Origin of the sequence: Hahella sp. KA22, from assembly GCF_004135205.1 — a bacterium.
Classification (GTDB): domain Bacteria; phylum Pseudomonadota; class Gammaproteobacteria; order Pseudomonadales; family Oleiphilaceae; genus Hahella.
Genome location: NZ_CP035490.1, coordinates 2,374,478 through 2,432,148, shown reverse-complemented (window position 1 = coordinate 2,432,148; position 57,671 = coordinate 2,374,478). Strand labels below are relative to the sequence as shown.

The window sequence follows — 57,671 nt, the reverse complement described above, 5'->3', positions numbered from 1 at the left end:
CAATGCCCTCGCGATCCGCGACATCCAGGCGTACATCAGTAAAGCCTTTGTATGGCGTCAAGCGTGCGAGACGGGCTTCTTTCAGGGAAACTTCATAATAATCATTGAGGTTATCGACACCGATGACCTCATCCCCACGATCCAGCAGCCTCAATGCGACATGAGAGCCGATAAAGCCGGCCGTACCTGTTACCAATACTTTCATTTTACATCCCCCTATACGAATTCAGTCTCGAAGCGCGCCCGGCGAAAAACAGTGCGCCAGGCGCTCAAAAACAACTCAAACGCCCTGTAAACAATCAGGGCGCAGTCACATCAGAAATGAACGCTTACTCCGAGATATGGTCCGCCGATATCCACATCAGCGTCCACATCGCTGACATCGTCCAGCTCCAGTTGCATTTCACGCCAACCAAGCTCAACGCCCACCACCTCAATTTCATAGTTGATGCGGGCGGCGACGTCGAGCATACGGTTGTCGCTGTATTTCAGGCCTGCAAGAGATGCGCCGACACTTAAGCCGGTAAGAGGAAGGTCCACACCCACTGCGCCATACAGCATCGGCACGACTTCGTCGATGGCTGTGGTGCTTTCGTTTGTAGATGCGCCTTTTTGTTTAATAGTGATCTCACCGTCAAAAATACGGGCCTGCAGACCAAGGTCAAGTGATACGACATTATCTAAAAGACGCCAATAGGCTATAAGGTCGGTATGAGTCAGATCCACGTCGGTGTCGACATCGCCAGTAAAGGTCACGCCATCGAATGTTTTGGTCAACGTGCCTTGGCCGTTCTGGCTCAGCTCAGTGTATTGCAGACGCAAATTGGGCAGCCCGGGAACAAAGTGCTCAAACGCCACATAGCCCTGAATGAATGTGTCGTCGCCCAATCCCAGATCATTTTCCAGATCCACGGATTCTGAACCCGACTGCACGTCGCCGGTAAAATCCGCGTTCCAGCCGCTTACGCCGGCGAACAGCCCAATCGTATCAGCATAAGCGCCGTTACAGGCAATCGCCGCCAATAACGTCATCGTTGCTCTTTTCATTAATTATTCCTCTATTTCATTGGCGAATAGCCCGCCCTGCTTTACCAGATGGGCTTAAAGTAATGAGAGGAGCCTGCGTAAGGCCGGGCGTCGTGCGAAGGCTCCCGGGCACAGCTTAATTATTGATTATGAACGCTTGCTGAACCAACTTTATTTACAAAAAGGGCCGGCGATAGCCGACCCGATTAGGAGAGTGATTAGAACTGGACGCCCAACCTGCGGCCGACTTCTTCGTAATATTCGATGACGTCGCCCAGATCCTGACGGAAACGGTCCTTGTCCATTTTTTCTCCAGTAGCCTTGTCCCAGATACGGCAGCCGTCAGGGCTGAATTCATCGCCCAGCGTGACCTTGCCGTCAACCAGACCGAACTCCAGCTTGTAATCCACCAGAGTCATGCCGGCGACGTCGAACAAAGACTTCAGAATCTCGTTCACTTTGAAAGTCAGCGCTTTCATTTCCTCCAACTGCTCATCCGTCGCCCAACCGAAAGCCCGCGCATGATGCTCATTAATCATTGGATCATGCAGCTCATCATTCTTCAGGAACAGTTCGTAAGTTGGAGGAGTCAGCTCCACGCCTTCCCGAATTCCAAGCCGGCGACACAGGCTGCCGGCGGCCACGTTACGCACAACGCATTCCACAGGAATCATCTGCAAACGCTTAACCAGGGACTCACGCTCAGAAAGCAGGCGAACAAAATGTACGGGCACGCCAGCTTCCGCCAGCTTGCTCATAATGAAAGCATTGAATTTATTGTTTACTTCACCCTTGCGGCTCAGCTTCGCTTTCTTTACACCGTCGAAAGCGGAAGTATCGTCACGGAACTCCATTACAAACAGGTCCGCGTCATCCGTTTTAAAGATCGACTTGGCTTTTCCAGAATACAGCTCTTCGAGCTTTTGCATTGAGGGCGTCTCCGCAGTTAGTTGAATTAAGACATGTTATCCAGAATCTTGTTCAGCAGGATCAACTGCTCTTGCCGGCCAACGCCCGACGACGTTGGTTCGGAGGATATGTGTACGCCATCGTCTGCCGGAGACAGCAAAACACGGAAGTTGAATCTGTCGGACAGTTTCTCTTCCTCTTCGCCGCCAAACCAGCCAGACCACCAGCTTGTGTTTTTCTCATGCTCTTTCTCGACGAAGCGCACGAAGTACACACCCTCGCTCCGGTTGATATCAATCACGGGAATGCGGCTGTCATTCAACGCCTGTCCCAGCGCAAACCAGGCGCGATCATAATTGAGATCCACCCGCAGATAGGGCTGATCAGCATTCTCCACCAACGATACACGAGACTCGCCGCCAATATTCTGAGCCACCAGTGAGTAACTACCCAGACTCTCGCCCTGATCGCTCATATACTGACGCATATCCGTCAACAGGCTTTCCTGCTGAGGCGTTGGACCCGCCAATGACATACCCTGGACCGTCACTCGAACTTCTGAGCTCAGTCTTTTCAAACCTTGCTGCACTCGCACTTGCAGTTGCAGTTGCTCATTCCTGACATAGGGCTGCAACTGCATTTTTCCGACAAACTCAGACGCTTTCAGCGAGTTCATCGGCAGGCTCACCTGCATACGCCCTTCCGCGGTATCCACTTCCGCCACACTGCCGCCGATAGACTCCCAATAGCGTTTCAGCGCAGGCCAGACTTTCCCTGGCGGCTCACTGGCCAGCAACCAGATATCGTCAGCCGTTTTCTTGATGGCGAAATGCTCTTGTAACAGATCAGAGCCAGGCGCTGGCGGAGGCGGAACCACGAAGTCTTTGCTGGCGACAAACGCCTTTTCCGCATGCGGCACAGGGAAACGGTCCTGCAGGCGACGGGTGGAATACCACTCCGGCACGACCAAAGGATCGCCGCGCTCAGCCTGCATATATTGATTGGAACGGTCAGTCATGAGACTGCATCCCGACAGCCCCGCCGCAATAAGAACACTACTCAATAAACGTTTCATCAAAACAGAGGCCGTCCGTTATTCGCTAATCAGATCCAACGCCAATAGAGCGTCGCGCACTTGAGGTCTGCGTTCAGGGCTCAACTCCGTCAGTGGGAGACGAATTCCGGAACTGATCAGCCCCATTTCAGTCATCGCCCACTTCACCGGGATAGGGTTGGATTCAACGAACATGGCGCTATGCAGGGGTTGCAGTTTCTCCTGTAAGGCGCGAGCAGCGTCCGCATCGCCTTTCAAAGCGAATTCACACAGACTGGACAATAATTTAGGCGCCACGTTGGCGGTGACGGAGATGTTGCCCTTGCCGCCGGCGAGCATCAACTCAACCGCCGTGCCGTCGTCACCAGAATAAACCGCAAACCCCTCAGGAGAAGCGTTAATAAGCTGACGCCCTCTATCCAAATTGCCGGTAGCGTCCTTAATCCCCACTATGTTTGGGATCTGCGCCAGCCGCAGTGCGGTTTCATTGGACATATCGCAAGCGGTGCGCCCAGGTACGTTGTAAAGAATCTGTGGAATATCGACGGCTTCCGCCAGCTTTTTGAAGTGCTGGAAAAGACCTTCCTGGGTGGGCTTGTTGTAGTAGGGAGTCACCAGAAGACAGGCGTCAGCGCCGGCTTTTTTCGCCTGCGCCGTAAGATGCAGAGCTTCGGTCGTGGAGTTGGCGCCTGTGCCTGCAATAACGGGGATGCGTCCATTGACGTAATCCACCACTCGCTTGATAACCGCTTCGTGCTCTTCAAAATCCAGGGTCGCGGACTCCCCTGTTGTGCCTACGGCGACAATGCCGTGAGTGCCGTTATCAATATGAAAATCGAGCAATCGGTCAAGGTTTGGCCAGTCAATGGCGCCATCCTCAAGCATGGGAGTCACCAATGCAACCAAGCTACCTTTTATCATCTTGTTCTCCACGTATTAACAACTAGTTCTTTACGCACTAAACCGGCGTCGCAGGACGCTTGTGGAATAAAACGCGCCGCCTATGGACAACGCTCGCCATCCATGCGGAATAGGAATGCCATGAATAATTCCGGAATATGCTGTAAAGCGATTTCACAACAGCGCTTGAACGGCGCCGAGAGCCCTTCCTCTACTAACCCGGGTATGGTACTTCCCACCCTTAATATTAACAAGACTGGCGCGGATAAAAGGACCCGCAACGCCCCGCCCGGGGACACTTGACAGTGGCGGGGGCCCGGAGGAGTATGTGCGTTGCAATCCATCTACACATATACATTAAGAATGGGAAATACATTGCCTAGAGAAAATTATCTGGTCATTTCCGCTATTGGCGGAGACCGCCCGGGAATCGTTAACGAACTGGCCAAAGCCTGCTCAGACTACCAGTGCAATATTGTCGACAGCCGCATGACGGTGCTGGGCGCTGAGTTCGCCCTGGTTATGATGGTGTCCGGCAGCTGGGACGCCATCGCCAAACTGGAAAATATAATCCCCCCTTTGGCCCGCAAGCTTGATCTGAATCTGATCATTAAGCAAACCCAGGCCCGACGCCCTGTGCGCGCGCTTACTTATAACGTCAATGTAGTGGCGCTGGATCAGCCTGGCATCGTTTACCGGATTGCGCAGTTCTTTTATTCCCGCAAAATCAATATCGATGAACTGCAGACCAACACCTACAGCGCCCCGCATTCCGGCACGCAAATGTTTAATATCAACATGACCGTAAACATTCCTGCGGACATGCATTTGGCGAGTTTGCGCGAAGAGTTCATGCTGTTCTGCGACGACCTTAATCTGGACGCCGTACTCGAACCAATGCGCTCAATTTAACTTAGCGCGACATCCATCCGTCATCAGAGCGCCAACGTAAAAACACACAGCTAGGCGCTCCGCGCACATATTAATCCTAATCAATTCGACCGAAACAGAAATAAGGAGCCACCATGGCGCAACCAGGACAAACCGTTACCGATTTCGAGGCCCAGGCCACCCCGGATCAAACCGTTCGACTGAGCGACCTGAAAGGCAAAAATGTCGTCATTTATTTCTACCCTAAGGATCATACCCCGGGGTGCACCACAGAAGGCCAGGACTTCAGAGATAACTACACTGAATTCGAAAAGCTGAACACTGTAGTATTCGGCGTCTCTAAAGACAGCCTGAAAACCCACCAGAACTTCAAAGCCAAACACGACTTTCCATTCGAACTCATCACGGACCCGGATGAGGTTGTATGCAAGGTTTTCGACGTCATCAAGCTAAAGAAGCTTTACGGCAAGGAATATATGGGAATTGAGCGCTCAACCTTTCTCATTGACGCCAAAGGCATGCTGCGTAATGAGTGGCGCAAAGTAAAGGTGAAAGGACACGTAGCGGAAGTACTGGAAGCCGCTAAAGCGTTGTAAACGCAGTTGAAGAAGTTTCTTGATTTTAAGGACGAGCCCGGACCGCCGGGCTCGTCCTTACATTATACTCCCGCCGCTTTGACGGTTGGCCAGGCTGAAAAGATCGCCTTCAATAAGGTCGCCAATGGAATCGCGAAAAACACGCCCCAGATACCCCATAACCCGCCAAATACCAATACGCTGACGATAATCACCACTGGATGCAGGTTCACCACTTCGGAGAACAGCAATGGCACCAGCACATTACCATCCAGCGCCTGAATAACGCCGTAAGCCACCATCAACCAGATGAAATCAGGCCCCCACCCCCACTGAAACAGCGCAATCAACGCCACAGGAATGGTCACAATCGCCGCGCCAATGTAGGGAATCACCACCGACAGCCCAACCAGAACCGCCAGCAACAGGGAATAGTTGAGCCCCATCAGTACGAATGCGACATAGGTGGCCACACCCACGATCAGAATCTCCAACACTTTGCCGCGGATGTAGTTGGCGAACTGCATGTTGGCCTCCGCCCAGATATTGGTCATCAAGCGACGCTCTGTAGGCAGTAGCGTCGACAGCGAGTTCAAAATGACGCCCCGGTCTTTCAGGAAGAAGAACACCATGATCGGCACCAGCACCGCATAGATCATGATCGCCAGCAAAGTGGGAATACTGGATAAGGAGAAAGAGAAAACCCACTGCGTGATCTTGCTCACTTCCGTCGTTAATTGACGAGACAGTCCCACCACACTCTCTTCTGTAAAAAATTGGGGGTATTGCTCAGGCAGGAGTTTTATCAAGGTTTGCAGATTGGTCATCATAGTGGGCAGCTCCTGAAATAAGGAGGTGACCTGACGCACCATCAACGGAAGGATCAGCAGCACGCTCGCCAGCGTCACGCCCACGAATATCGCAAACACGGAAAGCACTGCATAAATATGCCCCATTCCCAGACGCTGTAGCTTGATCACCAGCCCCTGCAGAATATAAGCAATGACAATACTGCCGATTACCGGCGCCAGCATGGCGCCGAAAAACGCCATCACCAGAACGCCCGCTACCAGCAGGATAAACAGAATGACGGCCTCCTCGTCAGAGAAGTACTTGTCAAACCAGCTCTTAAATACTTTTAACATCGAAATGCGCTCACATCTAATGTCACCGGAGAGAATCAGCCGCGTAAGATCAGGAAATGAAACTCGCCCTCTTCCACCCTGCTCTCCACCAGAGTGTGCGCGCTAAGTTGCAAATAGGAAGAAAAATCCCTTTGCGACCCCGGATCTGTCGTCAACACCAGCAATTGCTCGCCAGCGGCCATCGCATTCAGTTTCTGCTTGGTCTTCAACAACGGCATCGGGCATTTCAAGCCCCTCAAATCAAGCGTGCTGACCGCCGCCTCCTGATTAGACATCACCCCTCCAAATACCGGTTGATTCGCCCCGCATGATAGGGATATCAACTACATATTGCTATATTGTAATTGATAAGACGTCACTTCTTTCCGCCGATTGACGTACAATCTCAGGCGTTAAAGTATTAGAAGATTTCCTCAAAACAGCTTAAAGTCGTGTAAATCACGCATTCCGCCATTTGACGGATTCTGCTGCCGAAACCTGGTCCCATGCGCAAAAAATACCTTATCCCATTACTGTTCAGCCTAGCTCTTCCCCCCGTCACTTACGCCGACGAATCCACGCTACCGGAGCTGGGAGATAGCAGCGGCGCAATCATTACGCCCGCCCAAGAGCAAGCGTTGGGACAAGCCTGGTTGCGCTCTCTGCGCTCACAGCTTCCTACGTACGCAGACCCGTTGCTAACAGTTTACGTGCGAGACCTGATTTATAAGCTGGCGCCCAACAGCGAGCTGCAAGACCACAACCTGACCACCGTAGTGGTCGACTCCAACATCCTGAACGCATTCGCCGTTCCTGGCGGCGTTATAGGCGTCAACGCCGGCTTGTTTTTATATGCCCAGAGCGAACAGGAAATGGCCGGCGTACTCGCTCACGAAATCGCCCACTTAAGCCAACGCCATTTCGCACGTCGCCTGGAAGAAAGCAAGATGCACACCGCCCTCAATATGGCGGGCATTCTGGCGAGCGTGATTATCGCCGCCACCGCCGGTTCAGATGCTGGCGTCGCAGCCTTAGCCTCAACACAGGCCTATTCGATACAGGAACAATTGAGCTATAGCAGACAGAACGAGCAGGAGGCGGACCGACTCGGCCTGGAGACGCTGGCAGCCAGCGGCATGGAGCCTCGCGCCATGTCCACCATGTTTGAAAAGATGCTCCGCAACAATCGCTACGCCCAGCAATTTCCCGAATACCTGCGCACTCACCCTCTCACAGAGAGTCGCGTGTCGGACACCGCCGCCAGAGCCGCCAATTACCCCGCCGGTGTTTACAAAGAGGACCCTGACTACTACATCATGCAAAGCCGCGTGCTTCTGCATTACGCCAAGAACGCCGAGGACGCCTTTAATCTTTTCAAGGCGCAAGCCACCGGCGGCACAGAAAATTCACGCCTGGCGGCGCTGTATGGACAGGTCATCAGCGCTAACAAAGTGGAACGCCCGCAGGACGCCAAAGAAGCGATGGAACAACTGCTGAAAGTAGACAGCAACCGGATATCCATTGTCATCGCCTATGCGGACTGGCTGGCGGCGAGCAAAAGAAACGATGAAGCCATTCAGGTGCTTAAAAAGCACCTGCAACGCAATCCTGGCAACTATCCGCTCAGCATGGATCTGGCTCGCCTTCTGAATCAGCAGGGGGATCACAAAGAGGCGGAACGCTTGCTGCGCGGATTAACCTCAAGTTACAGCGCCGAGCCCAGCCTCTGGTATGAACTGGCGGAAACCCATGGACTGGCAGGCTCAATCGCCGAGCTGCATCAAGCGCGGGCGGAATACTTCTATCTGACCGGAAATATCACCAAAGCGACGCAACAGTTACGCCAGGCGCTTAGCAAAAGTGAAGGGAACTATCAAAGAATGGCGGTCATCCAAAAACGGATGAAGGACTTTGCCGAGGCAGGAAAGGAATTTAAGTTTTAATATTAAAGGCGCTCCACATCGAAGCGCCTTCATAGCCACATGATTACGCGTTGCCTTTTACGGCCATCTGGCGCTCTTTGGAGAAGTTAAGCATCCGCTGCAGCGGGATAAGCGCCTTCTCCCGCAAATCCGCTTCCACAATAATTTCCTGACGCTTACTGATCAGAACGTCACGCAAATTCTCCAGTCCGTTCATCGCCATCCAGGGACAGTGCGCACAGCTTCGACATGTGGCGCCATTGCCTGCCGTCGGCGCCTCGATAAGCGTTTTCTCCGGAGCCATTTGCTGCATCTTATAAAAAATGCCGGCATCGGTAGCGACGATGAATTGCTCGTTCGACATGTTCTTGACCGCATTGATCAACTGCGACGTAGAACCTACAACGTCCGCCATATCCACGACAGCCTCCGGCGATTCAGGATGCACCAATACCGCAGCATCAGGATAGAGCTGTTTGAGATCGGACAAACCTTTCGATTTGAACTCCTCATGCACGATACAGGAGCCATCCCACAGCAAGATATCCGCCCCAGTCTTGTTTTTCACATAGCCGCCCAGATGTTTGTCAGGGGCCCATATGATCTTCTCGCCCCGCTCATGCAAATATTCGACGATATCCAGGGCGATGCTGGATGTGACCACCCAGTCTGCGCGCGCCTTCACCGCAGCGGACGTATTCGCGTACACCACTACCGTACGGTCCTTGTGCTCATCACAGAACGCAGAGAACTCTTCTACGGGGCAACCAATATCCAGCGAGCATGTCGCCTCCAGAGTGGGCATCAGAACCGTTTTTTCAGGGTTAAGGATCTTCGCCGTTTCCCCCATGAAACGAACGCCACACACCATCAGAGTGGACGCTGGATGCTGATTGCCAAAACGGGCCATCTCAAGAGAATCCGCAACGCAACCCCCGGTCTCTTCCGCCAACGCCTGCAGCAAAGGATCAGTGTAATAATGAGCCACCAGCACAGCATCTTCCTGCACCAACAACTCTTTTATCTCCGCCTTCAGGCGCTCCGCTTCTTCCGGACTTAATTCACTGGCTTCGTGCTCTCGAGCGAGATGCTCCTGAACAAAAATTCGGTCGCTTATAGCACTCATCAATTTTGACCCGTATTTAATAGTTTTTTGTATCCACAGCATTTTACCGCCATAGCGACATTATACGACATGATGAACGCCGATTAAGCCTTTCATTGACATACAGATAAGAGCGTAAGGAACACTGGGGAGCAGGAGAAACAAAAACGGGGCCTTGAAGGCCCCGCTTTGTGAAGAATGGTGGGTCGTGATGGATTCGAACCATCGACCAATTGGTTAAAAGCCAACTGCTCTACCGACTGAGCTAACGACCCAAGAAACTTTCTTGGATGATTATCGCCTTTATGGCGACAATCTGGAATTTAATGGTGGGTCGTGATGGATTCGAACCATCGACCAATTGGTTAAAAGCCAACTGCTCTACCGACTGAGCTAACGACCCAAGCGAGGCGCATATACTACTGATTCTGAGGGAAATGACAAGAGGTTTTTTCAAATTTTTTTCAGAAAAAACGCATCTTTTTTTCAGGCGCCCTCACTGCACCTGTCTTAAATAATCTTTCGCCAGATTTGCTGAAGAAGTACCTGGAAAACGACTTACGGTTTGACTCAAATATTTCTTCGCTTCGGCATTATCACCCAAACGATGATAGGTGACGCCAAGCTTATACATAGCATCCGGCGCCTTCCTGTGCTCAGGATACTTTCCCACAACGACCACAAACGCCTGACGCGCCTGTTCAAGCTTGGGAATTACCAAATACACTTCTCCCAACCAATAATATGCATTGGCGGAGAGCTCCGATTCCGGATATTTTTTAATGAAAGCATGCAAGGCTTCCACCGCTTTGTCGTACTCTCGACGCTTGATCAAATCAAACGCCTGATCGTACTCCTGCTGCTCTGCAGCGGATGGAGGCGCTTTATTTGGAGTCAACTCCAGCGACTCATCAGAACTGCTCGCAGGACCTGGCGTCGGCGTAACCGACGCATCCACGCCTGTCGTTGGCGCAGGGCCGTCAACAGCGACAGGGGGACGGGTTTCCCGCGCCTGAGTCCCCTGACGCTGCAACTCCAATATTCGCCGATCCAGATCAATGTAGCGCTCACGCTCTTGCTTTTTCATCTGGTCAACCTGATGCCTGAGCTCTTCCACTTGCCCTCTGAGCTCCCTCACCTCCTGTTGCATCTGCTCAAACATGTAGAGCATTTCCGCCGCAGAACCGCCCGCAGAAGGGGCTGGTTGTTGCGCCGGGCGCACTTGCAGCACTGGCGTTGTCGTTGACGAAGCCGCCAACGCCAATGGAGACAAGACTCCACACGCCAATACGCCAAGGAGAGTTACCTTCCGAATAGTTTTCTTAGACATCAGTTCAGCTATCCGTCCTTAATAGTTCAAATAAGATTACTTGTACTCGATTACTACGCGACGGTTTTTGTTCCAGGCTGCTTCGTTGTGAGAAGGATCAACCGGGAACTCTTCGCCGTAGCTAACAGTTTCGATTTGGCTATCGCTGGCGCCATTGACCACCAGAAAACGCTCAATCGCCTGCGCGCGACGCTCGCCCAACGCAAGGTTGTATTCTTTAGTGCCACGCTCATCCGCATAGCCGTTCAGAACTACTTTTACAGCAGGGTTCGCCGCCAGCAACGCTGCGTGAGCGCGCAGAGACATGTGAGACTCAGGCTTCACGATAGTTTTGTCGAAATCGAAGTAGAATACGCGCACTTCACGCAGAGCGTCTTGCTCTGCAGTCATTGCGTTTTGCTCAGCCAGACGCTGCTGCTCAGCCAATTCTTCTTCAGACAAACCAGAACCGTTGCCCAGGCCAACGCCGCCTGCGTCAGCGCCGTCTTGATCAACTACGCCAACAGTTTCGTCTGGTTTGGTATCGGTTGAAGTACAACCTGCTGCAATAAAAGAGACCAACACCAGCGCGAAAATATTACGAATACTCAGTACATTCATAGCTTTTCCTTACATACTTAGCTTGTTTTATCTTGAAATATACGGGGACCAGGCCGGTTCCCGCACGTCGCCAAACTGGGCCGGCAGGGTATACTTCGATCCGGAATTCACTCCTACAACCGCCAATACGCCCTTACCGTTTTTCTGGGTTGCATAAATTATCATACTTCCATTGGGCGCGACACTTGGAGATTCATCCATTTCGGTTTGCGTCAAAATCTGATCCTGTCCTGACTCCAAATCCAGTGACGCCACATTGAATGAACCGTCACGTTGATGAACATAATAGACCTTCTTGCCGTCAACGCTAAAACGAGGACGTGAATTATAGCGACCTTCGAAGGTCAATCTGCGGGGAGAGCCGCCAGAAGCATCCATCAAGTAAATTTGCGGGCCGCCGCCGCGATCCGAAGTAAAGGCAATAGTTCTGCCGTCAGGAGACCAGGATGCTTCAGTATCGATCGCCCAGTGATTGGTCAATCGCTTCAGGGAATTATTACGCAGGTCCAGCACATAAAGTTCGGCATTGCCGTCTTTCGACAAAGTCACCGCCAGTTTGCTTCCGTCTGGAGACCAGGTTGGAGCGCTATTCAGACCTTTATAAGACGTTACCTGCGTCCGCACACCGCTGGCGACGTCCTGCACATAAATAGCTGGGCGCTGAGATTCAAAAGAGACATACGCCAACTTTTTACCATCGGGAGACCAGGCAGGAGAAATAATAGGCATTGCCGACTTGTAAACCAGCTTTGAGCGACGCCCATCTGCATCCGCCACTTCCAGCTTATAGATATTTTTGGAACCGCTTTTCTCTAAAGTGACGTAGGCGATACGCGTGGAAAAAACTCCGCGAATTCCTGTCACCGCTTCGTATACGGCATCCGCAATAGCGTGCCCCAAATCTCTCAGCTGCTCACTTTTTCCACTGATGATCTTTCCGATTACTCGTTGCTGCGATTGAACGTTGTAGAGTTCATAGCGCACCTTATAGACCTGCGATGGCGCATCGTATTGAACCCCACCAACCAACAGGTAACGCTGTCCCAGCAATCCCCAATCGCGAAAATAAATTTCCTCAGCCTTGCTGGGAATACTTAGCATTTTGGTTCGATCCAAAGGCTCGATATCGCCAGAGCGCTTTAAATCCTCAGTGACAATTTGCCCGATATCTTCCGCCAAAGGTTGCCCTGACTCGTTGGCGAATGGAACCACCGCCACAGGTATAGCGGCCCGACTCCCTTTATCAATTTCAATGACCAGATCAGCTCTCGCCAACCCGCTTATCAATAACACCAGTGTAAAAAAAATATGTTTTTTCATTGGAACATTTACAAATAGGCAGTGATTTTTATTTGGGACTAAAAATAATGGTTACGTTTCTGAATTCCCGATTAAACAAACTGGGATCAGAGGGTACGGAATATTTTCTTACCGCATTCGCGGCGCCAATCGCAGACTGATCGAAAGCGCTATTGCCGCTAGATTTAACAACCTTGACGGACAAAAGTTCTCCAGTTGGCAACAACTGAAGCTGTAGCTCCGCCTTCAAGCCTTTGATCTCCCCCGGAGGCTGCAGCCAAGCCTGAACCAAAGAGGAATAAATCAGCGCTTTGTACTTCTCAACTTCAGTCAGTTCACGCTGTTGCCGCTGAGCAGAACTCTCCGCTTCAAGCTGCTCTTGCAAGCGACGCTCATACTCGGCCGCTTCCTGAGCCATTTTCAGCTCTTCCGCTTTCTTCAGTTCTTCCTGGCGCTTCTTCTCACGCGCCTCTTTCATCTGACGCTCAAGCTCTTTTTGCTTTTGCTCGGCCAGGCGCTTCTCTTCCTCTTTTTTCTTTCGCTCAGCTTCTTTCTTTTTACGCTCTTCTTCCGCCTTGCGTTTTTCTTCAGCCTGTTTCTTTTCTTCGGCTTTACGCTTTTCGTCTTCCTGACGTTTTTCTTCCTCTTTCTTCTTGCGTTCCTCTTCCTGCTTTTTCTTCAACGCAATGGCTTCTTGTTCACGCTTTTTTTCCGCCGCAGCCTTACGCTCAGCTTCCTGCTTCGCCTGTTCTTGGCGCTTCAATTCTTCCTGGCGCTGCTTTTCCTGATCTTGCTGCTTCTTTTGCTCTTCTTCCCGCTTTGGTTCTTCTTTCTTGACCGCAGGTTTAGGCTGAGGCTTGGTCATTTGCTTCAACGTTTCGGCGTCAATCACCATCGCCTGCATGTGAGGGACAACAGGAGTCGGGGGCGTATGCGCGGACCAGCCCAGAAACGCCAGACCCGCAATACCCAAGTGCAAGATAACGGAAAACAGCGCCGGACCGATGTATCCGCTTTTTGGTTGATTACCGGGGCTATCCATCACAGCTTATCTTTCACCCATAACAGCTTAAGGCTTCTCTGTAATCAGCCCGACATTCGCCACGCCAGCGTCCTTCAACGCCGCCATCAGCCCCACTATCGTTCCGTACGGCACATTACGGTCGCCTCGCACCAGGACCATCACAGACTTGTTGGTCTCCCGCACGGTGCTCACCCGCTTCACTACATCTTCCAGAGGCATGGGCTTGGAACGGTCGTCGCCCACTTCCACGAAGTAAGCGCCGAACGCGTCAACCGACACCACTAGAGGCGGCGTATCGGGAGAAATCTGTAACGCTTCCGACTCTGTTTGCGGCAAATCCACGTCCACGCCCTGCATCAACATGGGCGCCGTAATCATAAAAATGACCAGCAACACCAACATGACGTCGATGTAGGGGACGACGTTGATTTCCGCCATCTGCTTTTTCTTTACGCGAGTAAAATCCAAGGATGGTTCTCCTTTTAAGAGGACTTTGCGTGAACTCTGCGATGCAGGATGCTGGAAAACTCTTCCGCAAAAGTCTGAAAGGAATTGGCGAGACTCTCGCTTCTGGCCGAATAACGGTTGTATGCGATTACCGCCGGAATTGCGGCGAAAAGCCCCATGGCCGTTGCAATCAAGGCTTCAGAAATACCCGGCGCCACGGTAGAGATAGTGGCCTGCTGAATTTGCGCGAGCCCACGGAAGGAGTTCATGATCCCCCATACCGTACCGAACAGTCCGATATAAGGGCTAGTGGAGCCGACTGTCGCCAGAAACGGCAAATGAGCCTCCAACCGATCCATCTCTCTGGACATGGCGACGCGCATTGAACGCTGCGTACCCTCCATCACCGCATCAGGGTCGACGCCGGTTTGCTGACGCAAACGGGAGAATTCTTTGAAACCGGAACGGAAGATTTGCTCCATGCCGCTATTAGGGTTCGGCGCGGCGCTGGACTCGCGGTAGAGCTGATTAAGATCCATACCGGACCAGAAGCGCTCCTCAAATTTGGTGGTCGCCCTGCGCGCCAAGCCGAATATTCTGGCGCGCTGGAAGATAATCATCCAGGAGACAATCGAGGCTGCGAGCAGGATCAGCATGACAATCTGCACCAAAAAGCTGGCGTTGCTAATCAGCGCCCAAATTGAAAGTTTATCCTCCACTTATAGGACTCCTATTGCTGTTTTTATCGTTGGCGGGCCGCCGCCTTTCATAGCGGAGCCGCAAAAACTAAACGTTTATACCTTTTTGCAGCGCCGAGGCCAAATTTCCCGGAATCGGCCTGGGCTTAAAGCTGACTTTGTCGATGCAGGCGACTTTGACTCTACCCGAGACCAGCAGTTCCGCCTTAGCGCCTCGAGTGATGTTCTGCTCAAACTCCATGTAGGTGCGCCCCAATTTAACAATGTGGGCGCTTACCGCCACTTCGTCATCAAGTCGCGCCGGGCTGTGATATTGCAAGGCTAAACTATGCACGACGAACTGGGCGTCAAGATCCACCGTCTCCAGTCTGGAGAACCCAAGAGACCGGATGAACTCGGTGCGAGCTCTTTCCATAAAACGCAGATAGTTGGCGTAGAAAACGATACCGCCAGCGTCAGTGTCTTCAATATATACTCGAACGGGCCACACAAACGAGCCGGAAGTCATTAAATTCCCTTAATAAAATTTCGCCAAAAGCCTTGTCATCTCTACTCCGGCATGGTTAATCCGAAGTGATCGTACGCCGCCTGAGTCGCCACCCTGCCGCGCGGCGTGCGCATTAGGAAACCCTGTTGAATCAGATATGGCTCCACCACATCCTCGATAGTGCCCTTTTCTTCACCGATAGCCGCAGCCAAACTCTCCACGCCCACCGGACCGCCATCAAACTTTTCCATGACGGCCAGCAACAGACGGCGATCCATATGATCGAAGCCGTGCAAATCCACGTTCAGCATGTTGAGAGCCTTGTCCGCCACATCATTGGTAATGGCGCCGTCCGCTTTTACTTCCGCATAATCGCGCACGCGACGCAGTAAGCGGTTGGCGATACGGGGCGTTCCTCTTGAGCGTCTGGCGATTTCATGGGCGCCGCCGTCATCAATAGAGACGCCGAGCAAGCTGGCCGAACGGGAAACGATATGGCGCAAATCCTCAACCGAGTAAAACTCCAAGCGCTGCACGATTCCAAAACGGTCTCGCAGCGGCGACGTCAGCAGTCCCGCCCGGGTGGTGGCGCCCACCAGGGTAAACGGAGGCAGATCCAGTTTGATGGAGCGCGCCGCCGGCCCTTCCCCGATCATGATATCCAGCTGGTAGTCTTCCATCGCCGGGTATAACACCTCCTCAACCGCCGCGCTGAGCCGATGAATTTCATCGATGAACAGCACGTCCTTCGGCTCCAGATTGGTCAATAGCGCAGCAAGATCGCCGGCTTTTTCCAGTACGGGGCCAGAGGTGGTTTTGATGGAGACGTCCATCTCGTTGGCGATGATATTCGCTAACGTGGTTTTACCCAGCCCGGGAGGACCGAATATCAGAGTGTGGTCTAAGGCTTCCTGGCGTCCACGCGCAGCATTGATGAAGATCTCCATTTGCTCACGCACCTGAGGCTGGCCGACATAGTCTTCCAACCTTTTGGGGCGTATGGCTCGATCTTGAGAATCTTCCTGCAGAGTGGCGCTTGGCGAGATAATGCGATCTGCTTCGATCATGGGGTGTTTTTGAGGTCTTTATTGGCGTCAAACGTTCGGGGCATCATAGCGTGGCTACTTGGTTTTTACCATCCCCTTCAGGGACAGGCGGATCAGCTCATCGCGCCCCATGCCGTCCTTATAGACCGCGTTAATCGCGCGACTGGCTTCCTGCGGCTTGTAGCCCAAAGCCAGTAAAGCGGCTTCCGCTTCTTCAAGATGGGAATGCCCGCCAGCAGACTGATTCAGCAGCTCCGGCGTCGCCGATTCACGATCTCCTGCGCCCCAATCTTTGATCCGGTCACGCATTTCAATCAGTAGCCTTTCAGCGGTTTTTTTACCCACGCCCGGCATCTTGGTCAGGCGAGTCAGATTATCGCCGCGAACGCACTCGACAAACTCATTCGGGGACATGTGAGACAGAATCGCAACCGCCATTTTCGGGCCCACGCCATTGACCTTCAGCAGCAAGCGAAACAGTTCGCGATCTTCGCGACGGATAAATCCGTACAACAGTTGCGCGTCTTCACGCACCACGAAGTGCGTGAATAAAGAGCAGGATTCGCCCAGCTTGGGTAAATAACCCAACGCTGACAAAGGCACCTCCACCTCGTAGCCAACGCCATTCACATCCAACAACACGAAAGGCGGATGGTTTTCCGCCAATTTACCAACCAGTCTTCCGATCAAGGGGAAACCTCTTCTTTTATATATCAGCCAATAATTTCAGGAGCGACGTCACTCAAAAGTCCTAACATGCAGCCATAAGCGGCCGATAATTAACCAGCCCTTACCTAAAAGCACTTATCGCATGCGACCACGACGACTGCCTGACACCGACCCGATGCGCATCAAACTTTGCTGGGTATGCAGATGACAGACCGCGATCGCCAGCGCATCCGCCGCGTCCGCCTGCGGCTTGGCCTCCAGACCCAGCATCGCCTGCATCATATGTTGCACCTGCCACTTTTCCGCATTCCCTTTACCTACGACAGACTGCTTTACCTTTTTGGCGGAGTATTCCGCCACCTGCAGTCCCTGTTCCGCCATAGCCAGAATCGCCACGCCTCGCGCCTGCCCCAGCTTCAGAGCGGAATCCGCGTTGCGGGCCATAAAAACCTGCTCAATCGCCGCCTCGTGAGGCGCATACATGCTGACGACCTGAGTTACTCCCAGATAAATACATCGCAGGCGCTCCGCCAATGTCTCCCCGGTAACGCGAATACAACCGCTGGCGACATAACGAGGTTTGCCGCCGCCCCACTCCACCACGCCGTAACCCGTGAACCGTGAACCGGGGTCTATACCTAACACTTTCAACATAAATTGGCCACTCAGCCCGTCAGAATCGTTTCATTTCTATATGAGCCGCCCGGATGACGCAAGCTTACAATATCTGCGCCAGCGCCAACAAAAAAGGCGGCTAAGGCCGCCTTTCAGGAGAAGCTCATGTAAAGCATGTCGCGCATTAGCCGCCCATGCTCTCCAGCACTTCATCAGGAATGTCCGCATTACTGTAGACATTCTGCACATCATCCAGATCTTCCAGCATTTCAATCAACTTCATGACCCTCTCGCCGTTTTCCACATCCAAAGGCGCCATAGTCGCCGGCACCATAGAGACGTCCGCCGACTCCGGCGTCAGACCCGCCGCCATCAGCGCGTCTTTGACAGACATGAAATCTTCTGCGGCGGTTTGCACTTCCACAGAACCGTCATCATTGGCGATAACATCCTGGGCGCCCGCTTCCAGGGCGGCTTCCATCACAGCATCTTCATCGACGCCCGGCGCAAATAAAATTACGCCGGTCTTGCTGAACAAGTATGCAACAGAACCATCTGTTCCCAGGTTGCCGCCATGCTTACTGAACGCATGACGCACTTCAGCGACCGTGCGATTACGGTTGTCGGTCATGACTTCAACATATACAGCAACGCCGCCAGGACCATAACCTTCGTAGGTCAGCTCATCAAAGTTGGAGTCATCGCCGCCGCCGGCCCCACGCTGAATTGCTTTCTCAATGGTGTCCTTTTTCATATTCACGGTCAGGGCTTTATCCATGACCGCGCGCAACCTTGGGTTGTCTTCAGGCAATGCTCCATTTTTCGCCGCCACGGTAATTTCCCGGATCAGCTTGGTGAATATCTTTCCGCGCTTGGCGTCTTGAGACGCCTTACGGTGCTTGATATTGGCCCACTTACTGTGCCCCGCCATGTTACTCTCCGCTAAATACTTTTACTTTCAACAAATAGATTTGCCATGCCGACGCCAAAGACAATGCTTTGGCGTCACTTAAACTTATTCAGGCTGCTCGGTTTTACGCAGACGGATATTAAGCTCACGCAGTTGTCTCGGGTCCACCTTGCCTGGCGCTTGCGTCATCATGCACATCGCGCTCTGGGTTTTCGGGAACGCAATCACCTCACGAATAGACTGAGCGCCTGTCATCAACATAACCAGACGATCCAGACCAAACGCCAGACCGCCATGAGGTGGACAGCCAAACTTCAGCGCATCCAACAGGAAGCCGAATTTCTCTTGCGCTTCTTCCTGACCGATACCCAGAATGCGCAGCACGGTCTCCTGCATGTCGGAATCGTGAATACGAACGGAGCCTCCGCCCAATTCGGTGCCGTTTAACACCATGTCATAAGCGCGGGACAACGCGTTTTCAGGATCGGATTCCAGCATTTCAACCGCACAGGAAGGCGCAGTGAACGGGTGGTGAATAGCGGTCCAGCCGCCTTCGCCATCTTCCTCGAACATCGGGAAGTCGACAACCCACAGCGGCGCCCATTGTTTCTCAAGCAGGTTGAGGTCATGACCCAGCTTCACGCGCAGAGCCCCCAGCGCTTCGTTAACGACGCGGGTCTTGTCAGTACCGAAGAAGATAATGTCGCCATCTTCCGCGCCCACGCGCTCCAACAACTGATCGATAACGTCAGCGATGTGCTTAACGATCGGAGACTGCAAGCCCTCCAGACCTTTGGCTTTTTCGTTAACCTTAATATAAGGCAGGCCTTTGGCGCCGTAGATGCCAACAAACTTGGTATAGTCATCGATCTGTTTACGGGACAGCAGTTCGCCACCCTTTGGAAGACGCAATGCCGCCACACGGCTCTTCGGATCATTAGCCGGACCACTGAAAACGTTGAAGCTCACGTTGGTCAGCAGGTCGCCCACATCCACCAATTCCAAAGGAATACGCAGGTCAGGCTTGTCGCTACCATAACGGTTCATCGCCTCGGAGAACGGCATACGCGGAAACTCGGGCAATTCCACCTCAAGCAGATCACGGAACATATCCCGCACCAAACGCTCGGTGATGGACATAATCTCGTCTTCGCTTAAGAAGGAGGTTTCAATATCCACCTGTGTGAATTCAGGCTGACGGTCTGCGCGCAAGTCTTCATCGCGGAAGCACTTGGCGATTTGGTAGTAACGATCAACACCGGACATCATCAGCAATTGCTTGAACAACTGTGGAGACTGTGGCAGAGCGAAAAAGCTGCCCTCATGCGTACGGCTGGGCACCAGATAATCCCGTGCGCCTTCCGGAGTCGCCCGGGTCAGAATCGGCGTTTCCACATCCATGAAGCCATTGCTGTCAAGGAAGTTACGGATATAGCTGGTGACCTTGGAGCGAAAGCGCAGCTTGTTGAGCATTTCCGGACGGCGCAAGTCCATGTAGCGATAACGCAGACGCACGTCCTCGCCCACCTGAACGAATTCGTCCAACTGGAAGGGAGGCGTTTTCGCCGTACTCAGAATCTCCAGCTGTTTGCCCAGCACTTCCACCTTGCCGGTGGACATATCGGCGTTGGCTTTACCATCCGGTCTCAAGCGCACGCGACCCGTGACTTTCACCACGAACTCATCGCGGATCTGCTCTGCCAGCTGGAAAACTTCATTTGTATCAGGGTCATACACTACTTGCGCAACACCATCCCGATCTCGCAGATCCAAAAAGATGACGCCTCCGTGATCGCGACGGCGATGAACCCAACCGCACAGCGTAACTTCTTGATCTACAAGAGATTCGTTGACCTCACCGCAATAATGACTGCGCATAATCCTGATCCTGTCTTAAATTCTGATTACTGTCTGTTAATTTTCAGCCGGAGACCGCGCTCCGGCTGCATGATATGTATAAAAGGGCCGCGCCGATCAGTCCGCGGAACTGCTGCTTTTAGAGCTGGAACCCGCGCTAGAGGACGAAGAGCCGCTATCGCCCGCCAAGTTTTTCTTCTTGCCGGTTTTAAAATCTGTCTCATACCAGCCGCCGCCCTTCAGACGAAAACCCGCCGCTGAAATCTTCTTCTTAAACTCGGGTTTCTCGCAGCTTGGGCAATCGGTTAACGGCGCTTCACTCAAGCTTTGTAGAATGTCTTTCTCAAACCCGCAGGATTTACAAACGTATTCGTAAATCGGCATTTTTCTCTGACCTCTTTTCCAGAAAAAACCAAAAAATCATATTAAGTTAGAAGGCTTCTAGACGCCCTTGGACGGGTCACTCCACAGAGGGAGCGACCGCAGACGGACAAAAAAAGCGCTGTATTATAAACATTATTTCCCGCAAAATCAGTCCTAACCTGTAAACCCTTGATACTAGCGACTTTCGCCCCAACTATCAGGTAGCGCCCAATTCGGCCGGTTGGTATATTAACCGGCGGGAACTCAAAATCACACGAGGGAACACACCTTGGCAAGTATATTGCTCGTGGACGACGATGAAGGTTTCGTACAAGCCACGCGGACACTCCTAGAAATGCTGGGGCATGACGCCCGCTCCGCCGCCAGCGTCGCTGAAGCCAACGCGATTCTGCAGGCTGATCAGTTCGATATTGTATTACTTGACCTGATGCTTCCTGATGGAAGCGGTCTACATGTGCTGGACGCTCTGAATGGCTCCCGCAAGCAACCCGGCCACATCGCCATCGTCACAGGCCACCCGACTGTAAAATCACTGGTGAAAACGGTCTGCGGCCCCAACATCAGCTATCTGATCAAACCCATTGATATTGAGCAGATAAAAGCGCTGATCGAAAAGACCAGCCCGGAACAGGCGGAAATCGACGCGCCCCGCCACTTCAATAGTTTGATCGGTGAATCGCCGGCCATGCGCGAGCTTTACCAGATGATTGAGCGCGTCGCCCAAACCAGAGCCAACGTATTGCTGCAGGGCGAAAGCGGCGTCGGCAAAGAACTGGTCGCCCGCGCAATCCATGCCGCCGGGGGCTCTCAAGGGCCATTCGTGGCGGCCAACTGCGGCGCGCTTTCCCGAGAGCTAATCGGCAGCGAACTGTTTGGACATGAAAAAGGCGCCTTTACCGGCGCAGTCAGCAGAAAAATCGGTCTATTCGAACAAGCCAAAGGCGGCGTGCTGTTTCTCGACGAAGTCACTGAGATGCCAATCGACATGCAGCCAACTTTGCTGAGAGTACTGGAAACCAACAAAGTCATCCGAGTCGGCGGCGCCGAAGAAATTCCTGTGGATTGCCGAGTGGTTTCAGCCACCAACCGCACCCAACAACAGCTGGCGGAAGACGAATGCCTGCGTGAGGACATCTACTTCCGTCTGGCCGTATTCCCCATTCAGATTCCGCCTTTGCGGCAGCGCCGGGAAGATATTCCACTATTGGCCAGACGCTTCCTGCAGGAGCTGAACGAAGAGAATGGCTCCGCTTTCGGGCTGGGGGAGAACAACCTTAAACGACTGCAGGATTACGACTGGCCAGGCAATGTGCGCGAGCTGCGTCACGCTATTCATCGCGCGTTCATTATGACTGATCCAGCTCAATCCGAACTGAGCCTGCCGGACAATCTCGCCTCGCCTTTCGCCCGCGAGCGACAAGGCTCCCCCGGACTGCAGGTGGGCAAGACCATAGAGGAGATGGAGCGCGAGCTTATCACCCTCACCCTCGCCCAATTGGATGGCGACAAGCGCCGCGCGGCGGACATGCTCGGCATCAGCTTGAAAACCCTCTATAACCGCCTGAACAGCTATGGAGAGAATGAAAACACGGAAACGCCCGTATAAGTCATTTCCCCAAAAAAAGAGACAGGATGCCCCTATGACCCAGGAAGCCGATATCGCCAAATTAGCGCACGACCTCCGCAATCCGTTGAACAGCATTTCAGTGAATGCGGAGCTGGCCAAGCTCCAACTTCAGACCAATCGCGACAAGGAAGAAATCCTGGTGTGCGTGGAGCGCATACTGGAAGAATGCAAACGCTGTAGCGCGCGCATCAACGACTTGGTCAACGCCAGCGCAACGGATGCGGATAATGCCTAACAGACTTCTGGATCACAGTCCAATATTGCTGAGCCGGCGCTGGCGTTTCGCCTTCGCCGCCGTGGCGTTGCTACTGGTCATCAATGGACTCACTTCCTACCGCGCCATGCGCGAGTTGGTGCGCATTGAGAGCAGCGTCTCCCATACTCTGCAAGTGATCGGCATTATCAGGAACACCTTCTCGGCCATCCAAGGCGCTGAAACCGGTCAACGGGGCTACCTGATCACCGGCGACGAGGCCTATCTGGAACCTTTCCATGACGCCATGAATTCGCTGGAGATTTACCTTAATCAGCTGCAGGCGACTGACTCGGAAATACCAGGGCAGCAGGAACGCTTCCTGCGCCTGCGTCAGGTCACCCAAAGCAAGATCAGCGAAATGCGCGAAGTGATCCAACTGCGCAAAAACAGCGACGTGGCGGCGGCCACGGAAATCGTGAATACCGACAAAGGCAAGCGCCTCATGGACATCATCAGCAAGCTGGTGGAGGAAATGGAGGCGGAAGAATATGCGCTGCTGGCGCAACGACGCCACGAGTCCTATTTGAACCAGCGGGAAACCATCTTCACCCTGGTGGCCGCCACACTGGCCAGCCTGGGGTTGATCGGCTTCGTTTATTACCTGCTGCAAAGAAATCTTCTCCAGCACACCCGCATTACAGAAATTCTGCGGACAGAGAATGACCTGCTGGAGGAAAAAGTCTCCGAACGCACCGCCGTTCTGACTCACTTTTCCAAAGAGCTTGAGCGCAGCAATCGGGAGTTGCAGGATTTCGCGTTCGTCGCATCCCATGATCTGCAAGAGCCGCTAAGAAAAATTCGTGCGTTTGGCGACCGCCTGCAACAAAAGTACGCCGACAAACTGGAAGACAGCGGCGCAGATTATATTCGGCGCATGCAATCCGCTGCAGAACGCATGTCGCGCCTGATTAACGACCTGCTTTCATTTTCCCGGGTTTCCACCAAAGCGCAGCCATTCACACAAGTGGATTTGAACGAGATTCTCGACGAAGTGCTGGATGACCTGGAAATCCCCATCAATGAAAGCGGCGCCGAAATTAAGGCTTCATCGTTACCGACCCTGGACGCGGACCCCACGCAAATGCGCCAGCTGATGCAAAACCTGATTGGCAACTCATTGAAGTTTATTCCTCCTGATCAGAAGCCTCTAATCACCATCAGTGTGAAGAGCTATCAACATTCGTTGCTGGAAGGAGGCGAGGAAACGGAGTGGTGCGAGCTTCGTTTCACCGATAACGGAATTGGCTTTGACGAAAAATTCAAAGACCGGATATTCACCCCTTTCCAGCGCCTGCACCAGCGCGGAGAATACGAGGGAACCGGCATAGGGCTAGCAGTATGCCGTCGCATCGTTGAACGCCATAGCGGCGCCATTAACGCCGAAAGTATCCCCGGTGAAGGCGCCACATTCATTGTGAACCTGCCGCTGCAGCATACGCCTATTTCTGAAATGGAGCCTGAACAATATGCCTGACACCAAGAGACCGCTGGTCATTTTAATGGCGGATGATGACGAAGATGATAGACAGCTCGCACTGGAAGCCATGCGCGAGAGCCGCGTGCTGAACGAGCTGCGATTTGTGAAAGATGGATTTGAATTAATGCAGTATCTGCGTCGAGAAGGCGAATTTGAAGATCCCGCCAACTCGCCGACTCCCGGCATTATACTGCTGGACCTGAACATGCCTCGCAAAGACGGCCGCGAAGCGCTGGCGGAGATTAAAGCGGACCCGGCGCTGCGACGCACGCCGGTCGTCATTCTCACCACATCAAAAGCGGAGCAGGATATGCTGCGCGGCTATGATCTGGGCGCCGCGTCGTACATCACCAAACCGGTGACCTTTGAAGGACTGGTCGCCCTTATGCGCGCGCTGGGACATTACTGGGTCGAATTCGTGGAATTGCCCAATCACGGTCATTAATCATCACGGAGGGCGCTGATGACGGAGAACCAGACCAACTTCCCCACACCCATCAAATTGTTACTGGTGGAGGACGACGAAGATGACTATATCATCGCCAAAGATCTCCTGGAGCAGATAGCGCCCTCGCAATTCGAGCTGGATTGGGCCAGCAACGCGGAAATAGCCCGCGCCGCCCTGGCCAGAGACGAACATCATGTCTGTCTTATGGACTATCGCTTAGGCCCGGATGACGGCCTGATGCTATTACGGGAGGCTCCCAAGCTGGGCTTTCACGGCCCGATAATCATGCTGACCGGCCAGGATGACAGCCGCCTTGACGCCGACGCGCTTCGTGGAGGCGCCGTCGATTATCTGGTGAAATCCGATCTCAACTCCGCCCATTTGGCCAGATCCATCCGTTATGCGCTGGCGCGCCGAGAGATGGAAACGGAGAGGCTGGAAAGACTGAAAGCGGAAGCGGAAAACCGTTCCAAAAGTGAGTTCCTGGCCCATCTCAGTCATGAGTTGCGCACGCCATTGACAGCCATTCTGGGTTATACCGAGCTGCTCATCGCGCAGGACAATGCGCCCGACAACCTGTCCTACCTGCAGATCGTCCAACGTAATGGGCAGCATTTATTAAGCCTGCTCAACGACATTCTGGACATCTCCAAGATCGAGGCAGGCAAGCTCGAAATGGAGTTTGTGCGCGTCAACCTGCAGGCATTTCTGGCCGACCTTTACTCTCTCATGGCGGTGTCCGCACAGGATAAAAACCTGCAACTGAGCTTTATCGCCGACTCGCCACTGCCGGAAAATATTGAAACTGACCCTATTCGTCTGCGACAGATATTGCTGAACCTGATCGGCAACGCCATCAAGTTCACCGAACAAGGGGAAGTCACCGTACGCGTACAGATGGTCAAGGAAGAGGAGCAGGAGAAAGTCCAGTTCAAAGTGCTGGATACCGGCCCCGGCATCAGCCTTCCGGACCAAAAGCGCCTCTTTCAGCCGTTCACCCAGGTTTACGCCAACAGCATGCGTCGTGGCGAAGGCGCGGGACTGGGACTGGCCATCAGCCGTCAGCTGGCGCACCGACTGGGCGGCGACATCCGCTTGAGCAGCAGACCTGGAGAAGGCAGTGATTTCACCGCTATCGTCAAACCCGGCCCGCTGGAAGGCGTTAAACGTATTCAACCTGACCTGGAAGCAGGTGATGCGATGGAGCCCCATGCCACGCGGACCCATCAAGTGCAGGGTCACCTGCTGGTCGCCGATGACTTGCCGGACATCCGTCGCCTGATCGGCCATCTGGTGGAAAGCGCCGGGGCGCAAGTCAGTTACGCGCAAAATGGCGCGGAGGCGGTTCGTATTGTATCTGAGGCTGCGCAATCGGATAACCCTATCGACCTGGTGATCATGGACATGCATATGCCGGTGCTGGATGGACACTCCGCCACCCGCGAACTGCGTCGCCGCGGCCACGAAACGCCTGTCCTGGCGCTAACCGCCGCCACCATGCGCGGTGAACGGGAACGCTGTCTGGCCAGCGGCTGTACCGATCATTTGAGCAAGCCGGTCAACGTCAATCAGCTATTCACATTGATTGAGCGCCATCTACCGAGCACACAAACCAGGTCGCCCTCCTTATTGCTGGTGGAAGATAATGCGGACGCGAGCGCCGCCACCGCGGCCCTGCTGGAGCACCTGGGCTGGCGCGTACACTGCGCCGCAAACGGCGCCGAAGCGCTGGAAATGGCGGAGAGAATAAGGCCTTCTGCGGTCGTACTGGATTTGAATCTTCCCGATACTGACGGCTACAGTCTGGCTCGAAAAATTCGCGACCAAGGCCTTGCAGACGCCCGCCTCATTGCATTAAGCGGTTATGCAGAGGATAAACGTCGCTCTTCAGAGGCAGGGTTTCAGCACCACTTAATGAAGCCGGTTTCTCTGGGCGAGCTGACAGCCGTGCTCCCCGCCAAAAGCTCACTCTGACGCCTATTGCGCTCTCTACTCCCAGGCCGACTTGTAAAAGCCACAACAAAGCGGCCCTCCTTTTTTCTTATTTACACGACTCACTTCCCGTTATTATCCTCAAAACGCTAGACACCATAAAAAAACCAGCCATTTCAAAGCATTACAAATAAACCCATATCTGGCACAGCTGTTGCTCTACTACTAGTGAACCGCGGACAACCCGCAAGAAGTAGATCCAAGGAATACTGAGGAGATCAATGATGACTAATTCAGAAACAAACAGCTTGAGAGATCTGGTAAAGGTGCTTAACGATGGCATCGACTTCTATACCGAAGCCAAAGACAAGGTGAAGAGCAATGCAGTGCGTTTGGTGTTCGAACGCATGTCAGCCATTCGCGAAGGCGCAGTAGGCCGGCTGCAGCCCTATATTGTCTTCGAAAAAGGCGAAAAAGAGACCGGACACACTCTCGGCGGCATTCTGCGTGAGCACTACGCCAAAATCCTGGCCGCCATCAAGGATAATTCAGAGCATGTGTATATCGAGCAGCTGGAGGAAGTCGAAGACAAGACTCTGGAAAAAGTCCGCGACGCCATCGAGGAAGTGAAGGCCCCCGGCGTTCAAGCCACTCTGCAGGATATCTATCCCACTTTGAAGCGCTGTCACGACGAGATGAGCCGCCTGCAGCGCGCGACTGCGTAAGCACTCGCCCCCCCCTACACGCCGCCGGGAGGCCTAAGGCGCCCGAGCGGCGAAGTCGGGCAATAACTATTTTTCTGGCTATACTTCAAAGTATGACTGTATCCATGCTGGTAATAAGATATGGCCCAACCATCCCCTCTCCCCTATTTCCATGCAACCACTCTCAGGCCAGACATACTGTCGGACTTGCGTGAAAGTTTCGAAAAAAATCTGGTAGAGCTGGAAGCCGCGCCCAACGACGCCACACTGATCGCCCGTCTCTGTGCAAACTATGAAGCCATCGCACAGGAAATAAAGTTCGCGGAGATCGAACTGGGGTCATTGATGCAGGGCATTTACACCATCATGGCCGGAATTGCTGACAAGCAATTGAACTTCCGTCCGGAAATCAGTGATTTGCTGCTACTGGCAATGGAGCGCATTCAGGTTTGCGCCGTCGCCATCGATAACGGCAGCTTCGAAAATATTCAAATGGTGGAGAACGCCAGGATCAGCGACCTGCTCTGCCAGCTTCCCAAGACAGTCGCGAACGGCCGCAACGAGGCCATGCAGGAGCTTTTGGCGCTGCTCGCCCCGGAGGTCAGCGCGCAAACGGCGGGACGCAACGCGAATGACGTTTATTCCGAGCTGCTGGCGCTATGGCGCAAGTACGATGTCCATACCAACGCCGACCTGCTGTTTTTTCTCAGCCTCGCGACGCCGGCTGAAGCACGGTCACGTTTTTGGCTGGGTAAAAACCGGCGTGTGCTCTTACTTGCCCTGGCGATGAATCGGCACGCGCGCGAGCCGGTCGATCCAGCCCAGCTTAGCGCCGCCGCGCTGGTGCATGATATCGGCATGTCCTTTCTTCCCCTCGATATCCTGCATAAGAGCAGCAGTCTTTCCAAGTCAGAAGATCACAGCATTCACAAGCACACCAGCGTAGGCAGCGCCTTGCTGATCAATATGCCGGAGTGGCAGGAATCCCGTCGCATTATTGATCAGCACCATGAGCATGTCAGCGGCAAGGGCTACCCTATTGGGCTGCGGGATCGCGAGATTTGCGAAGGAGCCAAGATCATCGCCATTGCGGACGCGTTTGAAGCGATTTCTCACCCACGCATCTACTCCAGCCGCTATAAACGTCCCTTTATCAGGGCTGTGCTGGAAATCAACAGCCGCTCTGGCAGCCAGTTCTCACAAAAGTGGGTCGATGTGTTCAACGCCGTCATCCGACCATTGAAATACGAGTTATACTAGCCCGCCTTGAACAAGCCGCACTCCTACCGGAGAGTGCGGCGCACCTCGATCGCCCAATCAGGATTTCGCTATTGACCACGAGAGCCCAACAGAAAGAGCGCACCCGTCAGGCGCTAATGAACGCCGCCCTGCAACAACTCGGTCCAGACCGCAACTTCGCCAGCCTCAGCCTGAGAGAAGTCGCGCGGGAAGCCGGCATCGCCCCCACCTCTTTTTATCGCCATTTCAATGACCTGGAAGAGCTCGGCCTGGCTCTCGTGGACGAAGCGGGCATCACCTTGCGCCGACTAATGCGGCAGGCGCGTAAAAGAGTCGCCAAGAAAGGGGGACTGGTTGAAACCTCCATCGATACTTTTTTCGAGTATCTGAACTCCAACGCCAACCTGTTTCGCTTACTGCTAAGGGAGAAAAGCGGCGTCTCATTGCGCTTTCGCACAGCCATCAAAGCGGAAACTGACCATTTCATTACTGAGCTGACGGCGGACCTGGGTCGATTCGGAGAAAATGGCGGCGCGCCATTACGGGACCCCAAAGCGGTCGCCGATGCGCTGGTGGTGCTGGTATTTAACTGCGGCTCAGAGGGCCTGGACGCCGACGCGGCGGAAAGAAAACAACTGAAACTAAAATTGTCCACTCAGCTACGCATGGTGTTGAGAGGCGGACTTGTGCAAGAAAAGAAGCCTGCGCCGCCGAGATAAGCGGCCCAGGCGAGTGATATCAGCGGCTCAACCAGTGATAGCGATCAGCGGACTAAGCGCCGCGTGAATCTTCTGTTTGAGCGCCTGCGCATCCTGCTCTGAATAGGGCTGCGCCGGACTCACGCCCCAAACCGGCTTCGGCCAGGCTGCGTCCGTAGGAAAGCGAACGATATGATGAAGATGCAGCTGCGGCACCATGTTGCCCAGAGCCGCCACATTCAACTTATGTCCATCAAACAGCGTCATCAGCGTCTTGCCGACTATCGCCGACTCGCGCATCAACTGCCCCTGGGCCTCGGGGTCCAGCTCATAAGCTTCGCGAGCGCCTTCCACCCTTGGAACCAGAATGCACCAGGGGTACTGGGCGTCATTCATCAGCAACAGGCGGCACAGAGGCAAATCGCCGATCACTATCGTGTCTTTCGCCAACTGCGCATGCAGCTCAAAACTCACAGCGTTTCTCCTTTATCTGCACTCAGGCTTCCGCACCCTTGCCGATACTTAGCCCACGACCAATGCCGTAATACTGTACGCCTTTACGCTGCACGCGATCAGGGTCATACAGGTTGCGGCCGTCGAAAATCACCGGCTCTTTCAGAGCGCTGACGATATAGCCGAAGTCCGGGGAACGGAACTCCTTCCACTCTGTACAGATAATCAGCGCGTCCGCGCCTTTCAGCGCCTGCTCTTTGGTGCCGCACAACATCAATTCGTCTTTGTCGGCGTATATGCGCTGGGTTTCCTCCATCGCTTTCGGGTCAAACGCCTGCACCTTGGCGCCGGCGGCCCACAACGACTCCATCAGAACACGACTTGACGCTTCCCGCATGTCATCCGTATTCGGCTTGAACGCCAGTCCCCACAGCGCAAAAGTGCGCCCCGCCAGCTTGCCATTGAAATGTTCACTGAGTTTACGGAACAGCACGTGCTTCTGGGAGTCGTTCACAGACTCCACCGAAGACAGCAACTTCGCATCGTAAGCCACATCTTTAGCCGTGCGTACAAGCGCCTTGACGTCTTTCGGGAAGCAAGAGCCGCCATAACCGCAACCAGGATAAATGAAGTGATACCCGATACGAGGATCAGAGCCAATGCCTTTACGCACCTGTTCAATATCCGCGCCGAGCAGTTCCGCCAGGTTGGCGATTTCATTCATAAAGCTGATCTTGGTGGCCAACATGGCGTTGGCGGCGTACTTGGTCAGCTCCGCCGAACGCACATCCATCACCACCATACGGTCGTGATTACGGTTGAACGGCTCGTAAGCCTCTCGCATCAGACTGACGGCGCGCTCACTTTGCGCACCCACGACAATGCGGTCCGGCTTCATAAAGTCGCCCACCGCATCGCCTTCCTTCAAAAACTCAGGGTTGGAGACGACGTCAAACTCCAGCGCAACGCCTCGTCTCGCCAGCTCGTCGCCGATAACCGCGCCAACCTTATCGCCAGTACCAACCGGCACCGTTGATTTATCCACGACCACTTTATAGTCCTGCATGTGACGCCCGATTGTACGCGCCACGGTCAAAACATATTGCAGATCCGCAGAACCATCTTCGTCCGGCGGCGTACCCACAGCGATAAACTGCAGGTCGCCAAACGCCACGGCTTCTTCAGCATTGGTCGTGAATGACAGGCGGCCCGCCTCCACATTCAGCTTCACAATGGGCTCAAGCCCTGGCTCATAGATTGGAATCAAACCGTTTTTCAGGTTCTGGATTTTCTTTTCGTCCACGTCGACGCAGAGCACTTGATGCCCGACGTCCGCCAGACAGGCGCCCGTCACCAAACCTACGTATCCGGTGCCGAAGATGGCTATTTTCATGAGTGCACGTTCCTATTGCTTAATCTCAGATCTCTTTCTGTTTGTTTTGCCAGACCGCTTCCCAATTCAAAGCGGACTTAACGATGACATTAAGATCATCATGATCGGGCTTCCAGCCCAGGACAGATTTGATTTTATCGTTCATCGCCACCAGCGCGTCAGGGTCGCCAGCGCGACGGTCAACTTCCTCAACAGGGAAGTCTTTGCCGGACTCCGCCTTCACGACATCGATCACTTCTTTCACGGTGAAGCCGCGTCCGTAGCCGCAGTTGAAAATATTGGAGCCGCCGCCCGCCTTCATATGATCCAGCGCCATAACGTGGGCTTTGGCCAAGTCATCAACGTGGATGTAATCGCGGATACAGGTGCCGTCGCGGGTATCATAGTCAGTGCCGAACACTTTCATACCTGCGCGCACGCCCTGCACGCACTCACAGGCCACTTTGATCAAGTGCGTCGCTTCCGGCGTCGCCTGGCCGATGCGGCTCTCCAGATCAGCGCCCGCCACATTGAAGTAGCGCAAAATGGTGTAATGGAGATCCGTCGCGAACGCCAGATCCTGAATCATGCGTTCACTCATCATCTTGGAAGCGCCGTATGGATTAATTGGCATTAAAGGCGTTTCTTCAGTGATCATCGTGTTCTCCGGCATGCCATAAACCGCCGCCGTGGAGGAGAATACCATGTAGGGAACCTTGTGCTTCTGGATAGCGCCCAACAGATTGAGCGTATTACGGGTATTGTTGCTGTAGTATTTAAGCGGATTCTCTACCGACTCAGGCACCACAATGTTGGCGGCGAAGTGCAGCACCGCCTCAAACTGACCTTTCTCAAACACGGCGTCCAGTGCTTCCGTGTCCGCCAGGTCCGCCCGCACCAGTTCACCGTAAGTGACCGCCCAGGGGTGGCCGGTGGACAGGTTGTCATACACTACGATGTCATGCCCGGCTTCGCCCAATTGACGCACTACGTGACTGCCGATATAGCCGGCGCCGCCTGTAACTAATACTTTCATTAATCCGTATCCTTAAATATTTTCATTGAGGTTAGCTGAATTCTTAAGATGATGGCTGTTGCTTCCGTCGCTCGTCTTTGGCTTCGGAACGCCGACGCTGAAAAAAACCGCTGAGAAGTTGCGAACAAGGTTGTTCCAGCACGCCGCCGGTCCATTCCAGTTTCCAATTAAAGTTATGTTCATCAAGCAGGCGGCTGCTACTGCATACAGCGCCAGCTTTGGGTTCATAGGCGCCGAACACCAGTCTGGACACGCGCGCATGCACCAGCGCGCCAAGACACATGACGCAAGGCTCCAGCGTCACATACAACGTGGAGCCCGGCAACCGGTAATTCCCCGCTACCGCGGAGGCTTTACGAATCGCACTGATTTCCGCGTGCGCGGTGGGGTCGTGACTGCGGATAGGCTGATTCCACCCTTCCCCCAGCACCTGACCGTCCCGCACCAGAATAGCGCCCACCGGCACCTCATCATAAGCCAGCGCTTGCGCAGCCAGGCCAAGCGCCCGCCGCATCCAGTATTCGTCTTCATCCGGTTTCCCGGGAAACGAATCAAAACCGTCCTGCATATTACTCTTTCAACTTTACAAATTTCGCCAGGGACCTTCCGACAAAAAGGAGCCCTCAGGCTCCTTCGATGATGGGGACAAATCCCTTAAGGCTATTCCGATTAACAGATTACTATCAGTGTGATTATTCCCACTCAATAGTAGCAGGCGGTTTGGACGAAACGTCGTAAACCACCCGTGACACGCCGGAAATCTCATTAATAATACGATTGGAGATCTTTTCCAATAGTTCATAAGGCAGATGCGCCCAGCGAGCCGTCATAAAATCGATGGTCTCCACCGCTCTCAGCGCAATGACGTATTCATAACGACGAGCGTCGCCGACTACGCCGACCGACTTAACCGGCAGGAATACTGCAAACGCCTGCGACACCTTGTGATACAGCTCCGCGTGATGCAGCTCTTCGATGAAGATCGCGTCCGCTTCGCGCAGAATATCCGCATATTCTTTCTTCACTTCGCCAAGGATACGCACGCCCAGACCCGGTCCCGGGAAGGGGTGGCGATATACCATATCGTAAGGAAGGCCCAGCTCCAGACCGATCTTACGGACTTCGTCCTTGAACAGCTCACGTAAAGGCTCAACCAGTTGCATCTCCATGTCTTCCGGCAATCCGCCAACATTGTGGTGGGATTTTATGACATGGGCTTTACCGGTTTTCGCGGCGGCGGACTCGATGACATCTGGATAAATAGTGCCCTGCGCCAGCCACTTCACGTCTTTAATCTTGGCGGCTTCTTCATCAAACACTTCAATGAAGGTATGGCCGATGATCTTGCGCTTGCGCTCTGGATCGTTTTCGCCAGCCAGCTTGCTCAGAAACTGCTCCTGCGCATTGGCGCGCACAACTTTGATGCCCATGTTCTTGGCGAACATGTCCATGACCTGATCGCCTTCGTGCAGACGCAAAAGGCCATTGTCCACGAACACGCAGGTCAGCTGGTCGCCAATGGCGCGGTGCAGCAGCGCAGCAACCACAGAGGAATCCACGCCGCCGGACAGGCCCAGCAACACTTTGTCCTGCCCAACTTGGTTACGAATCTGCGTGATGGCGTCTTCAATAATGCGTCCAGGCGTCCACAGTTGCTTACATCCGCAGATATTCACCAGGAAGCGCTCCAGCATGCGGCGCCCCTGTAGAGTGTGGGTCACTTCCGGGTGGAACTGCACGCCAAACCAGGGCTTGCTTTCATGCTGCATGGCGGCGATAGGCGCGCTGGGCGTGGAAGCGCTGATTACAAAGCTTTCCGGCAAAGTCACGACTTTATCGCCATGGCTCATCCAGACATCCAGCAGAGGCTTGCCGTCGTCAGCCACATGATCTTTGATATTTTCAAATAAACCGTCTTCGGAGCGCTCGATCTTCACCTGCGCATAGCCGAACTCCCGCACATTCGAGCCTGCAACCTTGCCACCCATCTGCTCCGCCATGGTCTGCATGCCATAGCAAATACCCAACAGAGGCAGATCCATACCAAACAGGCACTCAGGCGCACGCGGAGACCCCATTTCCGTCACAGACTCGGGGCCGCCGGCCAGAATCACGCCTTTAGGATTGAACTCGCGAATATCCGCTTCGCTCATATCGAAGGGGTAAATTTCGCAGTAAACGCCGATTTCGCGAACCCGGCGAGCAATCAACTGCGTGTATTGAGAACCGAAATCCAGGATCAGAATACGATGGGAATGAATATTTTCGGACATTCGAAGCCTTCCTCAGACAGAAACAAGGGCGGGGCCTTTCAGCCCCGCCATAGTTTAAAAAACATCTTTTCGGCGCCGGCCGCTATCGCCGCACGCCGTGGCGCCCACTCTCGGAACGCAGCCCGGTTTACGAGCCGCGCCCGACGAGAAGTGCATAAGCGCCATCATCAACCCGAGCGTCCCTATCCGCCAGAACGGTAGTTCGGCGCTTCCTTGGTGATCGTCACGTCGTGGACGTGGCTCTCATGGATGCCGGCGTTAGTAATGCGGGTGAACTGGGGCTTGGTGCGCATTTCTTCAATGGTTGCGCAGCCGGTGTAGCCCATGGAGGAACGCAGACCGCCCATCAGCTGATGCACCACATTAGTCAGTGGGCCTTTGCTGGCGACGCGCCCTTCAATACCTTCCGGCACCAGTTTCTCAACACCGGAACTGGCGTCCTGGAAGTAACGGTCACTGGAACCCTGGCTTTGCGCCATAGCGCCCAGAGACCCCATGCCGCGATAGGCTTTGTAGCTACGCCCCTGATACAGCTCCACTTCACCTGGCGATTCATCCGTACCCGCCAACAGACCGCCCACCATGACACTGGAGGCGCCAGCGGCGATCGCCTTGGCGATATCACCGGAGAAACGGATGCCGCCGTCAGCGACCAAAGGAACACCGCTGTCTTTCAGCGCCGCCGCCACATTCGCAATCGCTGACATTTGCGGTACGCCGATACCTGCGACGATACGCGTAGTACAGATAGAACCGGGGCCGATACCTACTTTGACGCCGTCTGCGCCGGCTTCCACCAGCGCCAGAGCCGCTTCGCCCGTGGCGATGTTGCCGCCGATAACCTGTACTTCAGGGAAATGAGTCTTCACCCAGCGCACGCGATTCAACACGCCGCGGGAGTGACCGTGGGCAGTATCGACCACGATGACGTCTACGCCAGCGGCGGCCAATGCAGCGATACGCTCATCAGTGCCTTCGCCAGTGCCGACCGCAGCGCCGACGCGCAAACGCCCCTGCTCATCCTTGGAGGCGCGCGGGTAGTCCTGCGCCTTCTGAATATCTTTCAGCGTGATCAAGCCCTTCAGCTCAAACTCGTTGTTCACCACCAACACTTTTTCGATACGGTGGCGGTGCAACAGGTTCTTCACCGTTTCCATGTCGTAACCTTCGGTGACGGTGACCAGCTTCTCTTTCGGCGTCATCAGTTCCTGAACTTTCTTGTTCAGATTGTTTTCAAAACGGATGTCGCGACCGGTGATAATGCCCACCAGATCCTTACCATCCACCACCGGCAGACCAGAGATGTTATTGGCCATGGTGATGGCGCGGACTTCACTGACCGTGTTGCTCGGCGAAACAGTGATGGGGTCTTTCACCACACCACTTTCAAATTTCTTCACCGTACGCACTTCCGCCGCTTGTTGCTCGATCGTCATATTCTTATGAATAATGCCGATACCGCCTTCCTGCGCCAATGCGATAGCCAAACGGGCTTCCGTTACGGTATCCATGGCGGCGGAGACAAGGGGGAGGTTAATCGTGATGTCGCGGGTAAGTCGGGTGGTCAGGCTGACGTCTTTGGGCAGGACTTCAGAATAACCGGGGATGAGGAGAACGTCGTCGAAGGTTAGCGCTTCTTGAGCTATGCGCAGCATATGAATCGCCTTTTTGCTTGCAAATAAGTTAATCGGACTATTATAAATTTTAAGGCATAATCAGTAAACTTACGGACTTCCCTAATACCCGCTTTTCTCTAAGAAATTCCGTATTTCGCCTGCAAATGGGCAAAACAAGCCACCGAGTTGGATAAAAATACAGCGTAATGAGCGAACTCAGCCCCCATTCCCCCCTTTCCGTCAGTGAATTAAACCGTCAAGTGCGCCGACTTTTGGAAGTCAGCTTCATGCAAGTCTGGGTGACGGGCGAAATCTCCAACTTCAGTTGCCCCAGTTCAGGACATTGGTATTTCTCTCTAAAGGACGACAAAGCACAGGTGCGCTGCGCCATGTTTCGCAATCGCAATATGTTTGTGAAACAGCGCCCCCGAGATGGCGAGGCGGTTACTTTGCGCGCCAAAGTCAGTCTTTATGAAGGACGCGGCGAGTTTCAGTTGATTGCGGAAGGTATGGAGCTGGCGGGAGAAGGCGAACTGCGGCGCGCATTCGAGGAATTAAAGCTGAAGCTGTCCCGCGAGGGCCTGTTTGATGACGCCCGCAAAAGACCATTGCCCGCCATGCCCAAACAGGTCGGCGTGATCACCTCGCCGACAGGCGCAGCAGTGCGCGATATTCTCACGGTATTGAAAAGACGCTTCCCCGCCATTCCCGTTTTATTGTTTCCGGTACCGGTTCAAGGCAAAGAAGCCGGACCGGCAATTGTCGCCGCGATAGCGAGCGCCAACCGACTGAATTGTTGCGACGTATTAATTGTCGGTCGCGGCGGCGGCTCACTGGAAGATCTGTGGGCCTTTAATGAAGAACCCGTGGCCCGCGCCATCGCAGCGAGCGCCATTCCTATCGTCAGCGCCGTCGGCCACGAGACCGACATTACCATCGCCGATCTGGTCGCCGACCTGCGCGCGCCCACGCCGTCCGCCGCTGCGGAAAAAGTCAGCCCGGATCAAGCCGAGTGGAAACACCGCTTTCTGCTTTACGAACAAAGGCTCAGCGCTGCTGCACAGCGGCTGCTAAGACAGGAAGGCATGCGTCTCAACCAGCTTCGCGAGCGCCTCAAGCATCCTGGCCGCCGCCTGCAGGAATCCGCGCAGCGCCTGGATGACCTGGAGATGCGCCTGCATCGGCAAGCGCAAAACCTGCTATCTGCTCGTCGCAGTCAGTTGACTCATCTACACGAGCGCCTGTTAGCGTCCAGCCCCAGGCAGTCCTTAAAAAACCGCCACGCTACAGTGGACGCTCTTGATCACCGCTTGCAAACCGCCGTCCTGTCCGTGCTAAGGCACAAGTCTCAGCACTTCGCCAAGTTGTGTGGACATATGGAAGCGGTCAGCCCTATCGCCACTCTCGCAAGAGGATACGCCATTGTTTCTGACGAAAACGGCCAGATTATTCGCAGCGAGAAAGAGGTGCGCACGGGACAAAAAGTCAAAGCCCGTCTCAGCGATGGTGAAATTCATTGCGAAGTGATCGCGCCCGCCTAGCTAAGCAGGCCCAGGTCCATCTCCGCGTTGCCGTGACAATCCGCCAAAGCGCTTCGAATACTATGAACGAATATATAAGAAGAGATGTATTAGAAGAGCTATATAAAGGAAAAGCCGCAGGGGACGCCCCGCGGCTCGATGAAGCGACTCAGCCGAGCAAAAAATGTGCTCGCGCCAATGCAATCGGGTCCTTGCGCTTTTTCTGCCATGCGCTGACGCTGACATTGGCGACGCGGTTGCCGCGACGGGTCAGCTTGCACTCCGCATAGGTCTCCTGATACAGACCCGCACGCAGGTAGTCCAAAGAAAAGTCGACAATCCGGGGGAAAGTGTCAATCTCCAGGAAAATGGCAAGATGGAACGCAGCGGCCAACTCCATGAATCCGCCGATCACGCCACCGTGAATCGCCGGCAAGATGGGGTTGCCCAAATTCTGCTCCCGCTTGGGCAGAATAAACACCACTTCATTGCCGAAACGCTCACAGCGCACGCCGAGGGTGCTGGCGTAGGGAATCAGTTCCAGAAGCTTGTTGTAGTCGCCGCTGCGGTGCGCCTGGGCGACGTGTTGCTGTAAAGACTCCATCATTACTTCCTGCCCTCGATCTTTTCCCAGAACCAGTCGGGGGACGCATCGCGCCCAATCCGCATGAACGTGGCGACGCAGTTGGCCACCGTGGTGTCCGGGCCCCGCTGAAAAGCTTCACAGCGAGTGAAGACGATCGTGCCGGTCACCCGATAGCAACGGGCGCGGGCGAAGACAGTTTTGCCGGGCTGCGCCGGACGCATGTAGTCCACCCGCAGATCCAGGGTAGGACACAACTCCAGCTCGGGCAGACAACACAATACGCTGCCGCCGGAAGCGGTATCCATCAACGTAGTGATGGCGCCGCCATGAATGACGCCCGTATCGGTGTCGCCAACGATGTGTTCGCTGTAAGGCAGTTCCAGCTCCAGGCCATCCGCATTGGCGCAAGTCACTTTGATGCCAAGTTCTCGACATTGATTAAGGCTATCCAGAAACCTCGATACCCGGCCAAAACGAATTTCGTCGTTCTCCCAGGGTTCGTACTGCTGCATGTTTCAGTTATCCGTCGCTATATAAATTGAATGAACGTCCTGCGCAGCGGCGACTGGATTTCATCAATCTCAATCGCCCCAGACGCAGAAGTGATTCAACCGCGGCGGCGTCACATGCGATACATTGTCGACGCTCCGCGATTACTCTTTCCCCGCCGCCGCATCCTCAAAGGTCTTACCGGCGCGCAGCGCTTTCAGAGCGCGGGACCGGAACTCCCGTTGAAACAGGATGGCCACCACTGCGCTGGTTATCGCCATAAACAATATTGGATGGATAAACCAGGTCAGTACGGCGAGTCCGTAATAGTATGACCGTAAACCCAGGTTAAAAGAATCCCCGGCCAGATTCGCCACCCGTGCGGCGGACTGGGCCAGCGCCTCACGCGCGCCGGAGCTGACCTTGTCCTCATAGGTCAAGGGCGCGCTGCTGATGAGCACACCGCAGAAGTTGTATTGCCGCATAGACCAGGTGAATTTGAAAAAGGAATACACGAACACCGCGCACAGCACCACCAGCTTGAGTTCCCACATGAACTTGCCGGTCTGGGCGATATAGGGTAGATCACTAAAGACGGACATGGCTTTGTCCGTATACCCTATAGCAGTGATCAAACCCGCGAGGATCAGCAAGCTGCTTGAGGCGAAGAAAGCGCCGTTGCGCTCCAGACTGCCCACTACAGAAGCGTCGGCGATACGGGCGTCGCGCATCAGCGTACGGCGCATCCAGTCGGCGCGGTACAAATCCAACGTATTGGAGAGACAGGGCCGGGTTTTCGCGCGGTGTTCCGAATAATAGGTGTAACCGACGCAATTCAATAAGAACCAGACGAGAGCAATATAATCCAGTAGATTCATAACACCATAATCGTTAGATACTTTGATATTATTTTTGACCATTTTTTGTAGAAATTCATTTAGACGCTTGGAGAAGATAATGCTACGCCTCTTTACATGTAGCCTGTGCCTAATCCTGATCTTGCTGCAAGGGTGCAGCGTGAACCCGGTCACCGGTAAACGCGAGATCATGATCATCAGCGAGCAGCAAGAGATGAGCCTGGGACAGGAACAGTACCACCCCGCGCAACAATCCCAGGGCGGACTGTATTATCTTGATCCGGAGCTGACCTTCTATGTACGCCAGGTGGGGGAAAAGCTCGCCAAAGTCAGCGACCGCCCTGACCTGCCCTATGAATTCGTAGTACTGAATAATTCCATCCCCAATGCCTGGGCGCTGCCCTCAGGCAAGATCGCCATCAACCGCGGCCTGTTAGCGAAGCTGGATGATGAGGCGCAGCTGGCCGCCGTGCTCGGCCACGAAATCGTTCACGCCGCAGCCCGCCACAGCGCCAAGCGCATGCAGTCGAATTTGCTTATCTCAGCTGGCGTGGCCGGCCTGGGACTGGCGCTGGACAATCAGGACTATCGAGACATATTAGTAGGCGGAGCCGCCATGGGCGCCACGATGGCGGTAGCGAAGTACGGTCGAGATCATGAGCTGGAGTCCGATCACTACGGCATGCAATACATGGCCGCCGCCGGTTACGACACCCAGGCTGCGGTGGAGCTGCAGCAACTGTTCGTGAAGCTTTCCGAGGGACATTCGCAGAATTGGCTGGAAGGCTTGTTCGCTTCACATCCGCCCTCTCCTGAACGCGTGGAAGAAAATCGACGCACCGCGCTGACGCTACCCAAGTCTAACTATCGCGGTAAAGACGCCTTCGTGAAGGCGACAGCGCGCCTGCTCAAAACCGCTCCCGCTTACGACGCCTACGACGAGGGCGTTCAGGCGTTAAAGGCGGGCGATGCCGACAAAGCGCTGCAACGGGCCAATCAGGCCATCAAGCTGGAGCCGGAAGAAGCGATGTTTTACTCCCTGCGCGGCGACATCTATAAAAAGCAGAACAAAGAATCCGCCGCCTTGAAGGAGTATGACAAAGCCGTATCGCTGAACCCTGATTACTTCGCTCACACTCTCAAGCGCGGCCTGGCTTATAAAGAGAAGGGAGACAGCGCCAAAGCCGCGCAGGATCTGCGCCGCGCCAACGATTTACTGCCGACTTCCGTGGCCAATCTGGCGCTGGGCGATATTGAAGCGCAGAGCAATAATTCCGCCGCCGCGATCAGCCACTACAGCGCAGCGGCGGAGGCGTCAGGAGCTTACGGCCAGGAAGCCCGCCAGAAGCTATCGCGCCTGGACTTGCCGAAGAATCCTGAGCGTTATCTGCAACTGCAGACACTGAAAGATAAGCAAGGTCGCGCCTTCATTACCTATATCAATCAAAGCGCTTTGGAAGTGAACAATATTGTGGTCGAAGTGGCCTTGATAAACGCGAGCGGCTGGGTCATGAAGCAGGACACCCTCACCTTGGGGCCCGCCAGTCCCGGTCAACAGGCCAAACCGGTGTTCAGCGCCATTGCGACGGAGGCGGCGCAGCGTAAGGACTTATCGCTGCTCACCCGTCTGCATAGCTACCGTTTACGCTAACCCTCAGCGGACGCCGCCAAAGCCAGGATATGTGCGAAGGCGGCGTCTGGATCTTCCTGCATAAAACAATGTCCGCCCGGAAGCGATTGTAATCGCACCCTTCGATTGACGGACGCCGCCCGCTGCGCGGACTTCACAACGAATGGATAAGAGCTTTCCCCATAAATAATCGCCATGGGTTGGCGCACGTGTTTGATGGCAGGCCACAGTCTATCTGGAAAGGTTGCGAACACCGCCGCCTCCAAACGTGGCGGACACTTCAGGGTCAATCCCTGCTCGGATTCCTGCAGCGCATGCTGGATATAGGCGTCCAATGCGTCGGCGCGCCAGCCTTTGAGCATCCCGCGTCCCTCAAAATACTCACGCGCCGCCGCTATGTCGTCCCAGCCATCGCGCCGGTTTTCGGCCCGCGCCGCCAAGGGATTGGGGGCGCGCAATCGCAACCAGCGATAGGCGGTCAGCGCTCGCAACATGGTTGGAGTGAAATAGACCGGGTCCAGCGCCACCACCTGATCGAACGCATCCTGGTGGGCCGCGGCGATCAGCGTCGTCAACACGCCGCCGAAACTGTGTCCCATGCCTAGCGCCGGAACCGCGCCATAATCCGCACGAAAATGCCGCCAGGCGGCGTAGGCGGTTTCCGCCGTTGCATTCCAGCCGCGAAACGACCCACCGGCGTCGCTGTCGCCATGTCCCTGCGCGTCGCTGAGAAACAAGTCGTAATGCTCGGCGAGCAGGCGCAACAAAGGCTCATAGGTTAATCCACAGAAACCGTTGCCATGCATAAAGTGCAGTATCGGTTTGCCCGAGGGGCGGCTGCGCCAGCCTCGAATCATCATTCCCGGCTCCGCGGCATACTCCCAGGGAGTTAACGTCACTAGTAGCGACTCCGGCGCGGCCTTATGCACATCGGGCATACCAGAGAGTGAGGCTTGGCTCATACTTCGTCCTTATCCTCTATTTCATTCATCAAAGCGCGTACTTGTTCATCCTGTTCACAGTAGATACTGGGATACAGGTTGTCCCGCCACCAGTGTATCCATTTAAGCGTCTGAAATCCGTCGAACCAACAGTGAAAGTGGCGACGGAAGACTTGCTCAGTGGAGGATTGCGCAGCAAAACGACGCACTGCTCCGGCGACAGCGAACGCCTCCAGAGCCTGATTGGCTAAATCCGCGCGCCCGGTGTACGCGCTTAACGCCTCGGCGAGCTTAGATATCGACGCTTCCGGCTGTTCCCGCAGACGCCACAGCATCGCCACGGATTGCAAAAGTATGTGTAAACACGGGTAGGTCGCCGGGTGATAGAAGGCCATCGCACCCTCACCTTCCAGCGCCGTTTGCAGCGCTGGCCCGGTTCCAAAAGGAACCCGGCTGCTCAGCCGCCCGCTTAAAACGATTGCTTCGCCTTGCGGCTGCAATACCGGACCCAGCTTGGCGAGCTTGTTAAGCAGGTAAAAGTCTTCCCCCGCCGCACGCAAAGGCATTCCTCGCACCATCGCGTAGGCGTCCGCGCGACAAGCCAGTGTGCTGCCGATAGTGTGATACGCATAGGGAGACCCCGCCGCCTGCAAACCCACCACGTAGCTGCGTAACTTGTTGTCATAAATTCGCATCAGACGTTGCTGTCTCGCGTCGCCTTCGCCACGGTGGCGAAACGGGTAAACCAGCGCGACGCCGCCGTCAGCTTGGGCCGCTTGATCGAAATAATCCGCAGGAAGCTCCGCGTCAGCGTCGGTGAAGTGAATCCACGTAGTTTGCAGGTAGCCGCTCGCGATCAAAGCCAAAGCCATATCGCCGCCGATTTTGCGGGCCAGCCCCACCCCCTGCTCTTTGGGAATCAGGGTTTCCTGAGCGCACCGATCCACCAGCAGGACAGCTGCGCCACCAATCTCCAACAGTTCCACATTGGCGTGGCGCCACAGGATACGGCCTTCGCTTTGCGCGCGCCGCAAACACGCCTGGGTCGCCGCCAATGCACCCGCATCCGCCGATACCGGCGCGTTGATCACCCAGATTTGCAAGCAATCGGCGTGAGTTAAAGATGCCGCGACGCGCTTAAGCCCTGCATAATCCTCAGCAAAGGCTGGAATGATAATAACGCCGCGCCAGCGTCCCTCTATGCCCGCAAGCGCCTGGCTTTCCGCTTCCGCGTATTCCCGCAGATACTTGACCACCGCCTTGCATGGCTTGCATGCCTGCGTAACCGCCTCCGCCATTTACGCCAGCCTACTCAACGAAGCCGGATTGCAACGTCGCATGAGGGGGAGCCAGCAGAGCGCCCCGTAAACGCCAGTATGCATAAGCCGCCGTCGCAGCGGCGCTGATTAGCGGCGCCAGCAACCACAACTCCCAGTGCAGGCTAAAAGGCAGCTCAAACAGTCGATATTGCAGAAATCCCGCCACGCTCTCGGCCACGATAACGCCCATGACGCCGGCAAAGGCGCCAATCAGGCTGAACTCTCCTACGGTCGCGCCAATTACAACGCGCCGGTGGGCGCCCAGCGCCCGAAACAGCGCAGTCTCCGCACGTCGCGAAGGCGCCTCGCGCGCCAGCAACGACGCCACCACCAACAGCGCCGCCGCGAAAATCAGCGCCAATAACGCTTCTATCGCCAAAGACACCTGCGCGATGACTTCCCGCACTTTCACCACAAATTGATCCAACTCCAGCACCGACACGGTGGGAAACTGGCGATTAATCTGGTTCACCATCTCAGTTTTGTTATCGCCCAGATAAGCGCTGGTCAGATAGGTCGCAGCGAAGCCATCCAGGGCGCCGGGCGCGAAAGCCATGTAAAAGTTAGGCTTAAGGCTGTCCCACTGTACGCTGCGAATGCTCTGTACTTTCGACTCCAATGTAGCGCCGCCGATCTGGAAAGTCAGAGCGTCCCCCAGCTTCACGTCAAGTCGCTGCGCCAACTGGCTTTCAATCGACACGCCGGGAACGCCGCCTTGCGCGCTCGACGCCCCATCCCACCAGGTACCGCTCAGGATTCGGTTATCTTCCGGCAGATCCGCCATCCAGGTTAGATTGAGTTCCCGGTTCAAAGCGCCGACCTCTCGCTCCTTGCTGACCACCGTCCGCACAGGTTCGCCGTTGATATGGGTCAGACGGCCGCGCACCATGGGATACAATGGCGCCGCAGCGATATTATTCTGCTCGAACAAGGTTCGCATCGGCTCCACTTCATAGGGAGCGATGTTGATAAAGAAGTGATTCGGCGCATTTTCCGGAATTTGCGCCCGCCAGTTATCCACCAGCTCCGTTCGCACCAGAAACAGGGTCAACAGCAAAGCCCAGGCGCTGCCCAGCGCCAGTACGTGCGGCACCGTCGACCAGGGGCGACGCTTCAACTGATCGGCGCCGGCCCGCAGCGCCCCCGGGGTGACCGTGCGACGCGGCGGACGCAGCTTCACCCACATTTTCATGAGCCAGGCCGCTACGGCGATCATCACCGCCAGTCCGACCAATACAGCAGCGACGATGGTTAATTCACCGCTGTAGACCATCAACAACGCCGCAAAGCCGATCAGGGCGGACAGCATGCGCGACTTGGAGAATCCAAGCATGCGCTGAAAGTCCGCATTGGCCGCCGCCTGCCGCAGAATAAACATGGGGGGTTGCTTGGCCAGGGCCCGAAACACCGGCCAGGCGAACGCCGCCAGTACAATCGCCAGTGTCAGCAGCGGCAACCAGATCCAATTAAGAGGCAAGGATGTATGCAGCGGCGGCAGCATATCGCCCATGGCCCACACCGCCCATTGCTCAAAGAGCAGCCCGCACCCCAGCCCCAATATCGACGCGGTTACGGCGGAAATTAACAACAGTGACGCAAAACGCATGCGTAGCTGACCACTGCGACACCCCAGGGTTTTCAGCAGAGCCACCGTGTCTTTCTGCTGCTGAGCGTAATACTGCGCCGTGACGGTGAGCGCCACCGCCGCCAGCAGCACGCCCAATACGCCGCCTAATAACAGATAACGCTCGGCCCGCTCTATCGCCCGCGAGACTGCCGGACGACCGTCTTTCGCTGAGACGATGCGCTCGGAGGCGGTCAGTGACGACGCAATGTCCGCATTGAACTGCTCCAGTCGCGGCTCGTCGCCGGCCAGCAGCAGGCGATATTTCAAGCGGCTTCCAGGCTGCGCCACCGCCGTGGCGGCGACATCCTCGTAGTTCATCAAAACGCGGGGGGCCACATTCATGAAAGAAAAAGAAGGGTCAGGCTCCTTCGTCAGTAACCCGGTCACTTTTAACTGCTTATGCCCAACGCCAACGGCGTCCCCCAACTGCACGCCCAGCAGGGAGAACAGTCTTGGCGCCAGCCAGACTTCGCCTTGCGCCGGCCCCTGCTTCACCGTCTGCGAGGGAGCGCCTGCCTGAGTCACCACGCCCACTTCGCCTTTCAGCGGATACCCTTCATCCACCGCTTTGACTGCGACCAATTGAAACTGATCGCCACGGTTCAACATGGTGGAGAATTCCAGCGTGAACGCGGTCTCCAAACCCAATTTCTGCGCTTCTTTCACCCAGGCGTCGGAAAGATTGCCGGAGCTTTCGATTACCTGATCGCCACCGAGGAACCGGGAGGCGCCGTCATCGAAAACCGCCTTCAATCGCCCGGTAAAGGCCGTGATCGACGCCACCGTCAGCACAGCGACAAACAGCGCAAGCCACAACAAACGGAATGAAGGCTGTCTCCACTCTCTCAGCCAGAGTTGCAGCGGTCGCGTAGAACCTGTCATTACGCGGCCTCCAGAACGCCTTGATCCAGCGCCAGAGAACGCCCGCAGCGGCCCGCCAGTTCGCGGTCATGGGTGACCAGTATCAACGTCGTTGAATGCTGCTTGTTCAGGTCGAACAGCAGATCCATGATGTGCTGCCCGGTTTCCAGATCCAGATTTCCAGTGGGTTCATCCGCAAATAGAATATCAGGCTCCGTGGCGAAGGCCCTGGCCACAGCAACCCGCTGTTGCTCGCCTCCGGACAACTGGCGCGGGTAATGCCCTTCCCGCTCCAACAGTCCAACCCGGTCCAACCACTGGCGCGCCCGCTCACGGCTGTCCGCGGCGCCAGCGAGATCCAGGGGCAACATCACATTTTCCAGAGCCGTCATGGTGGGAATAAGCTGAAAGGATTGAAAAACAAAACCGACATGTTGAGCGCGAATCGCCGCGCGGCCATCTTCGTCCAGTTGCGCCAGATCCTTGCCCAGCATACGCACCTGACCCGCTGACGGCAGGTCAAGGCCCGCCATGATGCTCAGCAGAGTGGTCTTGCCTGAGCCGGAGCGCCCGATAATCGCCAGCGACTCTCCCACCTTGATTTGTATATCGACGCCTTTCAATATGTCCAGACGACCGCTACCATTGGAGACACTTTTCGTCAGCGATTTAACCTCAAGTACATCTACCGAAGTCATGCTAGCAACCTCATTCCTCAATCTGTTTCAACGTCATGTCATCAAGTACGTCTGGACTTTATTTGCGCTCTGCTGCCTGATGGTAAGCCCTATCGCACAGGCTGTCACAGATAAATCGCAACCGGTAAAAATCGTCGTGTTAGGGGACAGTCTCAGCGCCGCTTATGGCATTCCGCTGGAATCCGGCTGGATCACGCTGATGGAAAACGAGCTGCGCGCCACCTACCCCAACCTCACCCTGATCAACGCCAGCATTTCCGGCGAAACCACCGGCGGCGGTCGCGCCCGCCTGTCGGCGTTATTGCAAGATCACAAGCCGGATATCGTGCTGCTGGAGCTGGGCGGCAACGACGGGCTGCGCGGTTTTCCCCTCAACATCATTAAAAACAATCTGGCGTCCATGCTGGAAAGCATCGCTGGCGCCGGCGCAAAGGCCATGCTGATCGGCATGCGCATTCCGCCCAACTATGGACCGGCCTATGCTGAAGGATTCCATCAGATCTACCAAGACCTGGCCAGTGAACAAAAAGTCACGTTAGTCCCCTTCCTTTTGGATAACGTCGCGCTTGATCCCAGTTTGATGCAGTCTGACGGCATTCACCCCAACGCCAAGGGCCAGCCGCTATTGGTGGAGAATGTGTTGCCGCATTTAAATTCTCTGCTAAGTCATTGATCCAAGCGACGCTTATTTGCACTCTTTATAGCTATTGCTAGTCTTAAAGTAAGTCATACTATTGAGGCCGGCTATATGGTGATCCCGCGGATTCGACCGGGATGGTTGTTGTATCTGCTGGCGGCGTGGGCGTTCAGCGGCCATGTCGGCGCAGCGATAATCAATAACAACAACGTCTTCCAGATCAGCGAACAGATGCAGATCAAGGCCCAGCGCCTGATCGCCGCTCAGAACAAATCTGTTGATGAATCTGACGCGCCGGTATTTCAGGACAAATTGCCCAATCAGGTTTACGCGAAGGCGCTGGACGCCTATGCGCAAATTCGTCAGTTGATGACATTGAACAACCTGCCCCCCATCGAAGATAAGCAACTCCCCTTCCAGATTTTCAGACCTAAAGACGTATACGATCTGTTGGAGCAAGCGGACCAGGGCCTCAACGCCATTCTGGAGGCCAAATCCATCAGTACGGAAGCGGAGTTCGAACGCCCCTTGGGCAAGTCCGGCGCCGATGTCTACCAGAGCTTATGGAAACTCACCAATGTACTGTCCGTGCTGGCGCCGCCGCCTGATATCGGCGATACGCAAAAACAATTCAAGTTGATCGAAGATGAGCTTCGGTTGCTGGCCCGGGCGCAGAATCTTAAATTCATCGAGCCGCAAAAGAATCAGTACAGCGATAAGAGCATCCGTGATGTGATGCTCGCGCTATACCAGGACTACCATCTGCTTGGCAGGCTGCAACGTAATCTGGAGGTGGAGCCCACCAGTCCGGAAGCCATCCCCAGCGGCGCCTTGACCGTGCTGGATGCTTACGACGGCGCACGCAGCGTGCTGGCGGAGATCCATCGCATGAAAGCCAGCCTCAATATCGAGCAGCGCAGCCTGGCGCCATCGGGAGAGGCCAACGCCTCCCTGAACAGTCTGTATGCGCAGGCGAAAAAAATCCATGATTTGCTGATAAGCCTGCTGAGCGGTATGACTCCAGCGGGTTAATAGCGATGTAACAACTGAGGTGCGGAATGCGTCTGCAGAATCTTCCATTGATGCTGAAGTTGAGCCTGGTTCCGGCGCTGATCCTGCTCCTGCTGCTGGCCTATGCGCTGATGGTGATCGCGTCGCTGCGGGAAATCACCACCCGCGCCAATCACTTCTCGACCGTCATCGAGCCGACTGCGCGTTTGACCAGCGACCTCAGCGCCAATCTGTCCACCCGCGCCAGTCTGCAACAGCAATATCTGCGCACGCCGACTGATAAAACACTGGAAGAGTACAATCAGGCCAGCGCTCAGGCGCAAGAGTATTTCTCCGACGCCAATTTCACCAAACTGAAAAGCGCCGACGCCCTGCAAACCGCCAGCCTGCGTATCGACGACCTGTTTCGCAACAACCTGCTGCCGAAAAACCGCGAGCTGCGCAGCGGCATCGCCACGGTGCAGGAAACCCTTGTGCCGAAAACCCTGGAGTTATCTAACAATATCAGGGTGACGCTTGACCCCTCCAGCGCCCAGGTGTTGATCCAGTGGACCATCCTGGTCAGCAATCACATACAAGCCGCCCTCATTAATCTGAACGCATTCCTGCGCACCGGCTCCCCCACCGAGACCGACGCCTTCCTGATGGAGATCTACGGGGCGCAAAACGCCGTGATTGATCTGAAGAAACATCTGCGCAAGCCCGAACATGAAAAATGGATCGGAGAGATCGACGGGCTGGTGAAACAATTTGAAAGCAAAGCCAAAACCATCTTCGATGTGGCGCGCAGCCAAAACAGTTTGCTGGACAGCGAGCTGCGTCCCCTGGTCAACGACACTCTGAATATTGTGGCGGAGGAGCAAGCCAGTATCTGGAGCGACTTGCGCAGCGTCAGCGGCTACATCGCGGAATCACTGGACTCCAATATTGTGAAAATGCTGTTGTTCCTGGTGGTGACGCTGGTCATTTCCACGGTGTTGACTGCTCTGGTGTCACGGCTGATCAGCAAACCCATTAAAGATGTGGTCGCTACTATGGAGGACATCGCCCAGGGCGGCGGCGATCTCACCCGGCGCCTGACTTATCTGGGACAGGATGAGCTTGGCCGGCTTGCACGGGCATTCAACCGTTTCGTCGAACTCATTCAGCAGATATGCATCAGTATCAACGACAAGTCCCAGGAACTGGGTCAATCCGCAGAGTCTTTACAGGATGTGGCTCATCAAGGCGAAAACTGCCTGGAGCAACAAAAAGCCGAATTCGTCACCGTCTCAGAATCCACCCAACTGATCTCCCACAGTTTCCGGGATATTGCGCAACAGGCGGGCAAACTGCTGGAAATCGCCCAATCCATCGCCTCACAGTCGGACAACGGGAAACGCCTGCTGCAAAACAATACCGACACGCTTTCCCGACTGGCCCAGCAAATGGAGACCTCATACGCCTCCATGCAGCGCCTGGCCAGCAGCAGCCAGAAAGTCTCAGAAGTGCTGCAGGTCATCAACAATATCGCTGAACAAACCAACCTGCTTGCGCTGAACGCGGCGATCGAAGCCGCCCGCGCCGGCGAGCATGGCCGCGGCTTCGCCGTCGTGGCGGATGAAGTCAGACAACTGGCGTTACGCACCCGGGATTCCACCGAAGAAATTCGTGAAATCATGGAAGGCCTGCAAAAAGACGCCGAAGAAACGGAAAAGATGATCAATCTGAGCAACAGCATGACGCAAAACAGCGTATCGCAGATGAGCACATTGGCTGTCACCGTGGATCAAACCAACAGCGGCATTGCGGAGGCCAGCGATCTGATCGACCAGGTGGCCAAAACCACAGAGGAGCAGGCCAAGCACGCGGAAGGCATTGCGCAAAGCATGCATACCCTGGAGGCGTTGCTGGATGAAAGCTGGCGGCAGGTGAACACCACCTCATCCAACAGCGAGAATATCAATCAACTGTCATCGCAGTTGCAGGAAAACGTCGGCCGCTTCAAAACCTGTTAGGCGCAGTGAACTGCGCCCGCTGCGAACGCCTCTATTTGATGACGAGAACATCGCATTCCAGGTTATCCAGTACGCGCTCAGCCGTGCTGCCGATAAAAATGCGATCTACGCCATTGCGGGACACCGCCCCCATCACCACCAGATCATGTCCATGCTCATTGACACAGGCGGGCAGCACTTTCTCCGGCGAACCTTCTTCGAAAAACACGTGCGTGCTTGACTCCACATAGCTCTCCAATAAACGGTCCAGCGCCTTTTGGTGCTTGGATTTCACTTTCTCGCGATACTCTTCGTAATCGGCGACGATAGCGTCGAACTCCACCAGCATGCCGGTAGGGATAGGCTCATAAGCGTGCACGACATTCAACTCCGCAGGCAAGCGGCAGGAAATTTCGTGGGCGATATCCAGGATGCGCGGGTTCAGATTATTGACGGAGCCTTCCGTCTCTATCGGGTCAACCGCCGCCAACACTTGAATATGGCCGTCCCAGCGATGCTCTTCCCGCACAAACCAGATCGGCGCATCCGCATCCCGTATCAAATGCCAGTCCGTATTGGTGAACAACGCCCGTTGCAGAATTGAGTGATGGTGAGTGGCCTTGATGATCAGTTGCGCTTGCGTCTCGCGGCAACGCTCCACCACTGCTTTATAGAGAGGCTTCTCCCAGCGCACATGTTGAGTGACGGCGATGCCGTGGGCGCGCATCTGCTCCGCAAAAACCTCCAGCCAGCGCTCACGACTGGCCAGACAGCTTTCTTTCGCCGAATTGAGCGCCTTGGCGTCGAAGGGGTAACTGGACTCCAACGCCCGCTGATATTCCGCCACCATCAGCTCCACTTCCGCGCCCAGCGCCTTGGCGAGGCGAATCGTTCGGGGAATGACTTCCTGCCTTTCCTTGGTCGGGTCCACAACCAGCAATATCTTTTTAATCTCCGCCAGCTTCTTGATTTCCATAGCCTCTCCCCACCGATTTAAAATTTTTTTCAACTTCCTTCGTTTTTAATAATAGAAAAGGTTGACGAGATAGTCCCATGTCATTATTATTGCGGCCTCGAAAATGACGTTCCCCGATAGCTCAGTTGGTAGAGCAAATGACTGTTAATCATTGGGTCGCTGGTTCGAGTCCAGCTCGGGGAGCCAATATTTTTCGGATCGTCAAGATCATTCGGGGTATAGCGCAGTCTGGTAGCGCGCCTGCTTTGGGAGCAGGATGTCGGGAGTTCGAATCTCTCTACCCCGACCACTTTTTCACTTCTCTTCTTGTTTTTCCTATTTCAAATTTAAAATCCATATTTAGTCTTTAGCCACTCGCTTTTCCATGTGTTTTCGACACAAAATCTGCGTCGGACTTTTGTCTTTCTTGATGCAAACCCTTAAGCACAATCCTCTTTGTACAAGAGAGTCCATCCATGGACTATCTCGCCTACCCTGGCCTTGACTACGTCATGCCTGTGGAAGCGTCGCCGTATTGAAGAATAATTTGCTGACTTCATATAGCGTCAGCGGATCGGCGCTACCACAGGTCTCCCTGATGGAATGCATCGCAAATTGCGGCACGCCGATATCCAGGGTTTTCACCCCCAACTCGGCCGCCGTGAGCGGTCCGATGGTGCTGCCGCACGCCATATCCGTCCGCACCACAAATACCTGATAAGGCAGTTTCAGCTCCTCACTAAGACGACGGTAGAATGAGCTGGTGATGCTGTTGGTAGCGTAACGCTGATTCGAATTCACCTTGATGACCGGCCCGCTATTCAGCAAAGGCCCATGGTTTTCATCATGGCGATCCGCATAATTGGGATGCACGCCGTGAGCGTTGTCAGCGGAAAACATCATGGATCGACTGATCATCTGACTCAAACGCGTTTCATCTTCCGTAATGCGCAGCAGCACTGAACGCAGGAAAGGCCCTTGCGCGCCTTCTGCGGACACGCTGCCCACTTCTTCATGATCATTGAAAACCAGGAAACAAGGCTGACTGGAGCCCGCATCCAACAAGGCCTGCAGACCGATATAGCAACTCAGCAGGTTATCCAGACGCGCGGAGCTGAGGAATTCGTTTTGCAGACCATGGATATTGGCGGGCTGGGTGTCATACAGACACAACTCATAATCCAGCACGCGCTCCGCATCCAGCGCGGGATGCTCTTGCTTGATTTGCTCCAGCAACAAGCCACGGAACTCTGGCGGACTGTCAGCGCGACATTGCATCAATACCGCCGGCAGATCTTTCTGGGGATTAATGGAGCGGCTGTTGTTGACCTCCCGATCCAGGTGAATCGCCAAACTGGGGATCATTGCAATCGGGCGCTCCCAATTGATCAGCGTGCTTTTCACTTCCCCGGCGCTGCTCAGATAGGTCACCCGACCCGCCAGTGATAGCTCACGGTCAAACCAGGGATTCAGCAAAACGCCGCCGTACACTTCAACGCCCAGCTGATAATAGCCTTTGCGCAGCAATTCCGGGCTGGGTTTGATTTTCAGACAAGGACTGTCGGTGTGCGCGCCGAACATTCTGGCGCCGCTGACCTCCAGCGGTCCTTGCGCGCCGCTGAATGCGATCAGCGAAGAGCCGTTACGCGTAATAAAGTAACGCTCATTGGCCTGTAGCGACCATTCATATTCTTCGTGCAAACGCTTGAAGCCAGCTTTCTCCAGCACTTCCACCATATTGGCGACCGCATGAAAAGGGGTCGGCGAGGCGTTCAGAAACGCCAATAATCCTTCATTAAACTCTTCTTTTTTCATACTTCACTCAAGTAACCGCGTTATCCGATTCTATACGGCTGTCGGCACAGAGCCGACAGCGACCGTAGACACTGCACATAGCCTATACGGGAGATTCCGGCTTGGCCAGTTGGTTTTGCGAAGAATTCTCATCTCCTTTCCCCGCATTCGCTCTCTTGTCCTTACGCCCAGGCTTGACCGGCGGCTCCGGCAAACGTTCAGAGAACTTTTCCCAGGCCCAGCGCAACCAGTTAATCATGGCGAAAGCCAGCCATAGCGACCAAACCAGCATCGCCACCCGATAGAACAACACGGGAACAGTCCAGACTGACGCCGTCGGCAGTTCGCCCGCCGCCGCATCCTGATACCAGCGCAACTGACCCGCAAAAGATCCATTGCCAGCGACATAATCCGCCGGCTGCCCTATCAAGCCTTTGGGAATACTGGCGATCACCCATCCCAGTACAGCCAGCGTCAGCAGCACCAACAGCGTGCTATACAATCTGCGCCCCCAGCGCGGCAAGGCATGGACCAGCTCATAACGGTAATTGAATGCGTAAAACCACACCGCCAGCACCAGCAAACCCTGCACCCATCCCAATGCCGCTCCCGCCGCCAGCACCGCCCAGCGCCCTACGCCCAGCGGATTGCCGCTATGCCAACCCAACACAGACGCCAACAGCAACATCACCGCCAGCACGCCCCAGAACAATATGGCCGGCCCCATTTGCGGACCACCCACCCATAACGGCCATAGCCGATCCGGCAACTGAATCTGGAGCTGCACGTTACTGACTGGAGCCGGCAACTGCAGAGCCGGCGTCTGATAACGCCATTGCGTTCCTTGCGCCTCTTCATGCCAGCGTATGCCCAAGGACTGCTCGCCATAACCAAGCACAACATCCACCCGACTGGTTTCTTCGCCGCGGGCGACATTTCTTCCATCCAGCTCCACCGCATCCAGGACTGCGCCATCCGGCAAATCAAAGCTGTAGCGCTGAGTGCGCGAGGTGCGCAGACGAATATCCGCCGTATATTGCAACTGCTTGCCGCCCACTTTCTGAGTCACATTCAGGCTGTCCACCGTCAGCATGCGGCCTTCAACCGCCTTATTCGGCGAAACGGACAGGAACAGCGAATCTCCCGGTTGAGGCCGCCACTTTGGTCGCCAATAACCGGACCGAATAATTTCATAAGGCGCCGGCCCCGTGTATTCAAGGCTCCACTGTGGCCCCACCAGAATCGACCAGTGCTCGCTCCAGGCGCTATTGGTCGGCGCCAGCAACTCGATACGCTGACGGAAGCTCAAGTTGGACACCCATTCCATACTGTCCTGACGATCATCCAAAGTCACTAACGCCCGCTGATTACTGACATCGATATCTCCCGAGGTCACCGACTCTCCCATCAGCAGTGGAATACTGGCTGAAATAGAGCCCCGCAGCGGCGCCACCCTTTCCACCCGGGTACGCACGCGCCACTTCAGCCCCAGGTCCAGTTCCCGATAAACCTTGACGAAGGCGGGCGCAGGCTCCTGAAACAGAGATTGCCGCGACTCCGAGCTGCGCTGACTGATGCTGGTGCGCTCAAACTTGATATTGGAACTCAGCAGCTCATTGCTACCCGCGCCGGACATCGACCAATCCGCCACTTTCGCCGAAAAACGATGAGGCCGCAGAGGAAACGCCAGTTGAAACTGATCCACTTCCCGCACGCCGCCTTCCAACACCACCTCCTGTACGCCGGCTTCCAGCGGAATACGCCAGACGCCATCTTCGCCAGCGCTCCAGCGGTCCCAACGCTTCCCATTGACAAACACATTCTCAGGCCGCCAGAAACCAGCGCGCGCCGGAATCGGCAAAGCAATCGGCTGCAGCGAACTGACTTCCAGCGACAAGGTCAGACTGTACCCATCCAGAATCAGGTTGGCGGAATTAACATCCACACAGCGCGGAGTGCAGGCCGGCGGCGCAGTCAAACGCTGCTCCAGAGCCTGCAACATTTCTGGACTGGGGTAGCCCGTGTCGGCGTGCGCCCGCTCCGTCGGAGCCATCAACGCCAGAGGGGCCAGCAGCGCCAATCCCGCCAGCTTCGTGGTGACGCCGGGTTGCGGCGAATCATCCCCACCCTTGTCGCTGCGCCCGCCACGCCGCCCTACCAGGCAAGCCAACAGCACCACCAGCAGCGCAAAGTGCACAATACGCGCAAATCCTGTTTGCATGGGGCTCAACACATACAGTTTGGCGCTTTCGTCCCCGCTAAGCGGCCCTTGCCAGGTAAGATTCACTATTCGCCAACTCCAGTCCGGCACTCCAGGCCCCGTGGGAGCGGGAGCCTCCGGCGCCACGTCCTCAGGCTGTTTTTCCCGCAAAGACATAGGCGCGCTCATCAGCGCAGGCGGCGCGGACTCCATCGCCTCATCCAGCATATAGCCAGCCTCCACATCCTCTTCCACCGCCATCTCGCGCCTCATCGCAGCATGATCTGCAAAGGAAACTACGCCGGAATCACGCTCCAATTGCGGGTATATCGCCATACGCACCTGGGCCACACCATAGTTCAACAGCATACCCGCCAGAATCAGCAACGCCCCCCAACGCCAGCCGGTCACCAGTTTCAGCATCCAGCCGGGACGAACCACGCGCAGCAACGCATTGGGGATAATCAACAGCAGCCATACCGCAACCGGCGCATAGATTTCGTGATAGGCGAATCCCAGCGCCACCACCGTCACGCCACCCCACACGACGCCCTCCAAACGCGCCACCGCCGCAGTAATCAACAGGAGTAAGAACAAATCCCACAGAGACCAGCGGTCAAACCAGGTACCCGCGCTGCGGTCCACGCCGGAAGCGGCCAAAGGCCACCATCCCGGTGGAAGGTTGACATCGCTGGAGACATTCTCAAGATCCAGACTGCCGCTGTCGTCACGCCAGCCGCTGGCGGGAATCACAAATGCAGCGGCCTCACGCTCAACCGGCGAGCTGCTTACCGCCGTCATGTCGAGGTCAGCGCGCCGCACTTCCACGCCGCGACTGGAGTCCTGACGCGACTGCGTGACTAACTGCGCCTGCCCTGACAAGTCCACCTTGCCTAACTCATAAGGCGCGCCTTGTTCCAGACGCCACCCCTGCGACATTTCACCCGTCAGGCGATCGCGCCAGATCCAGCGACTTTGATCAAACGCCAGCCAGCCCTGGGAACGCTGCCGAATACGATTTCCCGCCAGAGAAGTGAGCCCCCGCTCGATTTCTTTCAAGTCCAGAGGGGAGCCTTCCGCCACCCGAAACGCCGGCAATGTCCGCCATTCCTGAGGCAACAGAGTCTGCTGCGGATCAACGGCGCGCCCTTCTATTTCCACACGACGTAACTGTGGCTGCGTCTCCACCACCCATAATTCCGATTCCGGCCAGACGCCTCCCGGCTCAGGCTCCATGGAGAAAGCGTCCGTACGATTGATCTGCCGAAAGCGCGCCACCAGCGTCCAGGAGCCTGGGCGCACCTGAATCCGCAAACGACCATCCTTCTCAACTCGCGCGGGCAAGTTGCTGGTCAAAGAAACCTGCTCCCAGCCGGACAAGCGAAAACCACCCAGCACTTCTTCCCGCTCCCCACCGGAAACGTCTAACTGTAAGCGCGTCTCCAGCAGTTTTGGTTCATCATCGATCAACTTGCGGAATACGTTGATTTTCAAAGAGTCCGGCTGCAGATTCGCCTGCAGCTGATCACGCACCAGCCAGAGCGCGGAGCCGCTGTCCACATAAGCGCGGCCTTCCAGCGCAGCCACGGCGTTCAGTCTGGTCATGGCGAACGCCTTGGGCAATGGCACGCTTTGCGGTAATTGCTCCCAACTGATGCGCCCCTGGACCCGGTAACTTCCGGGCTGCAGCCAGATAGAAGGCACGCCTTCCACATTAATCACCGCCACCCGATTACCGGACAGCTTCACTTCATGAGGCCAGAATTGCGCGGAGCCCGGCAACGACAGCCAGCCCTCATACTGACTTTCCGCCTGAAAACGGAAGTCCAGCCGCTTCATGTCCAGCTCCAGCTCCAGCGCACTGAGCCAAAGGCACACTTTCGCACCGGTTCCGTCATGAGCGGGGGTACAGTCTTTATCAATATGGTCGTGCAACACCCAACCGGACCAATCGGCGAGCTGCTGCGGGATATCGGAAGGGGCGGCCTGGGCCGGAGAAATGCAAAAAAGAAAGAGAAAACATGCGACTAGACAGGATTTCATTAATATATCCATAGCTATAAAACGGACAAAATACGACTCAACTCGTCAGAATCTCTCGACAACCGATTCCAACGCCGTCTTTCGTATTCAGACTCCCGGGCGCCTGCAAAGTCTGTTTGGTGAAATAAGGATGAGCAAATATAATTGAATGTCAATAACTTGCCGAGCCCAAATAGTCTGATTATGAAAAGCAAACATCTGGAAGACGCCCTGTTCCTGGACATCGAAGCCAGCAGCCCGGACGATGACGCCTACCCTATCTGTATCGCCTGGACCGACCCGGATGGAGCCATCCAAAAGGCGCTGATCATTCCAGAGGACGACTGGGAGGATTGGGACTTCAGTTACCAGCACAGTCACGGCTTATCCCGGGAGCATCTATTTGAACAGGGCGAAACCGGCAAAGACGTCATCCGCGCCCTGTCCAGCGACTTGGCGGAAGCCACCGTTTACGTCGATGGCCTCGACCCTGACTCCCAGTTGCTGGAGCGCCTGTTCGAAGCCTTCGACGCCGACATGCCTTT

54 protein-coding genes and 4 tRNA genes (2 of these 58 running past the window's edge) are annotated in these 57,671 nt (G+C 55.1%); 19 read left to right on the top strand and 39 right to left on the bottom strand.

Going from position 1 to position 57,671, the window contains the following annotated elements; translation table 11 throughout:
- The 5 genes from EUZ85_RS10930 to dapA form a co-directional block, all read right to left on the bottom strand.
- Positions 1-205: the 5' portion of an NAD-dependent epimerase gene (locus EUZ85_RS10930; RefSeq protein ID WP_127969325.1), read on the bottom strand. It extends 803 nt beyond the left edge of the window; the window shows 205 of its 1,008 coding nt (coding positions 1-205); it begins with the start codon at positions 203-205; the stop codon falls past the left edge of the window.
- Between the two features lie 110 nt (positions 206-315).
- Entirely contained in the window at positions 316-1,047 is a 732-nt protein-coding gene (locus EUZ85_RS10925) for a TIGR04219 family outer membrane beta-barrel protein (protein ID WP_127969324.1), read from the bottom strand.
- Between the two features lie 197 nt (positions 1,048-1,244).
- Positions 1,245-1,955, bottom strand: a complete 711-nt coding sequence (gene purC / locus EUZ85_RS10920; RefSeq protein ID WP_127969323.1) for a phosphoribosylaminoimidazolesuccinocarboxamide synthase — start codon at positions 1,953-1,955, stop codon at positions 1,245-1,247.
- A gap of 26 nt (positions 1,956-1,981) precedes the next feature.
- Entirely contained in the window at positions 1,982-2,953 is a 972-nt protein-coding gene (gene bamC / locus EUZ85_RS10915) for an outer membrane protein assembly factor BamC (protein ID WP_127969322.1), read from the bottom strand.
- Between the two features lie 75 nt (positions 2,954-3,028).
- Positions 3,029-3,910 (bottom strand): 4-hydroxy-tetrahydrodipicolinate synthase, encoded by an 882-nt coding sequence (gene dapA / locus EUZ85_RS10910; protein ID WP_127969321.1) that lies wholly within the window; start codon positions 3,908-3,910, stop codon positions 3,029-3,031.
- Between the two features lie 354 nt (positions 3,911-4,264).
- Here dapA and EUZ85_RS10905 point away from each other — a divergent pair, with 354 nt between their 5' ends.
- Together EUZ85_RS10905 and EUZ85_RS10900 are read left to right on the top strand one after the other, a co-directional pair.
- Positions 4,265-4,801 (top strand): glycine cleavage system protein R, encoded by a 537-nt coding sequence (locus EUZ85_RS10905; protein ID WP_241567011.1) that lies wholly within the window; start codon positions 4,265-4,267, stop codon positions 4,799-4,801.
- A gap of 113 nt (positions 4,802-4,914) precedes the next feature.
- Positions 4,915-5,376, top strand: a complete 462-nt coding sequence (locus tag EUZ85_RS10900; protein WP_127969320.1) for a peroxiredoxin — start codon at positions 4,915-4,917, stop codon at positions 5,374-5,376.
- 62 nt (positions 5,377-5,438) lie between these two features.
- Here the strand turns inward: EUZ85_RS10900 and EUZ85_RS10895 are convergent, their stop codons facing one another.
- Together EUZ85_RS10895 and EUZ85_RS10890 are read right to left on the bottom strand one after the other, a co-directional pair.
- Positions 5,439-6,500 carry an AI-2E family transporter gene (locus EUZ85_RS10895; RefSeq protein WP_127969319.1) on the bottom strand — a complete coding sequence of 354 codons (1,062 nt, stop codon included), beginning with the start codon at positions 6,498-6,500 and terminating at the stop codon, positions 5,439-5,441.
- A 35-nt stretch (positions 6,501-6,535) separates the two neighbouring features.
- Complete coding sequence (locus tag EUZ85_RS10890; protein ID WP_127969318.1) at positions 6,536-6,775, bottom strand: sulfurtransferase TusA family protein; 240 nt, start codon at positions 6,773-6,775, stop codon at positions 6,536-6,538.
- A gap of 210 nt (positions 6,776-6,985) precedes the next feature.
- Between EUZ85_RS10890 and EUZ85_RS10885 the strand changes: the two genes are divergently transcribed.
- On the top strand, positions 6,986-8,422 hold the full coding sequence (locus EUZ85_RS10885; protein ID WP_127969317.1) for a M48 family metalloprotease: 1,437 nt from the start codon (positions 6,986-6,988) through the stop codon (positions 8,420-8,422).
- Between the two features lie 43 nt (positions 8,423-8,465).
- On the opposite strand, the gene nadA is transcribed toward EUZ85_RS10885, so the two are convergent.
- From nadA to EUZ85_RS10805, 16 genes are all read right to left on the bottom strand, one after another.
- Entirely contained in the window at positions 8,466-9,527 is a 1,062-nt protein-coding gene (gene nadA / locus EUZ85_RS10880) for a quinolinate synthase NadA (protein WP_127969316.1), read from the bottom strand.
- Between the two features lie 178 nt (positions 9,528-9,705).
- A tRNA-Lys gene (locus EUZ85_RS10875) sits at positions 9,706-9,781 on the bottom strand.
- A 52-nt stretch (positions 9,782-9,833) separates the two neighbouring features.
- Positions 9,834-9,909, bottom strand: a tRNA-Lys gene (locus tag EUZ85_RS10870).
- Between the two features lie 93 nt (positions 9,910-10,002).
- Entirely contained in the window at positions 10,003-10,836 is an 834-nt protein-coding gene (ybgF, locus tag EUZ85_RS10865) for a tol-pal system protein YbgF (protein WP_127969315.1), read from the bottom strand.
- A 36-nt stretch (positions 10,837-10,872) separates the two neighbouring features.
- Positions 10,873-11,436 carry a peptidoglycan-associated lipoprotein Pal gene (gene pal, locus EUZ85_RS10860; protein WP_127969314.1) on the bottom strand — a complete coding sequence of 188 codons (564 nt, stop codon included), beginning with the start codon at positions 11,434-11,436 and terminating at the stop codon, positions 10,873-10,875.
- 27 nt (positions 11,437-11,463) lie between these two features.
- On the bottom strand, positions 11,464-12,756 hold the full coding sequence (gene tolB, locus EUZ85_RS10855; protein ID WP_127969313.1) for a Tol-Pal system beta propeller repeat protein TolB: 1,293 nt from the start codon (positions 12,754-12,756) through the stop codon (positions 11,464-11,466).
- Between the two features lie 28 nt (positions 12,757-12,784).
- Positions 12,785-13,777, bottom strand: a complete 993-nt coding sequence (tolA, locus tag EUZ85_RS10850) for a cell envelope integrity protein TolA (RefSeq protein ID WP_241567083.1) — start codon at positions 13,775-13,777, stop codon at positions 12,785-12,787.
- A 27-nt stretch (positions 13,778-13,804) separates the two neighbouring features.
- Positions 13,805-14,227, bottom strand: coding sequence for a protein TolR (gene tolR / locus EUZ85_RS10845; RefSeq protein WP_241567010.1), 423 nt, complete (start codon positions 14,225-14,227; stop codon positions 13,805-13,807).
- A gap of 14 nt (positions 14,228-14,241) precedes the next feature.
- Positions 14,242-14,925, bottom strand: a complete 684-nt coding sequence (gene tolQ / locus EUZ85_RS10840; RefSeq protein ID WP_127969311.1) for a protein TolQ — start codon at positions 14,923-14,925, stop codon at positions 14,242-14,244.
- 67 nt (positions 14,926-14,992) lie between these two features.
- Positions 14,993-15,412, bottom strand: coding sequence for a tol-pal system-associated acyl-CoA thioesterase (ybgC, locus tag EUZ85_RS10835; protein ID WP_127969310.1), 420 nt, complete (start codon positions 15,410-15,412; stop codon positions 14,993-14,995).
- A 41-nt stretch (positions 15,413-15,453) separates the two neighbouring features.
- Positions 15,454-16,458 carry a Holliday junction branch migration DNA helicase RuvB gene (gene ruvB, locus EUZ85_RS10830; RefSeq protein WP_127969309.1) on the bottom strand — a complete coding sequence of 335 codons (1,005 nt, stop codon included), beginning with the start codon at positions 16,456-16,458 and terminating at the stop codon, positions 15,454-15,456.
- A 54-nt stretch (positions 16,459-16,512) separates the two neighbouring features.
- Positions 16,513-17,127, bottom strand: a complete 615-nt coding sequence (ruvA, locus tag EUZ85_RS10825; protein ID WP_127969308.1) for a Holliday junction branch migration protein RuvA — start codon at positions 17,125-17,127, stop codon at positions 16,513-16,515.
- Positions 17,128-17,241: 114 nt separating this feature from the next.
- Complete coding sequence (gene ruvC, locus EUZ85_RS10820) at positions 17,242-17,760, bottom strand: crossover junction endodeoxyribonuclease RuvC (RefSeq protein ID WP_206618043.1); 519 nt, start codon at positions 17,758-17,760, stop codon at positions 17,242-17,244.
- 145 nt (positions 17,761-17,905) lie between these two features.
- Positions 17,906-18,652 (bottom strand): YebC/PmpR family DNA-binding transcriptional regulator, encoded by a 747-nt coding sequence (locus EUZ85_RS10815; RefSeq protein WP_127969307.1) that lies wholly within the window; start codon positions 18,650-18,652, stop codon positions 17,906-17,908.
- Positions 18,653-18,736: 84 nt separating this feature from the next.
- Positions 18,737-20,509, bottom strand: coding sequence for an aspartate--tRNA ligase (gene aspS, locus EUZ85_RS10810; protein ID WP_127969306.1), 1,773 nt, complete (start codon positions 20,507-20,509; stop codon positions 18,737-18,739).
- A 96-nt stretch (positions 20,510-20,605) separates the two neighbouring features.
- On the bottom strand, positions 20,606-20,872 hold the full coding sequence (locus tag EUZ85_RS10805) for an FmdB family zinc ribbon protein (protein ID WP_127969305.1): 267 nt from the start codon (positions 20,870-20,872) through the stop codon (positions 20,606-20,608).
- 268 nt (positions 20,873-21,140) lie between these two features.
- On the opposite strand from EUZ85_RS10805, the gene EUZ85_RS10800 reads away from it, so the two are divergent.
- The 8 genes from EUZ85_RS10800 (at position 21,141) to fabR (ending at position 29,274) form a co-directional block, all read left to right on the top strand.
- A complete protein-coding gene (locus tag EUZ85_RS10800; RefSeq protein WP_127969304.1) occupies positions 21,141-22,478 on the top strand; it encodes a sigma-54 dependent transcriptional regulator in 1,338 nt (445 codons plus the stop codon).
- 34 nt (positions 22,479-22,512) lie between these two features.
- Entirely contained in the window at positions 22,513-22,734 is a 222-nt protein-coding gene (locus EUZ85_RS10795; RefSeq protein WP_011398684.1) for a histidine kinase dimerization/phospho-acceptor domain-containing protein, read from the top strand.
- Positions 22,727-24,229 (top strand): CHASE3 domain-containing protein, encoded by a 1,503-nt coding sequence (locus tag EUZ85_RS10790; RefSeq protein ID WP_164887216.1) that lies wholly within the window; start codon positions 22,727-22,729, stop codon positions 24,227-24,229. Before EUZ85_RS10795 ends, EUZ85_RS10790 begins: the two co-directional genes overlap by 8 nt.
- On the top strand, positions 24,222-24,677 hold the full coding sequence (locus EUZ85_RS10785; protein ID WP_127969302.1) for a response regulator: 456 nt from the start codon (positions 24,222-24,224) through the stop codon (positions 24,675-24,677). The genes EUZ85_RS10790 and EUZ85_RS10785 overlap by 8 nt, the downstream gene beginning before the upstream one ends.
- An 18-nt stretch (positions 24,678-24,695) precedes the next feature.
- The gene (locus EUZ85_RS10780) at positions 24,696-26,654 is read left to right on the top strand and encodes a response regulator (protein ID WP_127969301.1); all 1,959 of its coding nucleotides are present in this window, start codon (positions 24,696-24,698) and stop codon (positions 26,652-26,654) included.
- Positions 26,655-26,896: 242 nt separating this feature from the next.
- Positions 26,897-27,337, top strand: a complete 441-nt coding sequence (locus tag EUZ85_RS10775) for a PA2169 family four-helix-bundle protein (protein ID WP_168199897.1) — start codon at positions 26,897-26,899, stop codon at positions 27,335-27,337.
- 120 nt (positions 27,338-27,457) lie between these two features.
- On the top strand, positions 27,458-28,576 hold the full coding sequence (locus EUZ85_RS10770) for an HD-GYP domain-containing protein (protein WP_127969299.1): 1,119 nt from the start codon (positions 27,458-27,460) through the stop codon (positions 28,574-28,576).
- A gap of 71 nt (positions 28,577-28,647) precedes the next feature.
- Positions 28,648-29,274: an HTH-type transcriptional repressor FabR gene (gene fabR / locus EUZ85_RS10765; protein WP_127969298.1), complete on the top strand. Its 627-nt coding sequence runs from the start codon at positions 28,648-28,650 to the stop codon at positions 29,272-29,274.
- Between the two features lie 27 nt (positions 29,275-29,301).
- Here fabR and EUZ85_RS10760 read toward each other — a convergent pair whose 3' ends face one another.
- The 6 genes from EUZ85_RS10760 to guaB all read right to left on the bottom strand — a co-directional run bounded on the left by EUZ85_RS10760 (position 29,302) and on the right by guaB (position 36,042).
- The gene (locus EUZ85_RS10760) at positions 29,302-29,727 is read right to left on the bottom strand and encodes an HIT domain-containing protein (RefSeq protein WP_127969297.1); all 426 of its coding nucleotides are present in this window, start codon (positions 29,725-29,727) and stop codon (positions 29,302-29,304) included.
- Positions 29,728-29,749: 22 nt separating this feature from the next.
- On the bottom strand, positions 29,750-31,099 hold the full coding sequence (locus tag EUZ85_RS10755) for a UDP-glucose/GDP-mannose dehydrogenase family protein (protein WP_127969296.1): 1,350 nt from the start codon (positions 31,097-31,099) through the stop codon (positions 29,750-29,752).
- 25 nt (positions 31,100-31,124) lie between these two features.
- Complete coding sequence (gene galE, locus EUZ85_RS10750; protein WP_127969295.1) at positions 31,125-32,114, bottom strand: UDP-glucose 4-epimerase GalE; 990 nt, start codon at positions 32,112-32,114, stop codon at positions 31,125-31,127.
- Between the two features lie 43 nt (positions 32,115-32,157).
- Positions 32,158-32,682 (bottom strand): tRNA adenosine(34) deaminase TadA, encoded by a 525-nt coding sequence (tadA, locus tag EUZ85_RS10745; protein ID WP_127969294.1) that lies wholly within the window; start codon positions 32,680-32,682, stop codon positions 32,158-32,160.
- 124 nt (positions 32,683-32,806) lie between these two features.
- Complete coding sequence (gene guaA, locus EUZ85_RS10740) at positions 32,807-34,387, bottom strand: glutamine-hydrolyzing GMP synthase (protein ID WP_127969293.1); 1,581 nt, start codon at positions 34,385-34,387, stop codon at positions 32,807-32,809.
- Positions 34,388-34,569: 182 nt separating this feature from the next.
- On the bottom strand, positions 34,570-36,042 hold the full coding sequence (gene guaB, locus EUZ85_RS10735; protein WP_127969292.1) for an IMP dehydrogenase: 1,473 nt from the start codon (positions 36,040-36,042) through the stop codon (positions 34,570-34,572).
- Positions 36,043-36,209: 167 nt separating this feature from the next.
- Here guaB and xseA point away from each other — a divergent pair, with 167 nt between their 5' ends.
- The gene (gene xseA / locus EUZ85_RS10730; protein WP_127969291.1) at positions 36,210-37,544 is read left to right on the top strand and encodes an exodeoxyribonuclease VII large subunit; all 1,335 of its coding nucleotides are present in this window, start codon (positions 36,210-36,212) and stop codon (positions 37,542-37,544) included.
- Positions 37,545-37,692: 148 nt separating this feature from the next.
- Here the strand turns inward: xseA and EUZ85_RS10725 are convergent, their stop codons facing one another.
- The 3 genes from EUZ85_RS10725 to EUZ85_RS10715 form a co-directional block, all read right to left on the bottom strand.
- Positions 37,693-38,127, bottom strand: coding sequence for a PaaI family thioesterase (locus tag EUZ85_RS10725; RefSeq protein WP_206618130.1), 435 nt, complete (start codon positions 38,125-38,127; stop codon positions 37,693-37,695).
- Positions 38,128-38,129: 2 nt separating this feature from the next.
- The gene (locus tag EUZ85_RS10720; RefSeq protein WP_127969289.1) at positions 38,130-38,621 is read right to left on the bottom strand and encodes a PaaI family thioesterase; all 492 of its coding nucleotides are present in this window, start codon (positions 38,619-38,621) and stop codon (positions 38,130-38,132) included.
- A gap of 141 nt (positions 38,622-38,762) precedes the next feature.
- Positions 38,763-39,476: a DUF599 domain-containing protein gene (locus EUZ85_RS10715; RefSeq protein ID WP_127969288.1), complete on the bottom strand. Its 714-nt coding sequence runs from the start codon at positions 39,474-39,476 to the stop codon at positions 38,763-38,765.
- A 79-nt stretch (positions 39,477-39,555) separates the two neighbouring features.
- Between EUZ85_RS10715 and EUZ85_RS10710 the strand changes: the two genes are divergently transcribed.
- Positions 39,556-41,106, top strand: coding sequence for a M48 family metalloprotease (locus tag EUZ85_RS10710; RefSeq protein WP_127969287.1), 1,551 nt, complete (start codon positions 39,556-39,558; stop codon positions 41,104-41,106).
- Here the strand turns inward: EUZ85_RS10710 and EUZ85_RS10705 are convergent.
- Genes EUZ85_RS10705 through EUZ85_RS10690 form a run of 4 tightly spaced genes read right to left on the bottom strand, consistent with a single transcriptional unit; the run spans position 41,103 to position 46,531 of the window.
- The gene (locus tag EUZ85_RS10705) at positions 41,103-42,047 is read right to left on the bottom strand and encodes an alpha/beta fold hydrolase (RefSeq protein ID WP_127969286.1); all 945 of its coding nucleotides are present in this window, start codon (positions 42,045-42,047) and stop codon (positions 41,103-41,105) included. The genes EUZ85_RS10710 and EUZ85_RS10705 overlap by 4 nt on opposite strands.
- The gene (locus EUZ85_RS10700; RefSeq protein WP_127969285.1) at positions 42,044-43,324 is read right to left on the bottom strand and encodes a hypothetical protein; all 1,281 of its coding nucleotides are present in this window, start codon (positions 43,322-43,324) and stop codon (positions 42,044-42,046) included. Before EUZ85_RS10700 ends, EUZ85_RS10705 begins: the two co-directional genes overlap by 4 nt.
- Before the next feature lie 10 nt (positions 43,325-43,334).
- Positions 43,335-45,854 carry an ABC transporter permease gene (locus EUZ85_RS10695; RefSeq protein ID WP_127969284.1) on the bottom strand — a complete coding sequence of 840 codons (2,520 nt, stop codon included), beginning with the start codon at positions 45,852-45,854 and terminating at the stop codon, positions 43,335-43,337.
- Positions 45,854-46,531, bottom strand: coding sequence for an ABC transporter ATP-binding protein (locus tag EUZ85_RS10690; RefSeq protein WP_127969283.1), 678 nt, complete (start codon positions 46,529-46,531; stop codon positions 45,854-45,856). The genes EUZ85_RS10695 and EUZ85_RS10690 overlap by 1 nt, the downstream gene beginning before the upstream one ends.
- Between EUZ85_RS10690 and EUZ85_RS10685 the strand changes: the two genes are divergently transcribed.
- The 3 genes from EUZ85_RS10685 to EUZ85_RS31030 all read left to right on the top strand — a co-directional run bounded on the left by EUZ85_RS10685 (position 46,530) and on the right by EUZ85_RS31030 (position 50,176).
- Positions 46,530-47,204, top strand: a complete 675-nt coding sequence (locus EUZ85_RS10685) for an arylesterase (RefSeq protein ID WP_127969282.1) — start codon at positions 46,530-46,532, stop codon at positions 47,202-47,204. The two genes, EUZ85_RS10690 and EUZ85_RS10685, sit on opposite strands and share 2 nt — an antisense overlap.
- Before the next feature lie 75 nt (positions 47,205-47,279).
- On the top strand, positions 47,280-48,200 hold the full coding sequence (locus EUZ85_RS10680; protein ID WP_127969281.1) for a hypothetical protein: 921 nt from the start codon (positions 47,280-47,282) through the stop codon (positions 48,198-48,200).
- Positions 48,201-48,226: 26 nt separating this feature from the next.
- Positions 48,227-50,176, top strand: coding sequence for a methyl-accepting chemotaxis protein (locus tag EUZ85_RS31030; RefSeq protein ID WP_127969280.1), 1,950 nt, complete (start codon positions 48,227-48,229; stop codon positions 50,174-50,176).
- A gap of 31 nt (positions 50,177-50,207) precedes the next feature.
- On the opposite strand, the gene EUZ85_RS10670 is transcribed toward EUZ85_RS31030, so the two are convergent.
- Positions 50,208-51,131 (bottom strand): universal stress protein, encoded by a 924-nt coding sequence (locus EUZ85_RS10670; protein WP_127969279.1) that lies wholly within the window; start codon positions 51,129-51,131, stop codon positions 50,208-50,210.
- Between the two features lie 110 nt (positions 51,132-51,241).
- On the opposite strand from EUZ85_RS10670, the gene EUZ85_RS10665 reads away from it, so the two are divergent.
- Positions 51,242-51,317: transfer RNA gene (locus EUZ85_RS10665), tRNA-Asn, on the top strand.
- 26 nt (positions 51,318-51,343) lie between these two features.
- Positions 51,344-51,420, top strand: a tRNA-Pro gene (locus tag EUZ85_RS10660).
- 200 nt (positions 51,421-51,620) lie between these two features.
- On the opposite strand, the gene EUZ85_RS10655 is transcribed toward EUZ85_RS10660, so the two are convergent.
- Both EUZ85_RS10655 and EUZ85_RS10650 read right to left on the bottom strand, forming a co-directional pair.
- Positions 51,621-52,925, bottom strand: coding sequence for a M18 family aminopeptidase (locus tag EUZ85_RS10655; protein WP_127969278.1), 1,305 nt, complete (start codon positions 52,923-52,925; stop codon positions 51,621-51,623).
- 82 nt (positions 52,926-53,007) lie between these two features.
- A complete protein-coding gene (locus EUZ85_RS10650) occupies positions 53,008-57,147 on the bottom strand; it encodes a hypothetical protein (protein WP_127969277.1) in 4,140 nt (1,379 codons plus the stop codon).
- Between the two features lie 183 nt (positions 57,148-57,330).
- Between EUZ85_RS10650 and EUZ85_RS10645 the strand changes: the two genes are divergently transcribed.
- On the top strand, positions 57,331-57,671 hold the 5' portion of the coding sequence (locus tag EUZ85_RS10645) for a hypothetical protein (protein ID WP_127969276.1). The gene runs 154 nt beyond the window's last position; only the first 341 of its 495 coding nucleotides appear in the window; its start codon is at positions 57,331-57,333; its stop codon lies off the right edge, out of view.

Bases quoted from the DNA above. Each gene is read 5' to 3' on its own strand.
- EUZ85_RS10925 (WP_127969324.1), bottom strand. From the start codon at position 1,047: ATGAAAAGAGCAACGATGACGTTATTGGCGGCGATTGCCTGTAACGGC.
- purC (WP_127969323.1), bottom strand. From the start codon at position 1,955: ATGCAAAAGCTCGAAGAGCTGTATTCTGGAAAAGCCAAGTCGATCTTT.
- bamC (WP_127969322.1), bottom strand. From the start codon at position 2,953: ATGACTGACCGTTCCAATCAATATATGCAGGCTGAGCGCGGCGATCCT.
- dapA (WP_127969321.1), bottom strand. From the start codon at position 3,910: ATGATAAAAGGTAGCTTGGTTGCATTGGTGACTCCCATGCTTGAGGAT.
- EUZ85_RS10900 (WP_127969320.1), top strand. From the start codon at position 4,915: ATGGCGCAACCAGGACAAACCGTTACCGATTTCGAGGCCCAGGCCACC.
- EUZ85_RS10895 (WP_127969319.1), bottom strand. From the start codon at position 6,500: ATGTTAAAAGTATTTAAGAGCTGGTTTGACAAGTACTTCTCTGACGAG.
- EUZ85_RS10890 (WP_127969318.1), bottom strand. From the start codon at position 6,775: ATGTCTAATCAGGAGGCGGCGGTCAGCACGCTTGATTTGAGGGGCTTG.
- EUZ85_RS10885 (WP_127969317.1), top strand. From the start codon at position 6,986: ATGCGCAAAAAATACCTTATCCCATTACTGTTCAGCCTAGCTCTTCCC.
- nadA (WP_127969316.1), bottom strand. From the start codon at position 9,527: ATGAGTGCTATAAGCGACCGAATTTTTGTTCAGGAGCATCTCGCTCGA.
- ybgF (WP_127969315.1), bottom strand. From the start codon at position 10,836: ATGTCTAAGAAAACTATTCGGAAGGTAACTCTCCTTGGCGTATTGGCG.
- pal (WP_127969314.1), bottom strand. From the start codon at position 11,436: ATGAATGTACTGAGTATTCGTAATATTTTCGCGCTGGTGTTGGTCTCT.
- tolB (WP_127969313.1), bottom strand. From the start codon at position 12,756: ATGAAAAAACATATTTTTTTTACACTGGTGTTATTGATAAGCGGGTTG.
- tolA (WP_241567083.1), bottom strand. From the start codon at position 13,777: ATGGATAGCCCCGGTAATCAACCAAAAAGCGGATACATCGGTCCGGCG.
- ybgC (WP_127969310.1), bottom strand. From the start codon at position 15,412: ATGACTTCCGGCTCGTTTGTGTGGCCCGTTCGAGTATATATTGAAGAC.
- ruvB (WP_127969309.1), bottom strand. From the start codon at position 16,458: ATGATCGAAGCAGATCGCATTATCTCGCCAAGCGCCACTCTGCAGGAA.
- ruvC (WP_206618043.1), bottom strand. From the start codon at position 17,760: ATGTTGAAAGTGTTAGGTATAGACCCCGGTTCACGGTTCACGGGTTAC.
- EUZ85_RS10815 (WP_127969307.1), bottom strand. From the start codon at position 18,652: ATGGCGGGGCACAGTAAGTGGGCCAATATCAAGCACCGTAAGGCGTCT.
- aspS (WP_127969306.1), bottom strand. From the start codon at position 20,509: ATGCGCAGTCATTATTGCGGTGAGGTCAACGAATCTCTTGTAGATCAA.
- EUZ85_RS10805 (WP_127969305.1), bottom strand. From the start codon at position 20,872: ATGCCGATTTACGAATACGTTTGTAAATCCTGCGGGTTTGAGAAAGAC.
- EUZ85_RS10795 (WP_011398684.1), top strand. From the start codon at position 22,513: ATGACCCAGGAAGCCGATATCGCCAAATTAGCGCACGACCTCCGCAAT.
- EUZ85_RS10790 (WP_164887216.1), top strand. From the start codon at position 22,727: ATGCCTAACAGACTTCTGGATCACAGTCCAATATTGCTGAGCCGGCGC.
- EUZ85_RS10785 (WP_127969302.1), top strand. From the start codon at position 24,222: ATGCCTGACACCAAGAGACCGCTGGTCATTTTAATGGCGGATGATGAC.
- EUZ85_RS10780 (WP_127969301.1), top strand. From the start codon at position 24,696: ATGACGGAGAACCAGACCAACTTCCCCACACCCATCAAATTGTTACTG.
- EUZ85_RS10775 (WP_168199897.1), top strand. From the start codon at position 26,897: ATGACTAATTCAGAAACAAACAGCTTGAGAGATCTGGTAAAGGTGCTT.
- EUZ85_RS10770 (WP_127969299.1), top strand. From the start codon at position 27,458: ATGGCCCAACCATCCCCTCTCCCCTATTTCCATGCAACCACTCTCAGG.
- EUZ85_RS10755 (WP_127969296.1), bottom strand. From the start codon at position 31,099: ATGAAAATAGCCATCTTCGGCACCGGATACGTAGGTTTGGTGACGGGC.
- galE (WP_127969295.1), bottom strand. From the start codon at position 32,114: ATGAAAGTATTAGTTACAGGCGGCGCCGGCTATATCGGCAGTCACGTA.
- tadA (WP_127969294.1), bottom strand. From the start codon at position 32,682: ATGCAGGACGGTTTTGATTCGTTTCCCGGGAAACCGGATGAAGACGAA.
- guaA (WP_127969293.1), bottom strand. From the start codon at position 34,387: ATGTCCGAAAATATTCATTCCCATCGTATTCTGATCCTGGATTTCGGT.
- guaB (WP_127969292.1), bottom strand. From the start codon at position 36,042: ATGCTGCGCATAGCTCAAGAAGCGCTAACCTTCGACGACGTTCTCCTC.
- xseA (WP_127969291.1), top strand. From the start codon at position 36,210: ATGAGCGAACTCAGCCCCCATTCCCCCCTTTCCGTCAGTGAATTAAAC.
- EUZ85_RS10725 (WP_206618130.1), bottom strand. From the start codon at position 38,127: ATGGAGTCTTTACAGCAACACGTCGCCCAGGCGCACCGCAGCGGCGAC.
- EUZ85_RS10720 (WP_127969289.1), bottom strand. From the start codon at position 38,621: ATGCAGCAGTACGAACCCTGGGAGAACGACGAAATTCGTTTTGGCCGG.
- EUZ85_RS10715 (WP_127969288.1), bottom strand. From the start codon at position 39,476: ATGAATCTACTGGATTATATTGCTCTCGTCTGGTTCTTATTGAATTGC.
- EUZ85_RS10710 (WP_127969287.1), top strand. From the start codon at position 39,556: ATGCTACGCCTCTTTACATGTAGCCTGTGCCTAATCCTGATCTTGCTG.
- EUZ85_RS10705 (WP_127969286.1), bottom strand. From the start codon at position 42,047: ATGAGCCAAGCCTCACTCTCTGGTATGCCCGATGTGCATAAGGCCGCG.
- EUZ85_RS10700 (WP_127969285.1), bottom strand. From the start codon at position 43,324: ATGGCGGAGGCGGTTACGCAGGCATGCAAGCCATGCAAGGCGGTGGTC.
- EUZ85_RS10695 (WP_127969284.1), bottom strand. From the start codon at position 45,854: ATGACAGGTTCTACGCGACCGCTGCAACTCTGGCTGAGAGAGTGGAGA.
- EUZ85_RS10685 (WP_127969282.1), top strand. From the start codon at position 46,530: ATGCTAGCAACCTCATTCCTCAATCTGTTTCAACGTCATGTCATCAAG.
- EUZ85_RS10690 (WP_127969283.1), bottom strand. From the start codon at position 46,531: ATGACTTCGGTAGATGTACTTGAGGTTAAATCGCTGACGAAAAGTGTC.
- EUZ85_RS10680 (WP_127969281.1), top strand. From the start codon at position 47,280: ATGGTGATCCCGCGGATTCGACCGGGATGGTTGTTGTATCTGCTGGCG.
- EUZ85_RS31030 (WP_127969280.1), top strand. From the start codon at position 48,227: ATGCGTCTGCAGAATCTTCCATTGATGCTGAAGTTGAGCCTGGTTCCG.
- EUZ85_RS10670 (WP_127969279.1), bottom strand. From the start codon at position 51,131: ATGGAAATCAAGAAGCTGGCGGAGATTAAAAAGATATTGCTGGTTGTG.
- EUZ85_RS10655 (WP_127969278.1), bottom strand. From the start codon at position 52,925: ATGAAAAAAGAAGAGTTTAATGAAGGATTATTGGCGTTTCTGAACGCC.
- EUZ85_RS10650 (WP_127969277.1), bottom strand. From the start codon at position 57,147: ATGAAATCCTGTCTAGTCGCATGTTTTCTCTTTCTTTTTTGCATTTCT.